General features: G+C 70.0%; 46 protein-coding genes and 3 pseudogenes (1 of these 49 cut by a window edge). 18 read left to right on the top strand and 31 right to left on the bottom strand.

What is annotated here, in order from left to right; all coding sequences use genetic code 11:
- Nucleotides 1-541, bottom strand: partial view of a cryptochrome/photolyase family protein gene (locus ACIDOCELLA78_RS000000105435; RefSeq protein ID WP_201728722.1) — the start only. The gene continues 1001 nt to the left of window position 1, outside the view; only the first 541 of its 1542 coding nucleotides appear in the window; it begins with the start codon at nucleotides 539-541; its stop codon lies off the left edge, out of view.
- Nucleotides 541-1188 carry a DUF6134 family protein gene (locus ACIDOCELLA78_RS000000105430; RefSeq protein WP_201728721.1) on the bottom strand — a complete coding sequence of 216 codons (648 nt, stop codon included), beginning with the start codon at nucleotides 1186-1188 and terminating at the stop codon, nucleotides 541-543. The genes ACIDOCELLA78_RS000000105435 and ACIDOCELLA78_RS000000105430 overlap by 1 nt, the downstream gene beginning before the upstream one ends.
- A gap of 179 nt (nucleotides 1189-1367) precedes the next feature.
- On the opposite strand from ACIDOCELLA78_RS000000105430, the gene ACIDOCELLA78_RS000000105425 reads away from it, so the two are divergent.
- The 5 genes from ACIDOCELLA78_RS000000105425 (at nucleotide 1368) to ACIDOCELLA78_RS000000105405 (ending at nucleotide 5692) form a co-directional block, all read left to right on the top strand.
- Nucleotides 1368-1871 carry a histidine phosphatase family protein gene (locus tag ACIDOCELLA78_RS000000105425; RefSeq protein ID WP_249675834.1) on the top strand — a complete coding sequence of 168 codons (504 nt, stop codon included), beginning with the start codon at nucleotides 1368-1370 and terminating at the stop codon, nucleotides 1869-1871.
- A gap of 137 nt (nucleotides 1872-2008) precedes the next feature.
- Nucleotides 2009-3337, top strand: coding sequence for a citrate synthase (gltA, locus tag ACIDOCELLA78_RS000000105420; RefSeq protein ID WP_201728719.1), 1329 nt, complete (start codon nucleotides 2009-2011; stop codon nucleotides 3335-3337).
- A 104-nt stretch (nucleotides 3338-3441) separates the two neighbouring features.
- Complete coding sequence (locus ACIDOCELLA78_RS000000105415; protein WP_201728718.1) at nucleotides 3442-3789, top strand: helix-turn-helix transcriptional regulator; 348 nt, start codon at nucleotides 3442-3444, stop codon at nucleotides 3787-3789.
- Between the two features lie 30 nt (nucleotides 3790-3819).
- Nucleotides 3820-4887, top strand: a complete 1068-nt coding sequence (locus ACIDOCELLA78_RS000000105410; RefSeq protein ID WP_201728717.1) for an alkene reductase — start codon at nucleotides 3820-3822, stop codon at nucleotides 4885-4887.
- A gap of 61 nt (nucleotides 4888-4948) precedes the next feature.
- The gene (locus ACIDOCELLA78_RS000000105405; protein WP_201728716.1) at nucleotides 4949-5692 is read left to right on the top strand and encodes an SDR family NAD(P)-dependent oxidoreductase; all 744 of its coding nucleotides are present in this window, start codon (nucleotides 4949-4951) and stop codon (nucleotides 5690-5692) included.
- 21 nt (nucleotides 5693-5713) lie between these two features.
- Here ACIDOCELLA78_RS000000105405 and ACIDOCELLA78_RS000000105400 read toward each other — a convergent pair whose 3' ends face one another.
- From ACIDOCELLA78_RS000000105400 to ACIDOCELLA78_RS000000105320, 17 genes are all read right to left on the bottom strand, one after another.
- Nucleotides 5714-9673 (bottom strand): translocation/assembly module TamB domain-containing protein, encoded by a 3960-nt coding sequence (locus tag ACIDOCELLA78_RS000000105400; protein WP_201728715.1) that lies wholly within the window; start codon nucleotides 9671-9673, stop codon nucleotides 5714-5716.
- The gene (locus tag ACIDOCELLA78_RS000000105395; RefSeq protein WP_249675831.1) at nucleotides 9673-11610 is read right to left on the bottom strand and encodes an autotransporter assembly complex family protein; all 1938 of its coding nucleotides are present in this window, start codon (nucleotides 11608-11610) and stop codon (nucleotides 9673-9675) included. The genes ACIDOCELLA78_RS000000105400 and ACIDOCELLA78_RS000000105395 overlap by 1 nt, the downstream gene beginning before the upstream one ends.
- Nucleotides 11611-11672: 62 nt before the next feature.
- Nucleotides 11673-12647: an RluA family pseudouridine synthase gene (locus tag ACIDOCELLA78_RS000000105390; protein ID WP_201728713.1), complete on the bottom strand. Its 975-nt coding sequence runs from the start codon at nucleotides 12645-12647 to the stop codon at nucleotides 11673-11675.
- A complete protein-coding gene (locus ACIDOCELLA78_RS000000105385; protein WP_201728712.1) occupies nucleotides 12644-13978 on the bottom strand; it encodes a replication-associated recombination protein A in 1335 nt (444 codons plus the stop codon). Before ACIDOCELLA78_RS000000105385 ends, ACIDOCELLA78_RS000000105390 begins: the two co-directional genes overlap by 4 nt.
- Nucleotides 13979-13992: 14 nt before the next feature.
- Complete coding sequence (locus ACIDOCELLA78_RS000000105380) at nucleotides 13993-14817, bottom strand: DUF2272 domain-containing protein (RefSeq protein ID WP_201728711.1); 825 nt, start codon at nucleotides 14815-14817, stop codon at nucleotides 13993-13995.
- A complete protein-coding gene (gene mtnA / locus ACIDOCELLA78_RS000000105375) occupies nucleotides 14814-15917 on the bottom strand; it encodes an S-methyl-5-thioribose-1-phosphate isomerase (protein ID WP_201728710.1) in 1104 nt (367 codons plus the stop codon). The genes ACIDOCELLA78_RS000000105380 and mtnA overlap by 4 nt, the downstream gene beginning before the upstream one ends.
- 218 nt (nucleotides 15918-16135) lie before the next feature.
- Nucleotides 16136-16624: a UPF0262 family protein gene (locus tag ACIDOCELLA78_RS000000105370; protein ID WP_201728709.1), complete on the bottom strand. Its 489-nt coding sequence runs from the start codon at nucleotides 16622-16624 to the stop codon at nucleotides 16136-16138.
- Complete coding sequence (locus tag ACIDOCELLA78_RS000000105365) at nucleotides 16617-17060, bottom strand: DUF983 domain-containing protein (RefSeq protein ID WP_201728708.1); 444 nt, start codon at nucleotides 17058-17060, stop codon at nucleotides 16617-16619. The genes ACIDOCELLA78_RS000000105370 and ACIDOCELLA78_RS000000105365 overlap by 8 nt, the downstream gene beginning before the upstream one ends.
- A 475-nt stretch (nucleotides 17061-17535) precedes the next feature.
- Nucleotides 17536-18474 (bottom strand): hypothetical protein, encoded by a 939-nt coding sequence (locus ACIDOCELLA78_RS000000105360; RefSeq protein ID WP_201728707.1) that lies wholly within the window; start codon nucleotides 18472-18474, stop codon nucleotides 17536-17538.
- A gap of 232 nt (nucleotides 18475-18706) precedes the next feature.
- Entirely contained in the window at nucleotides 18707-19534 is an 828-nt protein-coding gene (locus ACIDOCELLA78_RS000000105355) for a cell envelope integrity EipB family protein (protein ID WP_201728706.1), read from the bottom strand.
- Nucleotides 19531-21714: an excinuclease ABC subunit UvrB gene (gene uvrB, locus ACIDOCELLA78_RS000000105350; RefSeq protein WP_283770835.1), complete on the bottom strand. Its 2184-nt coding sequence runs from the start codon at nucleotides 21712-21714 to the stop codon at nucleotides 19531-19533. Before uvrB ends, ACIDOCELLA78_RS000000105355 begins: the two co-directional genes overlap by 4 nt.
- 31 nt (nucleotides 21715-21745) lie before the next feature.
- A complete protein-coding gene (locus ACIDOCELLA78_RS000000105345) occupies nucleotides 21746-22216 on the bottom strand; it encodes a phasin family protein (RefSeq protein WP_201728705.1) in 471 nt (156 codons plus the stop codon).
- A gap of 93 nt (nucleotides 22217-22309) precedes the next feature.
- The gene (locus tag ACIDOCELLA78_RS000000105340) at nucleotides 22310-22957 is read right to left on the bottom strand and encodes a TetR family transcriptional regulator (protein WP_201728704.1); all 648 of its coding nucleotides are present in this window, start codon (nucleotides 22955-22957) and stop codon (nucleotides 22310-22312) included.
- A 70-nt stretch (nucleotides 22958-23027) separates the two neighbouring features.
- The gene (locus ACIDOCELLA78_RS000000105335) at nucleotides 23028-23576 is read right to left on the bottom strand and encodes a demethoxyubiquinone hydroxylase family protein (RefSeq protein ID WP_201728703.1); all 549 of its coding nucleotides are present in this window, start codon (nucleotides 23574-23576) and stop codon (nucleotides 23028-23030) included.
- Nucleotides 23573-24049, bottom strand: a complete 477-nt coding sequence (locus ACIDOCELLA78_RS000000105330; RefSeq protein WP_201728702.1) for a disulfide bond formation protein B — start codon at nucleotides 24047-24049, stop codon at nucleotides 23573-23575. The genes ACIDOCELLA78_RS000000105335 and ACIDOCELLA78_RS000000105330 overlap by 4 nt, the downstream gene beginning before the upstream one ends.
- 94 nt (nucleotides 24050-24143) lie before the next feature.
- On the bottom strand, nucleotides 24144-24617 hold the full coding sequence (gene bcp / locus ACIDOCELLA78_RS000000105325; protein WP_201728701.1) for a thioredoxin-dependent thiol peroxidase: 474 nt from the start codon (nucleotides 24615-24617) through the stop codon (nucleotides 24144-24146).
- Nucleotides 24614-27523: a bifunctional [glutamine synthetase] adenylyltransferase/[glutamine synthetase]-adenylyl-L-tyrosine phosphorylase gene (locus ACIDOCELLA78_RS000000105320; protein WP_201728700.1), complete on the bottom strand. Its 2910-nt coding sequence runs from the start codon at nucleotides 27521-27523 to the stop codon at nucleotides 24614-24616. The genes bcp and ACIDOCELLA78_RS000000105320 overlap by 4 nt, the downstream gene beginning before the upstream one ends.
- Nucleotides 27524-27540: 17 nt before the next feature.
- Here ACIDOCELLA78_RS000000105320 and ACIDOCELLA78_RS000000105315 point away from each other — a divergent pair, with 17 nt between their 5' ends.
- The 4 genes from ACIDOCELLA78_RS000000105315 (at nucleotide 27541) to ACIDOCELLA78_RS000000105300 (ending at nucleotide 33515) form a co-directional block, all read left to right on the top strand.
- On the top strand, nucleotides 27541-30639 hold the full coding sequence (locus ACIDOCELLA78_RS000000105315; RefSeq protein WP_201728699.1) for a DUF3971 domain-containing protein: 3099 nt from the start codon (nucleotides 27541-27543) through the stop codon (nucleotides 30637-30639).
- A gap of 104 nt (nucleotides 30640-30743) precedes the next feature.
- Nucleotides 30744-31493 carry an electron transfer flavoprotein subunit beta/FixA family protein gene (locus tag ACIDOCELLA78_RS000000105310; protein ID WP_201728698.1) on the top strand — a complete coding sequence of 250 codons (750 nt, stop codon included), beginning with the start codon at nucleotides 30744-30746 and terminating at the stop codon, nucleotides 31491-31493.
- A gap of 2 nt (nucleotides 31494-31495) precedes the next feature.
- A complete protein-coding gene (locus ACIDOCELLA78_RS000000105305) occupies nucleotides 31496-32431 on the top strand; it encodes an FAD-binding protein (RefSeq protein WP_201728697.1) in 936 nt (311 codons plus the stop codon).
- Between the two features lie 208 nt (nucleotides 32432-32639).
- Nucleotides 32640-33515 (top strand): 3-hydroxybutyryl-CoA dehydrogenase, encoded by an 876-nt coding sequence (locus ACIDOCELLA78_RS000000105300; RefSeq protein ID WP_201728696.1) that lies wholly within the window; start codon nucleotides 32640-32642, stop codon nucleotides 33513-33515.
- A gap of 66 nt (nucleotides 33516-33581) precedes the next feature.
- On the opposite strand, the gene ACIDOCELLA78_RS000000105295 is transcribed toward ACIDOCELLA78_RS000000105300, so the two are convergent.
- From ACIDOCELLA78_RS000000105295 to ACIDOCELLA78_RS000000105245, 11 genes and pseudogenes are all read right to left on the bottom strand, one after another.
- On the bottom strand, nucleotides 33582-33941 hold the full coding sequence (locus ACIDOCELLA78_RS000000105295) for an EamA family transporter (protein WP_249675829.1): 360 nt from the start codon (nucleotides 33939-33941) through the stop codon (nucleotides 33582-33584).
- Nucleotides 33935-34471 carry a DMT family transporter gene (locus ACIDOCELLA78_RS000000105290; protein ID WP_249675827.1) on the bottom strand — a complete coding sequence of 179 codons (537 nt, stop codon included), beginning with the start codon at nucleotides 34469-34471 and terminating at the stop codon, nucleotides 33935-33937. Before ACIDOCELLA78_RS000000105290 ends, ACIDOCELLA78_RS000000105295 begins: the two co-directional genes overlap by 7 nt.
- 46 nt (nucleotides 34472-34517) lie before the next feature.
- Entirely contained in the window at nucleotides 34518-35102 is a 585-nt protein-coding gene (locus ACIDOCELLA78_RS000000105285; protein ID WP_249675844.1) for a GNAT family N-acetyltransferase, read from the bottom strand.
- Between the two features lie 33 nt (nucleotides 35103-35135).
- A pseudogene (locus tag ACIDOCELLA78_RS000000105280) lies at nucleotides 35136-35489 on the bottom strand (acetate--CoA ligase family protein); the annotation flags it as partial.
- Nucleotides 35489-37075 carry an acetate--CoA ligase family protein gene (locus tag ACIDOCELLA78_RS000000105275; RefSeq protein ID WP_283770834.1) on the bottom strand — a complete coding sequence of 529 codons (1587 nt, stop codon included), beginning with the start codon at nucleotides 37073-37075 and terminating at the stop codon, nucleotides 35489-35491. The pseudogene ACIDOCELLA78_RS000000105280 and the gene ACIDOCELLA78_RS000000105275, both read right to left, overlap by 1 nt.
- Nucleotides 37076-37243: 168 nt before the next feature.
- Entirely contained in the window at nucleotides 37244-37588 is a 345-nt protein-coding gene (locus tag ACIDOCELLA78_RS000000105270; RefSeq protein ID WP_201728695.1) for a hypothetical protein, read from the bottom strand.
- Nucleotides 37570-38067 carry a hypothetical protein gene (locus tag ACIDOCELLA78_RS000000105265; protein WP_201728694.1) on the bottom strand — a complete coding sequence of 166 codons (498 nt, stop codon included), beginning with the start codon at nucleotides 38065-38067 and terminating at the stop codon, nucleotides 37570-37572. The genes ACIDOCELLA78_RS000000105270 and ACIDOCELLA78_RS000000105265 overlap by 19 nt, the downstream gene beginning before the upstream one ends.
- 5 nt (nucleotides 38068-38072) lie before the next feature.
- Nucleotides 38073-39965: a potassium transporter Kup gene (locus ACIDOCELLA78_RS000000105260; protein WP_201728693.1), complete on the bottom strand. Its 1893-nt coding sequence runs from the start codon at nucleotides 39963-39965 to the stop codon at nucleotides 38073-38075.
- Nucleotides 39962-40753 (bottom strand): (Fe-S)-binding protein, encoded by a 792-nt coding sequence (locus ACIDOCELLA78_RS000000105255; protein WP_201728692.1) that lies wholly within the window; start codon nucleotides 40751-40753, stop codon nucleotides 39962-39964. The genes ACIDOCELLA78_RS000000105260 and ACIDOCELLA78_RS000000105255 overlap by 4 nt, the downstream gene beginning before the upstream one ends.
- Entirely contained in the window at nucleotides 40750-41937 is a 1188-nt protein-coding gene (locus ACIDOCELLA78_RS000000105250; protein WP_249675824.1) for a murein transglycosylase A, read from the bottom strand. The genes ACIDOCELLA78_RS000000105255 and ACIDOCELLA78_RS000000105250 overlap by 4 nt, the downstream gene beginning before the upstream one ends.
- Before the next feature lie 15 nt (nucleotides 41938-41952).
- A complete protein-coding gene (locus ACIDOCELLA78_RS000000105245; RefSeq protein ID WP_201728690.1) occupies nucleotides 41953-42618 on the bottom strand; it encodes a Tim44/TimA family putative adaptor protein in 666 nt (221 codons plus the stop codon).
- A gap of 129 nt (nucleotides 42619-42747) precedes the next feature.
- Between ACIDOCELLA78_RS000000105245 and ACIDOCELLA78_RS000000105240 the strand changes: the two genes are divergently transcribed.
- From ACIDOCELLA78_RS000000105240 to ACIDOCELLA78_RS000000105220, 5 genes and pseudogenes are all read left to right on the top strand, one after another.
- On the top strand, nucleotides 42748-43302 hold the full coding sequence (locus ACIDOCELLA78_RS000000105240) for a histidine phosphatase family protein (protein WP_201728689.1): 555 nt from the start codon (nucleotides 42748-42750) through the stop codon (nucleotides 43300-43302).
- A gap of 131 nt (nucleotides 43303-43433) precedes the next feature.
- On the top strand, nucleotides 43434-44840 hold the full coding sequence (locus tag ACIDOCELLA78_RS000000105235; protein WP_201728688.1) for an efflux transporter outer membrane subunit: 1407 nt from the start codon (nucleotides 43434-43436) through the stop codon (nucleotides 44838-44840).
- Between the two features lie 2 nt (nucleotides 44841-44842).
- Nucleotides 44843-46003: an efflux RND transporter periplasmic adaptor subunit gene (locus ACIDOCELLA78_RS000000105230; protein WP_201728687.1), complete on the top strand. Its 1161-nt coding sequence runs from the start codon at nucleotides 44843-44845 to the stop codon at nucleotides 46001-46003.
- A pseudogene (locus ACIDOCELLA78_RS000000105225) lies at nucleotides 46000-49196 on the top strand (efflux RND transporter permease subunit). The gene ACIDOCELLA78_RS000000105230 and the pseudogene ACIDOCELLA78_RS000000105225 overlap by 4 nt, the downstream one beginning before the upstream one ends.
- Before the next feature lie 3 nt (nucleotides 49197-49199).
- Nucleotides 49200-52290 (top strand): annotated as a pseudogene (locus ACIDOCELLA78_RS000000105220) (efflux RND transporter permease subunit).
- Between the two features lie 7 nt (nucleotides 52291-52297).
- Here the strand turns inward: ACIDOCELLA78_RS000000105220 and tsaD are convergent.
- A complete protein-coding gene (tsaD, locus tag ACIDOCELLA78_RS000000105215) occupies nucleotides 52298-53389 on the bottom strand; it encodes a tRNA (adenosine(37)-N6)-threonylcarbamoyltransferase complex transferase subunit TsaD (RefSeq protein ID WP_201728686.1) in 1092 nt (363 codons plus the stop codon).
- Nucleotides 53390-53412: 23 nt separating this feature from the next.
- Here tsaD and hemC point away from each other — a divergent pair, with 23 nt between their 5' ends.
- From hemC to ACIDOCELLA78_RS000000105195, 4 genes are all read left to right on the top strand, one after another.
- Nucleotides 53413-54414: a hydroxymethylbilane synthase gene (gene hemC, locus ACIDOCELLA78_RS000000105210; RefSeq protein ID WP_201728685.1), complete on the top strand. Its 1002-nt coding sequence runs from the start codon at nucleotides 53413-53415 to the stop codon at nucleotides 54412-54414.
- Entirely contained in the window at nucleotides 54407-55120 is a 714-nt protein-coding gene (locus ACIDOCELLA78_RS000000105205) for a uroporphyrinogen-III synthase (RefSeq protein ID WP_201728684.1), read from the top strand. The genes hemC and ACIDOCELLA78_RS000000105205 overlap by 8 nt, the downstream gene beginning before the upstream one ends.
- Nucleotides 55117-56070, top strand: coding sequence for a hypothetical protein (locus tag ACIDOCELLA78_RS000000105200; protein WP_201728683.1), 954 nt, complete (start codon nucleotides 55117-55119; stop codon nucleotides 56068-56070). Before ACIDOCELLA78_RS000000105205 ends, ACIDOCELLA78_RS000000105200 begins: the two co-directional genes overlap by 4 nt.
- The coding region (locus tag ACIDOCELLA78_RS000000105195) for a heme biosynthesis HemY N-terminal domain-containing protein (protein WP_283770832.1) at nucleotides 56070-56614 on the top strand (545 nt) is incomplete at its 3' end. The genes ACIDOCELLA78_RS000000105200 and ACIDOCELLA78_RS000000105195, both read left to right, overlap by 1 nt.

The following is a 56614-nucleotide window of genomic DNA, read 5'->3' as shown; positions in this document are numbered from 1 at the left end:
GGTCGTAGTTCCATTTGCCGCCGACCGGGTCGTCGCCCTCCATCAGGATGCGGTGGCGGCGGCGCATCTCGCGGTAGAAGAACTCCATGCGGAGCTGCTTTTTCGCGCCGGCCCAGGCGGCGAAATCGGCGCGGGAGCAGAGGAAGCGGGTGTCGTCGCGGATCTCGCAGGGGATGCCGGTCTGCGCCGCCCAGCCGCGCATGGCCTCGAGCACGCGGTATTCGCCGGGTTCGGTGGCGATGATGGCATCGGGCTTCAGCGCGGCGCAGGCGCGGGCGAGTTCGCCAGCGAGCGTGCCGGTATTCGCCGGATCGTCGAGCGTGACGTAGCGGACGGCGACGCCGCGGGCGCGCAGGGCCCTGGCGAAATGGCGCATCGCCGCGAGGACGAGCGCGATCTTCTGCGGATGGTGCGGGACATAGGTGCATTCCCCCATCACCTCGGCCATCAGCACCGTGTCAGCGCCGGGGTCGAGGCCCGCGAGGGAGGCGATGGCGGGCGAGAGCTGGTCGCCCAGGATGACGCGGAGCTGGCCGGGCATCAGCCGAGGATCGGGCGGTAGGTGATGTGGCCGCGATGATGGAAATCGAGGCCGGACCAGGTGTTGGCCTGGTTGTAGAAGACCGCGAGGCGGATCGGGCCGGAGAGCTGGTAGCGCGAGGCGGTGACGCTGCCGGAGGGCATGGCGGGCAGGCGGAACCAGCCCTCGCGGGTGACGGTCGGCCGGTCGGCATGGCCGGTCTGCATGTTGATCATCGGGCCGTTCAGCATCGCCTTGTTCCAGTAGGTGAGCGGCAGGGCGTCGGGCGGGGCGGTATGCCGGGCGATGCGGTTGCCGGAGATGACGACGCCGGCATCGGTGCGCTCGACATCGAGACGGATGCGGGTGCCGTTGTTGTCGATCGCGCTGGTGGCGGACTGGAAGGCGCCGCGCTGCCAGTGTTCGACGATATGGGCGCGGTAGGTGAAGAGCGGGATGCCGATGAGGCCGACCTTGAGATCGACGTGGTTGTCGACCGTCAGGCGCGTGCCATCGACGAGGAAGCGCAGATGCTGGACGCCGACATGGCTGCCGTTGCGATAGACGTCGAACGCGAGGCTGCGGTGCCGCGGCAGCCTTGGCGGCTTCAGAATGACGCCGGCGGCCGCCGCGAGAACGCCGCGCCGGGCGATGGGGATGTCGGTCATCGGTCCTCCTTCACGGTGTTGCGGTTACGGGCGCGGGCGGCGAACGGATGCCGATCCACCGCAAGCGCAATGCTCCGTTGTGATAAATAGGGCCGCCGCTCTGGATCGCGAGGGCGGAGCCGCGCATAAACGGGCGCCCAACCCTGCCGCGAAAGAAAAACATGCACCAGCTCATCCTCATGCGCCATGCCAAAGCCGAGCCGGCCCGGGGCGACCAGGCCGATCACGACCGCGCGCTGAGCCCGGCGGGGCGGGCGGCGGCGCAGCGCATGCGCGCCCGGCTGCGGGAGCTGGCGATCGAGCCGGACGTGGTGCTGGTATCCTCGGCGCGGCGCACGCGCGAGACGCTGGACGGCGTTGCGTTCTGGGATGGGCAGCCGATCATCGACGTGGTCGACGGGCTCTACATGGCGCCGGCGGCGCGGATGCTGGAGATGCTGCGCGAGCTGCGCGAGACGATGCTGAGCGTGCTGGTGGTTGGCCATAATCCGGGGCTGCACGAGCTGGCGCTGATGCTGGCCGCCGGCGCGCAGGAGCGCGGCGCGGCGCATGCCCAGCTGGAGGAGGGATTTCCGACGATGCGGGCCGCCGAATTCCTGGTGCTGACCCCCTGGCGCGAGCTGAAGCCGAAAACGACGCGGTTGCAGCGGGTGATCGACCCGCCTCCCGCGAGTGCTGCATGAGTGTCATGTTGCAGGCGCGAAGGTTGCGCGATCACGCCCGAAGGATTTACAAAACAGTCACCCAGATCGATTAGTCTCGGCACCCGACCGGGAAGCGGATCAGGACGGTTCGACCGGACAGCAGAGGAATCTTGACCATGAGCAGCACGACCGAAGGCGCGCACGCGACGCACGCGACGCACGCGACGCTTACGATACCCGGAAGCGACAAGACGGCCGAACTCCCGCTCCTGACCGGCACGCTCGGCCCGCAGGTGGCCGATATCCGCAAGCTCCAGGCGCAGACCGGCATCTTCACCTTCGATCCCGGCTATGGCGAGACCGCCTCGTGCGAGAGCAAGATCACCTATATCGACGGCGATGAGGGGGTGCTGCTGTATCGCGGCTATCCGATCGATCAGCTCGCCGAGAAATCGACCTTTCTCGAGGTCGCGCATCTGCTGATGTTCGGCGAGCTGCCGACGGAAGCGGAGTTCGAGGCGTTCAACCGCGGCGTGACCATGCACACGATGCTGCACGAGCAGGTGCGCCGCTTCTTCGACGGGTTCCGGCGCGACGCGCACCCGATGGCGGTGCTGTGCGGCGTGGTCGGCGCGCTCTCGGCCTTCTATCCGGAGAGCGTGAACGTGAACGATCCGCGGGAGCGCGAGATCAGCGCGTTCCGGCTGATCGCCAAGATCCCGACGATCACCGCCTGGGCCTACAAGTATTCGACCGGCCAGCCCTTCATGTATCCGCGCAACGATCTCTCCTATGCGGAGAACTTCCTCTACATGATGAACGCGGTGCCGCCGGAGCCGTATCGGAAGAACCCGATTCTCGAACGGGCGATGGACCGCATCCTGATCCTGCACGCCGACCACGAGCAGAACGCCTCGACCTCGACCGTGCGGCTCGCCGGCTCGACCGGGGCCAACCCCTTCGCCTGCATCGCCGCCGGCATCGCCGCCCTCTGGGGCCCGGCGCATGGCGGCGCCAACGAGGCGGTGCTGAAGATGCTCGGCGAGATCGGCCACAAGGACAACATCCCGGCTTTCATCGCCGAGGTGAAGGACAAGAACAGCCATACCAAGCTGATGGGCTTCGGCCACCGGGTTTACAAGAACTTCGACCCGCGCGCGAAGATCATGCAGCAGACCTGCCACGAGGTGCTGGGCGAACTCGGGATCAAGCACGAGCCGTTGCTGGAACTGGCGATGGAGCTGGAAAAGATCGCGCTGGACGACGATTACTTCGTTTCGCGCAAGCTCTATCCGAACGTCGATTTCTATTCGGGCATCATCCTCAAGGCGATGGGATTCCCGACCACGATGTTCACCCCGCTCTTCGCCCTGGCGCGCACCACCGGCTGGATCAGCCAGTGGATGGAAATGATCGCCGACCCCTCGCAGCGGATCGGCCGGCCGCGCCAGCTCTATACCGGCGCAGCAAAGCGCGACTACGTCTCGATCGACCAGCGGGGCTGAGATGATGCGGGATGCGCGCCGGACGGGCGGCGCGCATCCCTGCCCTGCGTAAATTCACCGAACCCGATCTTCATATCGGATAAATCCGATCCATCTATCGTCGCATGACGATCGATGCCGATCATGAGCGCGCGCCGGAGCTGGACGAGGGGCTGAAAGCCCTGGTGCATCCGGTGCGGCGCGCCATTCTCGCCAAGCTCGCCGATCCCGAACGGCATTTCGCCGGGCAGGAGCATCCGCTCGCGCTCGGCGTCTGCGCGGGGGCGATCGAGCGGAGCTGTCCGCTGTCGCAATCGAGCATTTCGGCTCATCTCGCCGCGCTTCACGCGGCCGGCCTGGTCGAGACGCGGCGGGTCGGAACCTTCGTGTTCTACCGGCGCAATGACGGCGCGATCGCAGCGCTGATCGGGGGACTCGCGAAATCCCTTGGTCTGCTGGACCCCACTCCCTGAACTCGCAGCATCAACCTGAAAGGCTGATCAATGTCGAAACTGTTCGAACCCCTGCAGGCAGGCGCCTTCACCCTGCGCAACCGCATCGTCATGGCGCCGCTGACCCGCGCGCGCGCCGGCGAGGCGCGCCTGCCCAACGCGCTGATGGGGCAGTATTACGCGCAGCGCGCCGAGGCCGGGATGATTCTCTCCGAGGCGACCTCGGTGACGCCGATGGGCGTCGGCTATGCCGCCACACCGGGCCTGTGGTCCGACGAGCAGGTGGCGGGCTGGCGCATCGTCACCGAGGCGGTGCATCGCGAGGGCGGCATCATCCTGGCGCAGCTCTGGCATGTCGGGCGGATTTCCGACCCGATCTTCCTGAACGGCGAGCTGCCGGTGGCGCCGAGCCCGATCGCAGCCGCAGGGCATGTGAGCCTGGTGCGGCCGGAGCGCCCCTTCACCACGCCGCGCGCGCTGGAGACCGACGAGATTCCGGGCGTGATCGAAGCCTACCGGGTGGCGGCGCGGAACGCCAAAGCGGCCGGGTTCGACGGCGTGGAGGTGCATGGCGCGAACGGCTACCTGCTCGACCAGTTCCTGCAGGATTCGACCAACAAGCGCACCGACCGCTATGGCGGCTCGATCGAGAACCGCGCGCGGCTGCTGCTGGAGGTGACGGACGCGGTGATCGGCGTCTGGGGTGCGGACCGGGTGGGCGTGCATCTGGCACCGCGCGGCGACGCGCATTCGATGGGCGATTCCGACCGGCTGGCGCTGTTCACCCATGTCGCCACCGAGCTTGGCAAGCGCAAGATCGCCTTCATCGCGGCGCGCGAGCACAAGGCGGCGGACTGGATCGGGCCGCAGCTTAAGGCGGCGTTCGGCGGCGTGTATATCGCCAACGAGAAGTTCACCCGCGAGACCGCCGAGGCGGCGATCGAGGCGGGCGAGGTGGACGCGGTGGCGTTCGGCCAGCTCTATATCGCGAACCCGGACCTGGTGGCGCGCTTCCGCGACGGGCTGGCGCTGAACCCGCCCGATACCTCGACCTTCTACCAGGGCGGCGCCGAGGGCTATACCGACTACCCGACGGCCGCGAAGCAGAAGGCGGCCTGAACCGGCGGGCCGGGGCGGTTTCGCTCCGGCCCTCCCACAACATGAAGGCGAGGAGCGGGCGATGCGGTTTGCGGGCAGGAAAGTGGTGGTGATGGGCGGCAGCCGGGGAATCGGCCTCGCCATCGCGATGGGATTTGCCGCCGAGGGGGCCGCGGTCGCGATCTGCGCGCGCGGCGCCGAGGCGCTGGAGGTGGCGCGGCGGGAGATCGCCGGGCATGGCGGGGTGGTGTTCGCCGCCCCCTGCGATCTGGCCGATGCGGAACAGATCGCCCGCTTCGTGCCGGACGCCGCTGCCGCGATGGGTGGCATCGACATCCTCGTGAACAACGCCTCCGGCTTCGGGATGACCGATGACGAGGCGGGCTGGGCCGCCGCGATCGGGGTGGATGTGATGGCGGTGGTGCGGGCGAGCCATGCCGCCCTGCCCTTCCTCGAGGCCGCCGAGGGGGCCGCGATCGTCAATCTCGCCTCGATTTCCGGCCTGCGCGCCTCGACCCGCAGCCAGCCTTATGCGGCGGTGAAGGCGGCGGTGATCAACTACACGATGTCGCAGGCGGCGACGCTGGCGCCAAAGCGGATCCGGGTGAACGCGATCTCGCCCGGCTCGATCGCGTTTCCGGGCGGGCTGTGGGAGCAGCGCAAGACGACCAACCCGAAACTCTACGAGGCGACCCTCGCCTCGATCCCGTTCGGGCGGTTCGGCACGGCGGAGGAAATCGCCGAGGTGGCGATGTTCCTGGCCTCGCCGGCGGCGCGCTGGGTGACGGGGCAGAACATCGTCGTCGATGGCGGGCAGATGCTCTGACCAGCAATATCGTGTTCTGGCTCAGTAATCGAACTGGTAGGTCAGGCCGACCGACTCGCCGGGGCCGGAACTGCCGCCGCTGCCGCTGTTGGACTGCACCTCGGTTTTCAGCTTCAGGCCCTTGTAGAGATTGATCTCGACCTTGGCGCCGGTGCCACCGCCGGTGGCGGATTGCTGGGCGCCGACATAGACGCCGGGGGCGACGTAGCGGCCGGCATTGATCGTCGGCGCGCTGGTGCCGCCGCCGATCGAGAGCTGGTCGAGCCCGAGCGCCTTGCGCAGCCCGCCGACCATATCCGGCCCGCCGCCGCCGATTCCGGCGAGATCGGCCAGCGAGGCGGCGAGCGAGGCGGCCTGCAGCGCCGAGAGATTCTGCGAGCTGGTGCCATAGAGCAGATGCGCCAGCACCTCGTCCGACGGCAAGGACGGGAGGCTGGAGAGCGAAATCTTCGGCGCGCTCGCCGGGCCGGTGAGGGCCAGGGTTGAAACCGTGCCGTCAGAGGCGGTGCCGCTCACTTCAAGGTCGATCACCGGCATCATGCCGTTGCCGTTGAAGCGGACGGTGCCGCGGCTGAGATCGAGCGTCTTGCCGCCAAGATTGAAATAGCCGCGGATCAGGTGGAAGCCGCCGGCAGGCTGCGGCGCGGCGAGCGTGCCGCCGACATGCAGCCTGCCGCCGAGATTGGCGAACAGCCCCTTGCCGCGCACGAACACCTCGTTGCGGGCATCGACCGTGAGATCGAGCGCCACGGGCGGCGCGGGGGCGGCGGGCGGCGGCGGACGGGCGCCCTTGCGCCGGATGTCGAGCCTGACCACCGAGGGCGGCAGGCCCTGCGGGATCTGGATGTTCGCCGTCTCGATCGCGACGGTGCCGGCGAGCCTGGTGCCGGTGTCGATATCGCCGGTGAGGCTGAGCGCGCCGCCGAGGCGCTCGGTCAGGATGTCGCTCGCGATCGGGCTCGCGTGGTGGAAGGCGATCCGCAGATCGACCGGCATTGGCTTGGCGAGGCCGAAACTGCCGGAACCGTCGATCGTGCCGGCGCCGGCCTTGGCCGAGAGACGGTCGAGACGGAGGGTGCGGCCGGCGGCGGTGATCGTGGCGTCGATCGTCGAAAGGTCGAGCCCGCTGGCGATGTTCTGCACCCGGCCGCCGGCCAGGGTGAGCGTGCCCGCGGCGCGGGGCGCGGCCAGCGTGCCGGTGACGCGGAGATCGGGCGTCACCGTGCCGCCGACCGCGGTGCCGCCCGCGGCCGTGAGCGGGTCGAGAAGGTGGAGATTGGCGGTTCCGGTCAGGGCGAGGTCGATGGCTCCCGCGGCCGAGAGCGGCGCGGTGCCGGCGAGTGTGAGATCCGCCCGGTTGCCGAGGGAAAGGCGCGCGGTGCCGCGGGCGCTGCGGCCGAGCAGGGTTTCATGCGCGGTGAGATCGGCCGGCGGCAGCGAGGCGGCGGGGCCGGTGAGCAGGCGCATGGATGTCGCCGCGAGATCGACCGTGCCGCGCGGCGCGCGCGGTGTGCCGGTCAGCCGGGCGCGGGCGGTGACCATGCCGGAGGCGGCGAGGCGCGGGTCGGCGGCGCGAAGCAGGGAGGCCGAGAGATTGTCGAGCCGGAACGACAGGTCCATCGGGCCGGTGAGCGCGAGCGGGGCGGTGCCGTCGAGGCTGAGACGGGCGGAGCCCAGCGTTGCGGCGATGCTGCCGCGCAGGGCATGGCCGCGCAGGGTCTCGCGGGCGGCGAGAGTCGCGCGCGGGAGCTTCGCGCCGGGGCCGGACGCAAGGCCAAGCCCCCTGCCCCGCAGCGTGACCGTGCCGGCGGGGGCTGCGAGCGTGCCGGTGAGATGGGCGGTGGCGTCGAGCAGGCCGGTGACGGCGAGGCGCGGATCCGCGGCGCGGGCGATGCCGGCGGGGAGATTGGTAAGGTTCGCGGCGAGATCGAGCGACGGGCGGATGCCGCCATCGGCGGTAAGTCGCGCCGCACCGCCGAGCCCGCCCAGGGCGATTGCGAGATGACGGATCGAGCTGGTCGGGCCGGCGCTGATGATGGCGGGGCCGAGCAGGCGGGCGGTGACGCCGCGGGCGGCGGCGTCGAGTTTCGCGAGGCGAATGGTGCGGGTCTTGCCATCGAGTGTCGCGGCGAGATCGAGCCGCGCCGGCTTGCCGGCGAGGCGGGCGAAGCGTCCCGCGGCGGTGACGGCGAGAGCGGTCTCGCTGCCCTTTGCAGTGAGGGTGAGGTTGCCCGATGCCGCCTTGCTCGTGACACCGGTGAGGGTCGCGGTGGCGGCGATCGCGGGTGTTTGCGCGAGATGGTCGATCGTCGCGTCGATCCGCGCGGCGCGGAGGGTGGCGATGTCGCCATAGGCGAGATGGCTGGCGGTGAGCGCGATGGCGGCGGGCGCGCCGGAGCGATGGGTGAAATCGGCGGTGAGCGCGCCGGCGAGCTTCAGGTGCAGCAGCGGGGCGAGATCGGCGAGGCGCGTCATGGCGAGGTGCAGCGCGCCGTCCGGCAGCAGGGCACCCGGCGCGCGGGTGATGCGGCCCTGCCCGCGCAGCGATTTCCAGGACAGGGTTTTCAGGTCGAGATCGAGAGCGCCGGCGGGGCTGCGGGCGAAGGTCGCGCCGAGCGAGAGCGGGGAGTCATAAAGCGCGCCGGCTCCCGTCAGTTTTCCTGTCGGCGCGTTGGGGAGATGGGTGGCGTCGATGGTGATGCGGAACGGGCCGGAGGGAACGCCCTTCGCGGTTACGAGACCGTCGATCGTGCCGCGCAGGGCGAGATCGTCCGGCGGGCCGGCGAGATCGATCGCCTCGGTGATCTGGCCGGCGAGAAGCGGATCGGCGAGGCCGAGGTCGGGCTGGGTGAACGTGCCCTTGAGGGCGACATGCGCGCGGGTGACGGTGCCGGCGAGATGCGCCTTCAGGGCGGCCATGTCGAGCGTCAGGCTGTGGATGGTGGCGGTGCGGTGCGCGAGGGTGAAATCGCCCGCGATTGTGGCGCGCTTGCCGACGAGGATGGGGACGGGTTTCGCCGCCTTCGTGATTTCCACCGTGTCGTCGACGTGAAGGTTGGTGACGCCGCCGCGATGCTTCACGACGACGCGCAGGACGGAGCGGCCGCCGAGCGTCTGCCTGCCGAGAGCGGCATAGGGCGCGAGTTCGGGAATGGTGATGGTGAGATTGGCGCCGGGGGCGGTTGGCGAAAGGTCGACCGTGCCGGTGCCGCGCGCCTTGAGATCGCCGAGGGCGCTGGCGAAGTGGAGGGCGGCATGGTCGCGCGGGCCGGCGATGCTCAGCGAGAGATCGACCTTCTGCTTCGCGAGATCGGGCTGGCTGGCGATGCCGGCGAAGGCGGCGATGGGGCCGCCGGGCGGTTCGTGGACGGTGAGATGCGCGCCGACCTTGCTCGCATCGAGGCGCGCGGCGAGGCGGTAGGTGCCGGCGCCGTCGAGCGAGGTGGCGTCGAGCGTGGCGGCGATGTCGTCGGGCGATTTCGCCCGGGCCTGGCCGGTGATGTTGAGCGCGAGCTTGTGGCCGAGCACGGGTTTCGCGAGCGCGAGGCGGCCGATGCCGAGATGGCGCAGGACCAGCGCGATTTTCGGGATGCCGCGCGCGGCGGATTGTTGCGGTTTCGGCTTCGCGGCGGCGGGGAGCGGCTGGCGCAGGATGTCGATGCGCTTCGCGGTGAGGTCGGTGATGTCGATGCTGCGGTGCAGGAGCGAAAATGGCGACCAGCGGAGCACGGCATCGTCGATGGTGAGCCACGCGCCCTTGCGGTCGGCGATCGCGATGCGCCTTGCGGCGATGTATGTCGGGAAATGCCCGGCTAGGCGGGTGATTTTGACCGTGCCGCCGGAGAGCGCGTCGATCTCGTGGGCGGCGAGGGTGCGGCCGGCGCCGGTGTTCAGCGCGATGCCAAGCGCGAGGCCAGCGAGGACCGGCAGGGCGACCAGGATACCGGCGATCCAGAGGATGGGCTTGACGATCCGGCGCATCAGAAGGCCTGCCCGAGCCCGATATAGACCGCGACGGAGGCGCTGCCGGGCGCGCGGTTGAGCGGGACGCCGACATCGACGCGCAACGGGCCGATGCCGGTGTAGTAGAGCAGGCCGAGACCGGCGCCGATGCGCAGCGTGCCGGTGAAGGGCGTGCCGTTGGCCGAGACCTGGCCGGCATCGATGAAGGGGGCGAGGCCGAAATGCTTGCCGATGCGCTGGCGGAACTCGGTCTCCAGCGCGTCGATCGCGGTGCCGCCCTCGGGAATGCCATCGGGGAAGAGTGGCCCGACCGTCTGGTAGGTGAAGCCGCGCACGGTGCCGGTGCCGCCGGCGTAGAAGCGCTGGTCGGGCGGGATGCCGAATTGCGAGCCGCCGAAGATGCGGCCGAGCACGCCGTGCAGCGCCAGCACGCCGCGGCCGGGGGCTTCCAGATTGATGTAGGTGCTGCCGGTGAGTTTGGCGATGACGAAAGGCTGCGTGGCGGCGCCGAGCGACAGGCTTGGGGTGAGGCGAAGGGTGAGCTTCACGCCGCGCGTGGGATCGAGGAGCGAATTCGCGGTGTCGTAGGACAGGGTGACGGGAAGCTGAAGCAGGCGGTAGGTGCGGCTTTCGCCCTCCTGGTTCACCTTCTCGAAGATGAAGCCGGCGCCGTAATCGAGCGTCAGATGCGGGCCGAGCGGGCGGGCGACGATGGCGCGACCGAGAAAGGCGGTGCGGCTATAGGCCGGCAGGTATTGCTTGAGCGCCTCGATCGTCGCGGCGATGGACTGGCCGGGACGGATGAAATCGGGCACGCGATAGGTCGCTTTCGCATCGTAGCCGGGAGCGACGATATAGGTGTGCTTGCCGAAGGTCGCGGTCTGGCTGCGGCCGCTGCCGGCGATGCCGGTGGCGCCGAGCGACAGGGTGAGGTTCTGCGCCGCGCCGAACAGGTCGCGGTCGGTCCAGGAGACATTGGCGTCGATGCCGAGATCGGAGGAGTAGGACGCGCCGAGGGCGACGGTGTGGCGCTTGCGCTCGCGCACCGCGAAGGTGACGGGCACCTGGCCGGCGGGGTGCGGCGCGGCGGCCGTATGGGCGGTGACGGAGGAGAACACGCCGAGGCCGAGAAGCTGGTCGCGCGCCGCGTCGAGCGCCGTCTGGCTGTAGCGCTGGCCGGGCCTGAGCGCGATGTGCCGGGCCATGAAGCGGCGGCGCATCCGCCGCATGCCGGTGAAGGTGATGGCGCCGACATCGACGCGCGGACCCATCGTGACCGGATAGGTGACGGCGAGCGTGTGCGTCGCGTCATCGGCTTCGGCGATGGGCGGGGCGACCTTCGCGAAGGCATAGCCGAGATTGCGCAGCCGCGCCTCCAGCCGGGATGCCGCGCCGACGAGGGGGGACGCGGCGGCCGGATCGCCCGGATGCACGCCGAGCGCCGCGATCGCGGCGGGGTCGGTGAGGCCGGGCGTGCTGATGGCGCCGACATGGTAGAGCGGGCCCTGCGCGATCGCCACGCGCACGCGGGCGGGCGGGTTTGCCGGCGCCTGTCGCAGCAGGTCCGGCAGAGCGGGGTCGGACAGGGCATGACCGTCGATGGTGATGGTGATCGTGCCGGAATCGTAGCCCTCGCTTTCCAGCACGGTGCGGAACGTGTCGAGATCGGCGCGGGCGCGGGCGATCAGCGCGAAGGGGCCGACCGCGAGCTTGCGGCGGAGGGTTTCAAGGCTCGAACTCTGGCGGATCAGCGTGTCGAGCGGAGCGTTGCCGGTGGCGACGAAGGCGACGTCATAAGGTTGCGGCTCGGCGGCAAGGGCGGATGGCGCGGGAAGCAGCGCGCCGGCGGCGAGAGCGAGCCCGACGACAGGCGCAAAACCGGGCAGGATGCGTGACAGCTCACGCGTCGCGCTACGAAATTTCCGCTCCTCCATCATCGGATGAGATAGGGGCATCCGCACGGATGCGCCATGCCGCCAAACGAATAGCCGGCCTCACGATCTCGTGATTGCGACCATCAACCGCGCCGGGCCGGGGCGGCATGCGGGGCGGTGAAGCCGAGTGTCGCGAACGTGGCTTTCATGTGCGCCGGCAGCTCTGCTTCCACGCTGAGCCGGCCGCCGCGCGGATGCGGCAGAACCAGGCGGCGGGCATGCAGGTGAAGCTGGCGGGGAAACCCCTCGGCGAAGGCGAGGTGCTCGCCATAGGGAGCATCGCCCAGGATCGGCGTGCCGATCGCCGCGCAATGGGCACGCAGCTGGTGGGTGCGGCCGGTGAGCGGATGCAGTTCGAGCCAGGAGAATTTCCGCCCGGCATTGTCGAGGGTGCGGTAATCGGTGATCGCCTTCGCGGCGTCCTCGTCATCACGGTCGGCGGGGCGGGTGCGCGCGCCCTGCGCGCCGCCGATGCGGGCGAGCGGCAGGTCGATCTGGCCTTCCATCGGGATCGGCAGGCCAACGACGATGGCCCAGTAGGTCTTTTCCATGTCGCGGCCGCGGAAGGCGGCGGCGAGGCGGTTGGCGGCGAAGGCGTTGCGGGCGAGGACGAGCACGCCGGACGTGTCGCGATCGAGCCGGTGGACCAGGCGGGGGCGGTCGGCGGCGTCGAAACGGAGCGCGTCGAGCATGCCGTCGAGATGCCTGGCGATGCCCTGGCCGCCCTGCGTGGCGAGGCCGGCGGGCTTGTCGATCACCAGCACATCGGCGTCGCGGTGCAGGATGCGGGCGTTCAGCTCCTTGATGTCCCATTCATTGGCCGCGACCGTCTGGCGCGGCTTCGGCGCCGGGGTTTCGGGCACCGGCGGAATCCGCACGACTTGGCCGGCGCCGAGATGGGTCGATGCCTCGGCGCGCTTGCCGTCCACCCTCACCTGCCCGGTGCGGCAGAATTTCTGGATCGCCCCCTGGGTGAGGCCGGGATGCAGGCTGCGGAGAAAGCGGTCGAGCCGCATGTCGGCCTGGTCGGGCTCGACGGTGACGATGCGGACGCTCATGCGCGGTCCTCCCTGAGTTTGGCCCAGTGCAGCAGGCGGCGCTTGATCTCCTGTTCGGCGCCGCGGCCGGCGGGGCGGTAGAAGGTTTCGCGGTTCATGCCGTCGGGGAAATAGGTCTGGCCGGAAAAGGCCTCTTCGCTGTCGTGATCGTATTCGTAGCCGGCGCCATAGCCGAGGTTTTTCATGAGTTTCGTGGGGGCGTTGAGGATATGGGCGGGCGGCGTCAGGCTGCCGGTGGCCTGGGCGGCGCGACGGGCGGCGCCGAAGGCGCGGTAGGCGGCGTTCGATTTCGGCGCCGTCGCGAGGTAGAGCACGAGCTGGGCGATGGCAAGATCGCCCTCCGGGCTGCCGAGCCGCTCATAGGCCTCCCACGCGGCGATGGCCTGGGTGAGCGCGGCCGGATCGGCGAGGCCGATATCCTCGACGGCGAAGCGGGTCAGGCGGCGGGCGATGTAGCGCGGGTCCTCGCCGCCGGCGAGCATGCGGGCGTACCAGTAGAGCGCGGCGTCGGGGTCGGAGCCGCGCATCGATTTGTGCAGGGCGGAGATGAGGTTGTAGTGCTCCTCGCGATCGCGATCGTAGAGGGCGGCGCGGCGGGCGATGAGGGTGGCGAGCGCCGCTTCGTCGAGCGGTGCTGGCGGGTTCGCGGCGAAGAGCTGCTCGGCCATGTTGAGGATCGCGCGGCCATCGCCATCCGCCATCGCGCGGAGGGCGGCGCGGGCGGCGTCGGTAAGGGCCAGGTCGCGCGCCATCTCCGCTTCGGCGCGGCGGAGCAAGAGTTCCAGCGCGTCGTCGTCGAGGCGGCGGAGGACGAGCACCTGACAGCGGGAGAGCAGCGCGCCGTTGAGCTCGAAGGACGGGTTTTCGGTGGTCGCACCGACGAGGGTGATGGTTCCCTCCTCGACCACGGGCAGGAACCCGTCCTGCTGGGCGCGGTTGAAGCGGTGGATTTCATCGACGAAGAGCAGCGTGCGCGCGCCGGTGCGGCGGCGGCGGGCCGCTTCCTCGAAGACGCGCTTGAGATCGGCGACACCGGAGAACACGGCGGAGATCTGCACGAAGACGAGGCCGGCGCGGTCGGCGAGCAGGCGGGCGATGGTCGTCTTGCCGACGCCGGGCGGGCCCCAGAGGATGAGCGAGGCGAGGCTGCCGCGTTCGAGCATGCGGGTCAGCGTGCCGTCCGGCCCGACGAGATGCGGCTGACCGATCACCTCGGCGAGTGCGCGCGGGCGCAAGCGCTCGGCCAGCGGCACGGCGCCGCGCGGGGCGGCGGCAGGCGCGGGCGCGGCATCGCCGAAAAGATCGCCGTCGGGAGATGGGGTGCGGGCCATCCGGCCTCTATAGTTCAATCGCGCCGATAGAGCACGCGCAGCACGACGAACCAGTCATACCGCGGGTCGACGATCGTGCCGTCGCGGTGCAGGAGGGTGCCGCGCGCGGTGAGCGGGACATGGGTGAGTGCCACCGTGTCATCGACATTGCCGCCGATGATGGAAAGCTCGGTCGGCGTCGCGACGACGACGATGGCGCAGTGCGCGGGGAAATATGCCCGGCGCGGCAGATCGGCATAGGTGATGTGGGCGGCGCTGGCGCGGCCGGCGCAGATGAGATCGCCGGGCGCGGGGGCGTGGGTCGCGGGATTTTCGGCGCGGAGTTCGGGCGGTTTCGCGCCGTGAGCGGTGGCGTCATGGGCGGCGCGCCAGGCGGCGTCGATATACTGCGCATGGTCGGGCGCGTAGGGGAAATCCGGGCCGGCGCCGGCCATCCGCATGACATAGGAAATGAAGGCGGCGGACCAGGCGTAGCGACCGTTCACCGCGCGCGGGAAGACGCGGCCCGCCGCATCGTGCTTGCCGGTCCAGCGGTCTTCGGGACGGCCGGCGTTCATGCCGATCCACCAGTAGAGCCCGACTTCCTGCCAGCCGGCATTGTCGCGCTCCTGCAACGCGGGGGGTGGCAATGCGGGGTCGTCATCGGCGGGGCCGTCGATGACGGGGCTGCCCCAGTAGCGCCACTCGCCCTCGGCAACGCCGATGGCGGCGCTGCGCGAGAACGCGGCATAGGGCTTGTTGGCGAAGGGCGGCGCGTGCGCGTCCGGCCGCATCGCGCAACCCGCAAGTGCTGCGAGCAGTGCAACAAGGCCGAGGGCGCGGCGCGCCGCCGTGTTCACGCCGCCGTCTGCAACGCCTGGTCGGGGAACATCGCGGCCAGCGCCGGCGCGCTCGCCGCACAGATGCCGCGCTCGGTGATCAGGCCGGAGACGAGGCGCGCGGGGGTGACATCGAAAGCCGGGTTGGCGGCCGGGCTGTCCTTCGGGACGATGCGGACGGTCATCATCGCGCCATCGAGCGCGCGGCCGGTGATGGTGGTGACCTCGGCCGGCGCGCGTTCCTCGATCGGGATCGAGCCGAGCCCGTCGGTAATCGTCCAGTCGATCGTCGAGGAGGGCAGCGCCACGTAGAAGGGCACGCCGTTGTCGCGCGCGGCGAGCGCCTTGAGATAGGTGCCGATCTTGTTGGCGACATCGCCGGCGCGGGTGACGCGGTCGGTGCCGACAATGACCATGTCGACCGCGCCGCGCTGCATGAAATGACCGCCGGCATTGTCGACGATCACGGTGTGCGGCACGCCGTGCTTGCCGAGTTCCCAGGCGGTGAGCGAGAAACCCTGGTTGCGCGGGCGGGTTTCATCGACGAGGACATGAACGTCGATGCCGGCATCGTGCGCCATGTAGATCGGCGCGAGCGCGGTGCCCCAGTCGACCGTCGCGATCCAGCCGGCATTGCAATGGGTGAGGATGTTGACCCGGTGGCCGGCCTGCGCGCGGGCGCGGATGAGGGCAAGGCCGTGCTCGCCGATGGCGCGGTTGGTCGCCACATCCTCGTCGCAGATCGCGGCGGCCTCGGCATAGGCGGCATCGGCGCGCTCGGCGGGGGGATGCGCGGCGAGGGTGCGCTGCATGCGCAGGAGCGCCCAGCGCAGATTGATCGCGGTCGGGCGCGTTGCGGCGAGCATGGGAATGACCGTCGCCAGCGCCTCGTCCGACGGGTCGGCGCGCATGGCGAGGGCGACGCCATAGGCGGCGGTGGCGCCGATCAGCGGGGCGCCGCGCACGAGCATCGCGCTGATCGCGTGGGCGACCTGCTCCGGCGTGGTCAGCCGCGGGATTTCGATGGCCCAGGGCAGCCTGGTCTGGTCGATGATGCGAACCGACCAGCGGTCGGATTCATCGATCCAGATCGAACGATAGGGTGTGCCGTCGATTTTCATCTCTCACCTCGAAACTGCGTCCGCCGATCTGGCGCGAGGCGGGCCGCCGCGTCAATCGCCGCGCGCGCATGGCGTGGTTCCGGGCGATGATTCCGCGCTTACGCGTTGGATGAGTGGCGCGCTTACGCGTTGGATGAGTGGCGCGCTTACGCGTTGGATGAGTGGCGCGCTTACGCGTTGGATGAGTGGCGCGCTTACGCGTTGGATGAGTGGCGCGCTTACGCGCGACGATGCAGCGCGCAGATGAGGGTGAAGAGGCGACGTGCGGTGTCGAAATCGAGCAGCACCTTGCCATCGAGCCGGGCCATGACGAGTTCGGCGCCCTCGTTGTGCAGGCCGCGGCGGCCCATGTCGATCGCCTGGATCCGCGCTTCGCGGCCTTCGGCGACGGCGGCGGCGTAGCTGTCGAGCAGCATCTGGTAATCGCGGATCATCGAGCGGAACGGGCCCGGAGCGAGGACGAGGGTTTGCAGCGTTTCGTCGGACTCGTCGCGAATGTCGAAGACGAGCCGGCCATCCTGCACCGAGAGATGCAGGATGGTCGCGGCGTCGGGATGCGTGGCGAGGGCGAAACGGTTGTCGGCCGCGAGATCGGCGATGGCCTGGTTGCGGTCGGCCTCCTGCATCGGCGAGAGCACGCCGCCGAACTCCTCGTCGAGCACGACACGGCGCAGACGGCCGCGGATGGCGGACGCGCCGTCAGCCATTGCCGGACGGCACCACCCTCGGCGCCGGGCGCAGCAGGTTGACCTTGAGCATGATCGCGAGCGTGGCACCCTTGATCGGCCGCATCATCAGCAGGATCAGCGCCAGGGTCAGCGGCACGAAGATCAACAGCGAGGCGACCCAGCTCATGCCGCCGTCATAGTCGGTGAAGACCATGAGCAGGATGACGATATGCAGCGCGATGACGAGGGTGAGATAGATCGGCGCGTCGTCGCACGGTACGCGGCCGAGCGGGGCGGCGCAGGACGCACATTCGCGCCGCACCTTGAGATAGCCCTCGAAGGCCGAGGCCTCGCCGCACGCCGGGCAGCGCATCGACAGACCGCGGCCAAGAGCGACGCCCCAGCCCGGCATGGCGACTTCGTGCTTCGTCCGCCCGCGCGGTGCAACCCAGGTGATATCGGTGTCGTCGGCCACGCTCGGATTTCCCCTGGCAATGTCCGGAACAATCTCCAGACCTTGACATGATCGACCCGAAGCGACGCGGACGCAAGCCTTTCAGCGCCTCGGCAGAGTGGGAATGCGTGGAGCGCAGGACGGAACTCGCATGACGCTCGACAGTCAAGACGATGCGAAACCGCATCGCGTCATGGAAAAAACGCAAAAAATGGGCACAAGACAAGGAATTGCCGACGCTTTTTGTTGACATCGCATATTCATACGGCCGATAGCGGAAATTGCGTGCGCCGCGCGATTCGCGTCGCAGAACTGTCGAGAGCCGATCGGTCAAATCGAGTAACGCACGCGAAAGGGAAGGATGGACACTGGCCGCAATGCCGCGAAGCCAGGCCTCGAAACGACGGGAAGACTGCCTGCACGACGATGACAACCGCGATGGCGTCACCTCAACTAACCGGACATCAACGGACCCGCGCCGCAAAATCCAGCGAGGTTAGAGCAGCAGAGGCAACGCGGCCCCGCACAGGGCGATTGCGGCCTCCATCATTGTCAAGGGCATGGCTGACCGCGTTACCCGCAACCCCGAGCGAAGGAACAACCTCGTGACCAAGCAAACCGAACCGCGCGCCAAGGCCCTCGCCGTACGCGCCAGCACCAAGACAGCCACCGCGAAAACCGCCGCGAAAGCCAGGACCGCAACCGCCAAGGGCGCGGCCGCGAAACCGGCGACGAAGGCAAAGCCGAAGTCGATTCCTGCAAAGATCGCAACTCCGAAGGCGGTTGCGAAAAAATCCGCGGCAGCGCCGAAGACAGTGAAAAGCGCCGCCGCCAAGACGGCGCCAAAAGCGGCTTCCGCCGCGAAGGCGACCGCCGCCAAGGCTTCTGCCACGAAAGGGGCGGCGGTGAAGACCGCCAGCGCCAGGGCAGCCACCGCAAAGGCGGCTGCGGGGAAGACCACTGCGAAGGCGACCGCTACGAAGGCGGCATCGACGAAAACGGCTGCGACGAAGACGGCCGCGGCGAAGACAAAGACCAAGACGGCAGCGGGCAAGGCCACGACCGCGAAAGCGGCGCCGAAGACGGCCGCCGCCAGTGCCAGGACGGCGGCGAAAAAATCCGCCCCCGCCAAGACCGCGACGAAGCCCGCCGCCGTGGCGAAAGCCGGAGCGAAGACAGGGGCGGAGACAGGGGCGAAGACAGGGGCGAAATCTGCCGCAAAAACCGCCGCCGGCAAGCCGGGCAGCGCGAAAGTCGCTGCGGCGAAGAGCGTGGTTGTGAAGGCGACGGCGGCGAAGCCGGCGCCGAAATCGGCCGCGAAGCCCGCGACGAAGACAGGCGGCAAGGCCGCCGCGCCAGCCAAGACGGTGAGCCGCACCGCGGCGACGACCCGGAAGACCGCGAATGGCAAACCGACCAGCGCCGCCCGCGCCATGCCGGACCGGCGCGCCGCGAAGCCGGTTGTCGCACGGCCGTCTGCAGGACGCACCCGCAAGACCGAGCCCGCGACGCCGGCCGCCCCCCCGGCGCCGGACGTCACCCCGGACGGCGAGGATAGCGGGACCTGATAATTGTTGTTATCGATTGATGATAAATAAATATCGATAAATCACCGTATTCCGACCGGGTGAAATCATCCGGTCGGAATACGCGGTCGGCTTGCGGAATCAGCCTTTCGCGGCTATGCCGGCGCGTGACCGGTGGGAGGATGGGCAGGCGTCCTTCAGGATGGTGAGCGAGGTCAGCTTGCCGGTCATCACGAAATTGCCGAAATCGAGCCGCACATCACGCGAGACGCCGTTGGCGAAATAGCGCATTTGCGTGCGGAAATCCGGCTCGTCGTCCTTTTGGGTGCGAGGCCAGAAGCCGATATCCACCAAGGTCGAGGGCAGTTTCGAGAGTCCGGCGAAGCGGTCGCGCCGGGGCTGCCGGTGATCGAGAATGGCGACAAATGTGTGCTCGGCCCCGTGGCTCGACGTGCCATCGAACAATGGCGGGTCGATGCCCTGCTTGCCGGCCTCGGCGGCCTGCAGAATGGTGCGGGTGTGCGCCATTGGGAACAATGTTCCGGGCGGCAGTTTTTCGGTGCGCCCCTGCGGAACGAGATAGGTCACCTCGCCGCCCTTCGGGCCCATCACGGCGGTGCCCTGATCCTGCACCTTCATCGAGGTGCCGTTGCCCTGGCGGAGCAGGAAGGTGAAGCGCCGACCATTCTTCGCCTCCCAGGTATCGTAGTCGCTGACAGTGCGGCTCAGCGTGCCGTCCTGGTTGCGGATCAGCAAGGTCATTTTCTGGCTGACCGTGTAGGCGCCGCAGGTGTTGCGGACGTCGAACACAAGGCGGCCGGTGGCGCCGGTGACGGAATGGCCGCGGACCTTGGAAAGCGTCAGCGTGTAGCTGGCATTCTGCCCGACCAGATGGATGGGCGCGCCGGCTGAGGCAACGGCGGGAAGGGCAAGTGCGGCGAGCAGGGCCGCAACGGGCAGAGTTTTCATGGGCCGCGCCTCCGGCGGCCGCCGCGCCGCTTGTCGGGGTCGTAGCCGCCGCCGCCGGGGCCGAGCGGCTCGGGCGTGCGGTTGCGTGGCCGGCGCTGCGTTGCACTCGGCGCGGGCGGCGGCGTCAGCCCGAGATCGAGCGCCTCAAGCCGCTTGATCTCGTCGCGCAGGCGCGCCGCTTCCTCGAATTCCAGATCGGCCGCGGCGTTGCGCATCCGTTTCTCCAGTTCAGCGATGGTCGATTTCAGATCCTTGCCGACGAATTCGGTAGCACCGCTGTCGCGGATCGGTGCCACGGTAACGTAGTCCTGTTCATACACCGAATGCATGATCTCGCCGATCTGCTTTTTCACGCTTTGCGGCGTGATGCCGTGCGCCGTGTTCCAGGCGGTCTGCTTGGCGCGGCGGCGCTCGGTCTCGTCGATCGCGTATTTGAGGCTGCGGGTCATCGTGTCGGCATACAGGATGACGCGGCCCTCGACATTGCGGGCGGCGCGGCCGATCGTCTGCACCAGCGATGTGGCGGAGCGGAGGAAGCCTTCCTTGTCGGCATCGAGAATGGCGACGAGCATGCATTCGGGAATGTCGAGCCCCTCGCGCAGCAGGTTGATGCCGACCAGAACGTCGTAGGCGCCGAGCCGAAGATCGCGGATGATCTCGATGCGTTCGAGCGTGTCGACATCCGAATGCAGGTAGCGCACGCGGACACCGTTTTCGGTGAGGTATTCGGTCAGGTCCTCGGCCATGCGTTTGGTCAGCGTGGTGACCAGCACGCGGCCGCCGGCCTGCGAGGTGGCGCGGCATTCGGCGAGCAGATCGTCCACCTGATGCTCGACCGGGCGGACATCGATGACGGGATCGACCAGGCCGGTCGGGCGGATGACCTGCTCGGCGAAGACGCCGCCGGTGCGCTCCATCTCCCACGGGCCGGGGGTTGCGGAGACGAAGACGGTCTGCGGCCGAAAACTCTCCCACTCCTCGAATTTCAGCGGCCGGTTGTCGATGCAGGAGGGCAGGCGGAAGCCGAATTCCGAGAGGATCGACTTGCGCGCGAAGTCGCCCTTGAACATGCCGCCGATCTGCGGAACGGTGACATGGCTTTCATCGACGATGAGCAGCGCGTTATCCGGCAGGTATTCGAACAGGGTGGGCGGCGGATCGCCGGGATTGCGGCCGGAGAGGTAGCGCGAGTAGTTCTCGATTCCCTTGCAGGAACCAGTGGTTTCCATCATCTCGATGTCGAAGGTGGTGCGCTGCTGCAATCGCTCGGCTTCGAGCAGCTTGCCGGTTTCGGTGAAGTCGTGCAGCCGCTGCTGGAGTTCCACCTTGATCTTGCCGATCGCCTGGGTGAGCGTCGGGCGCGGGGTGACGTAGTGGCTGTTGGCGTAGATCGCGATCGCGGGCAGGTCAGCCACTTTTTCGCCGGTCAGCGGGTCGAATTCGGCGATGCTCTCGATCTCGTCGCCGAACAGGGTCACGCGCCAGGCGCGGTCTTCGTACTGGCTCGGGAAAATATCGACCGTTTCGCCGCGCAGGCGGAAGGTGCCGCGCTGGAAGGCGGCATCGTTGCGGCGGTATTGCAGTTCGACCAGCGCCTTGGCGAGGCGGTCGCGGTCGATCGAGCCGCCGACTTCGAGGCGGACGACCATCTGGCTGTAGGTCTCGACCGAGCCGATGCCGTAGATGCAGGAGACGGAGGCGACGATGATGACATCGCCGCGCTCGAGCAGCGCCTGGGTGGCGGCGTGGCGCATGCGGTCGATCGCCTCGTTGATCTGGGCGTCTTTTTCTATGTAGGTGTCGGTGCGGGGAACGTAGGCTTCGGGCTGATAGTAGTCGTAGTAGGAGACGAAGTATTCCACCGCGTTTTCCGGGAAGAACGACTTCATCTCGGCATAGAGCTGGGCGGCGAGGGTCTTGTTGGGCGCGAGGATGAGCGCCGGGCGCTGCACCTGCTCGATCACCTTCGCCATCGTGAAGGTCTTGCCGGAGCCGGTCACGCCAAGCAGGACCTGGTCGCGCTCGCCGTCCCGCACGCCGCGGACGAGATCGGCGATGGCGCCCGGCTGGTCGCCGGCGGGCGCGTAGTCGGAGACGACGCGCAGCGGCTTGTGCATCGGCCGCGCCCCCTGACGCTCGGGAATGAACGGCAGGCGGGGCGCGGCGATGGCGGTGGACATGCGGATGCGGTCCGGGTTCAGCCGTGCGGGGTCAGGACTTCTTCGACTCGACGAGATGCTTCATCTCGTCCATCGCCTCGGAGAAGCGCTTGTTCAGCGTCTCCACCGCATCGTGGCTGGAGCGCTGGATGAGATCGCCGAGATCGCGCATGTTGGCGACGGCGCTTTCATAGGCGTTCTTGAGCAGCTCGGCCTGTTTCGCCGCGCGATCCTGCGAGCCGGTCACGGAGGCGAGGCCGCGCAGCTCCTCGGAGAGTTCGGTCATGGTTTTCTGCATGATCTCCATGTGCCGGCGGGCGACCGCCTGGGCCCCCTCAAGGGCGACGCGATTGGCTTCCGACAGCGCCTCGAGATTGCGGCGATAGGCGGCGAGCACGACCTCGACATCCGCCATGGCGGGAAGCTTCATCGCGCTGAACGCCTTGGTGAAGTCGAAATCCGGCAGGAAGGATGGCATCGCGCCATGTTCGGCGCCGTGCTTGGATTTGGGGGATTCGGCCATGGAACGACTCCTCTCCTTGAGATGGGGCATCGATGAGCGGCAGATCGCGCTGCCGCCATAACTCTAGACCCGGCGCCACGGAATCGCGAGGGCTTATATGCCCTCCGCCGGGTCAGCCGAAAGGTCAGGCTCAGGGGTGAAGCTGGCATCGTCACCGGGGTCGGCGGCGAGCGGGCGGGTGCCGTTGAGCTGGAGGGCGGCCTGCTCGGCGCGGGTCAGGGCGGTGTCGAGGGCGGCCATCGTCGCCGAGAGATCCTCGCTGTCGTCACGCAGCCAGGCTCGCACGGTCCAGGCCCAGACGGCGAGCAGCCCGCGCTTGCGCAGGGCGCCGCGCAGCCCGGCGGCGGAGACGCCGGCACCTTCCAGCATCCAGCCCATCGAGGCGAGATTGGCGCGGGCGAGCCAACAGGCGAGCAGCGGGTCGGTCGGGACATGGCGCAGCAGGGCGATGACGCCGGCGCGATGCTGCTGGAGGAAATCGATGCGGCGCATGACGATGTCGAACAGCCGGTCGCGCACCGCGCCATCCGATGCCGCACCGTGCAGGGCGTGCATGTCGGCAAGCCGGCCGAAACGGGCGAGGATCATCCCGGTGCAGGCGAAACTGCGGCGGGCGCGATCGAGATCGAGCCCGCCATGCCGGGCGGCGGCGGCGGCGGTGACCCGGCGCCACCCCTGGCTGGCGCCGAGATCGAAGGCGGCGGCGACCAGATCCTGTTCGAAACGTTCCGTGCTGCTCATGGGTGCAGATTTAGGATGGCGGGGCCGTGCTGCCAACCGCCCTGCCCCGCCGGCAATGCCACGCTGCGGATCAGACCCGTTCGCTGATCGCGATCGCGGCGCGGCAGCCGGCGCGGATCGCCCCCGAGAGCAGGCGATAGAACGGCGCCTGCTCCGCCTCGTTGGCGAGGCCGATGTCGCGGTGTTCCAGCTCTTCCTGGCGGAAGGTCTCGATCGTCGCGGAAAGTTCGGGCTCGGCATCGCCCAGGCGGTCGCGCTGGGCGGCGTAATGCGCGTCGATGGTTTCCTCGACGGCGACGGTGCAGGCCATCGCGGCGCGCGGGCCCATCGCCGCGGTGGCGGCGCCGAGGGCGAAGCCGGCGATGCGCCAGAGCGGCAGCAGCGCGGTCGGGCGCACCCGGCGCTCGCCGACCAGGCGGGAGAACGTGTCGAGATGGACCTGCTCCTGCGCCTTCATGTGGCGCAGCGTGTCGCCATGGCGGCCGCGGCCGAGCACGGCGAGCTGGCCGGCATAGATCTGCTTGGCGCCGAACTCGCCGGCATGGTCGACCCGGATCATGCGGGCGATTTCCGCGCGCGGCGGACGATCGCCGGGGAGATAGTCGATGTCTGTGCTCATGCGTTGCTCCGTTTCTCACGGAAGATATGCGCGCTTGCCGCCAGCGCCACCACCAGCGACCAGATCAGGTCCATCGTCGCGAAGGACACCGGCAGGAAGGGGATGAGAAACACCGGCGCGTCGCACGAGGCGGAGGGGCGGAGCGGCAGGTTGGCGCCGAAGGACGGCGGCGGCGCGTTGCATTCCGGCAGCGGGCTCTTCCACCAGTGCTGCTCGGCGCCGACATGGACGAAGGCGATCGCCACGTTGACGAAGAGCGCGAGGGCGGCGAGGCCGATCAGCACCCGGGCCGGCAGGCGCGGCAGGATCGCCGCGAGGATCCCGAGGGCGGCGGCGATGCGCCAGGGCCAGCGCTCGATATAGCAGAGCGGGCACGGGATCATCCGCAGCACGTCCTGGGCGAAATAGGCGGTGCCGAGGGCGGCGAAGGCGGCAAGGGCGAGAAACAGGCCATAACGCCGGTGCGATGTCATGCTGCGGATATGCCGGAGGGGCTGGCGGCGCGCAATCCGGCGGGGCGCAGGCCGGGCATCACGATCAGTGGCGCCGGTGCCCCCGCCGGGCGGTTCATGCCTTTGGCAGGGCGGCGGCGGCCTCCATCACCGCCTTCGCATGACCGGGCACTTTCACGCCGCGCCAGGCCTTCGCGATGCGGCCATCGGCGCCGACCAGGAAGGTCGAGCGGTCGATGCCCATGTATTTGCGGCCATACATCGACTTCTCGACCCAGGCGCCGAAGGCCTCGACCACGGCGCCGGCTTCGTCGGAGGCCAGCGGGAAGGCGAGATCGTATTTGGCGGCGAATTTCTCCAGCGCCGGCATCTTGTCCTTGGAGACGCCGATCACGTCGATGCCGATGCCGCCGAGTGCCGGCAGCGCCTCCTGGAAGGCGCAGGCTTCCTTGGTGCAGCCGGGCGTGTCGGCCTTCGGGTAGAAATAGAGAATGAAGGGCCGGCCCTTGTAGCCGGCCAGCGAAACGGTGCGCCCGCCGGTCGCGGGCAGGGTGAAATCCGGCGCGTGGTCGCCTTCGGCAACGCTCATGCTGTGTCTCCTCGTGGATTGGTGATGCCGCGCGGATCGCCGAGATGGCGCACGAAGGACGTGCGGACGACGGCGGCCTGCGCCTCCATCGTGGCGATGATCCCGTCGAAATCAAGCGCGCCGGCGGCGGCGAGAATGGGGGCCAGGGCTGATTTCGGAGATTCGGAGCGGGGATCGGCGAGGCCGGTGATGCGGCGCATGGCCTGCACGGCGCGATACCAGCGATCGGCCGCGGCGAGCGCGCCGGCCTCGTCGGGGGCGAGCGCGCCGCAGGCTTCGAGGGCCGCGAGCGCCTCGGCGGTGCGCTGGCGGAACCGCGCGGGCTGGCCGCGGAAATGGACGAGTTGCAGCGCCTCGGCGATGAAGCCGAGCTCCATCATGCCGCCGGCGCGGTGCTTGAGGTCGAACGAGCCGGCGGGCGGGGCGTCGCGCGCGAGGCGGGCGCGCATCGCCACCGTATCCGCGCGGGTGGTCGCGGGCGGGACATCGCGCGCGAGGGCGGCGCGGATTTCGGCATCGACCACCGGCGCGAAACCGCGGGTGGCGGCGAGCACACGCGCGCGGGTCAGCGCCAGGCGTTCCCAGGTCCAGGCTTCCTCGGCGTGGTAGCGGCGGAAGGCGGCGCGCGAGACGGCGACCGGCCCCTTGTTGCCGGACGGGCGGAGCCGCATGTCGACCGCGTAGATCGCCCCCTCGGCGCCGGGAGCGGTGATGGCGGCGACCAGCGCGTGCGCGAGGCGCGAGAAATACTGGCTCGGCGGCAGGCGGGCGGCGGCGGCTTCGGGCGGGTGGTCGTAGATCAGCATCAGGTCGAGATCGGAGCCGGGCTGCATCTCGCGCGCGCCGACCCGCCCGAGCGCGACGATGGCGAAGCGCCCGCCCCGCACCCGGCCGTGGCGGGCGGCGAAATCGGCCATCACCCGGGGCAGCAGGGCGGCGAGCGCGGCATCGGCGAGATCGGTCCGCCAGGTCGAGGCCTGATCGGCGTCGATCCGGCGTTCCAGTGTCGCGACCGCGAGGTGGAATTCCTCGCGCCGGACGAAGCGGCGCAGCGTGTCGAGCGCGGTTTCGAGATCGGCGGCGTCGCGCAGCAGGCGGCGCAGCGCGGGGCCGGGACGGGTGAAGCGGGCGACCGGGGCGAGCAGCGCATCGAGCGCGCCGGGATGGGTGGCGAGATGATCGGCGAGCGGCGGCGCGGCGCCGAGAACGGTCGCCAGCCGGTCGAGCAGCGCGGGGTTGTGCTGGAACAGCGAGAGCAGGCTGACGCCGGCGCTCTGGCGTTCCAGCATCCGGTCGAACCGGCGGAAGGCGAGATCGGGATCGGGCTGGCCGCCGAGGGCGCGCAGCAGCGCCGGCAGGATGGAATCGAGCAGTTCGCGGGCGCGCGCGGTGCGCAGCGCCGGCAGCGTGCCGTTGCGCCAGAGCCGGAGCCTGACCGCGAGATGTTGCGGATCGGCGAAGCCGAGCGTCCGCGCCTGCGCGGCGAAGGCGGCGGGGGCGGCGCCGGACTCGCCGGGATCGGGCGCGCCATCCTCGTCGCGGCCCGGATCGGCGTCGAAGAAATCGGCGAAGAGGGCGTTCACCGTCTCGCAGAGCGCATCGAGCCAAGCTGCGAAGCGCGCGGCGTCCGGCATGTTCATGAAGGTGGCGAAGCGGGCGAGGCCGGCCTCGGTCTCGGGCAGGGTGTGGGTCTGGCGATCCTCGACCATTTGCAGCCGGTGCTCGATCTGGCGGAGCGCGCGATAGGCGGCGGCGAGGTCGCGCGCGGCGGCGCGCGGCAGGTGGCCAGCGGCGGCGAGCGCGCGCAGGGCCGGCAGCGTGGCCGGGATGCGCAGCGCCGGCTCGTGCCCGCCCCAGACCAGTTCCAGCGTCTGCACGATGAACTCGATTTCGCGAATGCCGCCGCGGCCGAGCTTGACGTCGCGCCCGGCGATGCGGCCCGGGGCGTCGCGGCGGCGCTGGTCGATCCGCCGCTTCATCTCATGGATTTCGGCGACCGCGGCGAAATCGAGATTGCGGCGCCAGATGAAGGGGCGGATCTGCTCGAGGAAGGACGCGCCGAACGCGCGGTCGCCGGCGACCGGCCGGGCCTTGGAAAACGCGGCGCGCTCCCACGTGCGGCCCTGGCTTTCATAGTAGCTGAGGGCGGCGGCGAGGCTTATGACCGGCGGGGTGGCGGCGGGATCGGGGCGCAGGCGCAGATCGACGCGGAAGACCATGCCATCCGCATCGCGCTCGGTGAGCAGCGGGACGAGATCGCGCGCGAGACGCGCCATGGCGGATTGCGAATCGTCCCGGTAAACGGAAGATGAAGGATCGAACAGCAGCACGAGGTCGATATCGCTCGAATAGTTCAACTCGCGCGCGCCGAGCTTGCCCATGCCGAGCACGGCGAAGCGGCTCGCCCGTTCGGGATCGGCCGGATCGGGCAGGCTGATGGTGCCGCGCGCGTGCAGGTGGCGCAGCAGATGGCGCAGCGCGAGGCCGATACTGGCATCGGCAAGGTCGGACAGCGCGGCGGTCACCTGCTCGACGCTCCAGGCGCCGGAGAGATCGGCCAGCGCGATGGCCAGCGCGGCACGCCGCTTGGCCTCGCGCAGGGCACGGCCGATCGCGGCGCGGGTGGCGAGCGGGTCGGCATCGCGCAGCAGGGCCAGCGCCTCGGCCATCACGGCGCCGGCGCCCTCGGCGAGCACGCGCGGCGGGATGTCGGGTTCGCGCAGGGCGAGATGGGCGAGATGCGGGGCGTTGCCGCCGAGACAGTCGAGCAGGGCGCGGCCGGGTGCCGCATCGGCGAAATGTCGCGCGGCGGGGCCGATCGCGGCGAAGTCCGCCGCGAACGACGCGGCGGCGCGCGTATCGGCGGGCGGCGGAAATCCGGGGGCCGGCGGCAGGAACTCGTTCATGCGGCCGGGAGTGTTCGATGAGGCGGCGGCTGCGTCAAGCCGGGCGGGTCGCCGGGCATGTCGGCCATCACGGCGCGCGGCTGGCGGGCACGCTGGTGCTGGTTGTGCTGTTGCTGCTGGGGGTCGCGGCCTGGCGGCTCGGCCAGGGGCCGGTGGACCTGCCGCCGCTCGCCGCCCGGATCGGGGCGGCGGTGAGCGCCGCCGAGCCGGGACTGACCGTCACGGTGGGGCGCGCCGGGCTGGCCTGGGAAGGGTTCCGGCGCGGCGGCGCGCCGATCGACCTGCGCCTGGCCGACATTGTCATCCGCAACCGCTCGGGGGCGGTGACGGCGCGAATCTCGACGCTGCGGGTGCGGCTCGGCCTGGCCGCGCTCATTCGCGGCGCGATCGCGCCGGTCAGCATCGTCGCCCATCAACCCGCCATCGTGTTCCGCCCCGCCTTGCAGCCGGCGAGCGGGCTGGCGACGCCGCCGGTCGCGATCGGGGCGCTGCTGACCCTCATTTCGCAATCGCCGCGGACCGGCCGGCTCGATCTCGCCGATCTGCGGCGCATCCGCATCACCGGCGCGCATGTCGCCATCGAGGCGGCGGGCGCGTTGCCCGGGCTTGCGGCGAACGATGGCGCGCTGGTCTTCACCCGCCGAAAGGACGGGCGGATGAGCGGCACCGCGCGCGCCGATTTCCGCCATGGCGGCGAGACGATCCCGCTGGTTCTCACGATCGTCGGCGAGGCCGGCGCGGGGCGGGTGACGGCGCTGCTCGGGCCGTTCGATCCGGCGCGGCTGATCCTGCCCGGCAGCCCGTTCGCGGCGGTCGATCTGCCGGTGATGGTCGCGGCCTCGTGGCCGGTGGGGCGGTTCGGCACGCCGGAACTCGATCTCGGCGTGAGCGCTGGCGGCGGGAGCATCGCCGCGGGAACCGGGCAGGTGCCGCTCACCGGCCTGCAGGCCCACGCGGTAGCGACGCGGGACGAGGTGAATCTGCGCGGCGCGCGGATCGGTCTTGCCGGGGCGGGCGGCGCGGCGGGGCCGGTGGTGCGGCTGCACGGCCGCATCGCGCTGCGCGGCGCCCTGCCCGCCACGCTCGACGCGGCGATCGACCGCCTCGATGCCACCGACCTGCCGCGCGACTGGCCGCAGGGCGTGCTGGCGGATGCGCGGCGCTACGTCACCCGGCACATCACCGCCGGGGTGGCGCGGGATGGGCGGTTCCACGCCATGTTCGATCTCGCGACCGGCGCGCTCGCACCGGGGGCGGCAACCGGCAGCTTCGCCGCGCGCAATGTGCGGCTCGACTGGTTCCCCGGCGCGCCGCCGATGACGGGGCTGGCCGGAACGCTGCACTTCACCGCGGATGACGCGCTCGACATCGACGCGACGGCGGGCCGGCTCGGCGATCTCGCGCTGCGCGGGCACATGCGGATCACCACGCTCAGCCGGCACGACCAGACGGCGATCATCGACGCCCGTGCGGCCGGCGGGCTCGCCGATGCGCTGGCGCTGCTGCGCGCCCCGCCGCTCAGGCTGGCGGCGGGCAGGTTGCGGCTGGACAAGGCGAGCGGGCGGGTGTCGGCGCGGATCGAGGCGAAGGTGCCGCTGATCCGCCGGCTGGCCCTGGCCGATATCACGATCAGGGCAACGGCGGGGCTGGCGGCGCTGCATCTGCCGCTGCCCTTCGCCGGGCTCGCGCTCGAGGACGGCAGCGCGGCGCTGGAGGTCGATCCGCACCATCTGGCGCTGCATGGCAGCGGAAGCGTCGCGGCGACCGCGACGCGCTTCACCGCTTCCATGGCGCTGCCGGGCGGGCCGCTCACGCTGGTCGCGCAGGCGGACCCGACGCGGAAGGCGCTGGCGCGGCTCGGCATGCCGGTTGCGGCGTGGCGGGCGGGGGCGGCACCGCTCACCGTGACCTATCGCGACCGGGCGGGCGGCGGCGAGCTGGATATCGGCGCCGACCTGACCGGCACGACGCTCGCCGCGCCGGTCTTTGGCTGGCGCAAGGCGGCAGGGCAGCCCGGCCGGGCAACGCTGCGGATCGGGCTTGGCGGCGGCGCGTTCGGCGGGCTGGAATCGGCGCATCTGGAGGCGCCGGGCCTGCTGTTCGACGGGGTGCGGCAGGCCGGTGATCTGAGCATCGAGGCGGCGCGGCTCGGCGCGTTGCGGGGCAGCGGCACGCTGACGCCGCCGGCAGCGCCGGGCCGCCCGTGGCGGGTTTCGCTGGCCGGCGGAACGCTCGATCTCGCCGGGCTGGTCGCCCGCGCCCGCGCGCAGGCGGGCACCAGCGCAGCACCCACCAACCCCGCGCCGCGCCCCGCACCGCGCCCCGCATCGCCCGGCCCGGCCTGGCAGCTGCGCGCGCGGTTCGCCCATCTGCGCCTGCATGCCGCACCGGCGCCGCTGGCGGGGGCGATGGAGATCACCGCGACGGGAGCCGGCGCCCGCCTCGCCGGGTTGGAGGCGACACTGGCGCAGGCGCCGCGCAAGTCCGCGCGGCTGAATTACCGCAGCACCGGCGGGATGACGCGAATCCGCCTCGACGCGCCGGATGCCGGCGCGCTGCTCGCGGCGGCGGGCGTGACCGGCGGGGTGAGACGCGGCACGCTGACGCTGGACGCGACGCGGCAAAACGGGCTGACGAAAGGGCGCCTCGGCATTGGCGATTTCCGGCTGACCGAGGCGCCGGTGATCGCGAAGGTGCTGCAGGCGCTGACCATTTACGGCATGCCGGCGGCGACGTCCGGCCCCGGCCTTGCGTTCACGAGGCTGGTCGCGCCGTTCACGATGAAAGGCCAGGTGGTGTCGCTCGGCGGGGCGCGGGCATGGTCGCCCTCGCTCGGGTTCACCGCCACGGGCCGGATCGATCTCGGGCAGAAGCGCTACGACCTCTCAGGCACGATCGTGCCCGCCTATGCGCTGAACACCCTGCCCGGCCGGATTCCGCTGATCGGCCGGCTGTTCAGCCCGGAGAAGGGTGGCGGGCTGTTCGCCGCGCGCTACACCGTGGACGGGCCGTTCGGATCGCCACGGGTGATGGTCAACCCGGTCTCGGCGCTGGCGCCGGGATTCATTCGCGACCTGTTCGGCATCGGGCCGCCCGAGCCGAAATCAAAGCCTTGACGCAAACGGCAGGAAGCATCCGCAAAGATTGACTTGCCGAACGGCGCCCCATAGATCATCCAACAGAGGACAGCGACGCGAAACGCCAAACCTGTGGAGTGACCATGAAGCTGCTGGTGCCTGTGAAGCGTGTGGTTGATTACAATGTGAAGGTCCGGGTGAAATCGGATGGCAGCGGGGTCGAACTCGCGGGCGTGAAGATGTCGATGAACCCGTTCGACGAGATCGCGGTCGAGGAAGCGGTGCGGCTCAAGGAAAAGGGCATCGCCAGCGAAATTGTCGCGGTGTCGATGGGCGTGACGGCCTGCCAGGAGACGATCCGCACGGCGCTGGCGATGGGAGCCGACCGCGGCATCCTGGTCGAGACCGACGCCGAGTTGCAGCCGCTCGCGGTGGCGAAGATGCTCAAGGCGCTGGCCGCGCGCGAACAGACTGATCTCGTGATCATGGGCAAGCAGGCGATTGATGACGACATGAACGCCACCGGGCAGATGCTCGCCGCCCTGCTCGGCTGGCCGCAGGGCACCTTCGCGAGCAAGGTGGCGATCGCCGATGGCACGGTGACGGTGACGCGCGAGGTGGATGGCGGGCTGGAGACGGTCGCGCTCAAGCTGCCGGCGGTGGTCACGGCGGATCTGCGGCTCAACGAGCCGCGCTACGCCTCGCTGCCGAACATCATGAAGGCGCGCAAGAAGCCGATCGAGACGGTGAAGCCGGAGGATCTCGGCGTCGACCCGGCACCGCGGCTGACCACGCTGAACGTGGCCGAGCCGCCGCAGCGCAAGGCCGGGGTGAAGGTCGGCTCGGTGGCCGAACTCGTCGAGAAACTGCGCAACGAAGCGAAGGTGATCTGATCATGGCTGAGGTTCTGGTTCTCATCGAGCACGATGGCGCGCATGTGAAGCAGCCGGCGCGCAGCGCGGTTGCGGCGGCGGCGAAGCTCGGCACGGTGCATGCGCTGGTCGCCGGCGACGGCGTGGGTGGCGCGGCTGCGGAAGCGGCGGCGATCGCCGGGGTGGACAAGGTGCTTGTCGCCGACAGCCCGGCGCTGGCGCACGCGCTGGCCGAGCCGCTGGCCGAGCTGATCGTCAAGCTTGCCGGCAATTACACGCATGTTCTCGCCGCCTCGACCGCGACCGGCAAGAACGTGATGCCGCGCGCCGCCGCCCTGCTCGACGTGCAGCCGATCAGCGACATCGCCGGTGTGGTGGATGCCGATACTTTCGTCCGCCCGATCTATGCCGGCAACGCGATGGCGACGGTGAAATCCGCCGACGCCAGGAAGCTGATCACCGTGCGGGCGGCGAGTTTCGATCCGGCCCCGGCCGAAGGCGGGACGGCGGCGATCGAGACGATCGAGGCCGGGGTGGATGCCGGCGGTTCGAGCTTCGTCGGCGCCGAGCTTTCCAAGAGCGAGCGGCCGGAGCTGACGGCGGCGCGGATCGTGATTTCCGGCGGGCGCGGCATGCAGAACGGCGAGAATTTCGGCAAGCTGCTCGATCCGGTCGCCGACCGGCTGGGTGCTGCGGTCGGCGCCTCGCGCGCGGCGGTCGATGCCGGGTTCGTGCCGAACGATTACCAGGTGGGGCAGACCGGCAAGATCGTCGCGCCGGATCTCTATATGGCGGTCGGCATTTCCGGCGCGATCCAGCATCTCGCGGGGATGAAGGATTCCAAGGTGATCGTCGCGATCAACAAGGACGAGGACGCGCCGATCTTCCAGGTCGCCGATTACGGCCTGGTGGGCGACCTGTTCACCGTGCTGCCGGAGTTGCAGAAGGAACTCGGCTGAACGCGCGGGTTTGAACGACATCAAGGCGCCGGGCGGCCATGGAGCATCATCCGATCAGATGGAGTCATCTGATCGGATAAAGAGGCTTTATTTATCAACATCATGATTGATTTTCCTAGTGTCCACTTTCAATCTGAAATCCATCGGATTTCAGATTCAGGACACTAGCGGCTAGCCCGGCCTCTATTTCGATCGGAAGGAAATGCAGATGGAGATCAAGACACTCGGCGTGCTCGGCGCGGGCGCGATGGGCAACGGCATCGCGCATGTCGCCGCCCTTTCCGGGCTCGATGTCGTGCTCGTCGACACCGCGCAGGCGGTTCTGGACAAGAGCATGGCGACCATGCGCAAGAACCTGGAACGCCAGGTGCAGAAGGGCACGATCGATGCCGCCGCGGAGGCCGCCGCGCTCGCCCGCGTCTCGCCCATGACCACGCATGACGCCTTTGCCAAATGCGACATGGTGATCGAGGCGGTGCCGGAGCGCGAGGAGATCAAGCGCGCGGTCTATGCGCAGGTGATCCCGCATCTCGCGCCGCACGCGATCCTCGCCTCGAACACCTCGTCGATCTCGATCACCAGGCTCGGGCGCGCCTCGGGAATCGCGGAGCGGTTCGTCGGCATGCATTTCTTCAACCCGGTGCCGATGATGAAGCTCGTCGAGGTGATACGCGGGCTGGAGACGGCGGATGCGACGGTTGCCGCCGTCGAGGATCTGGCGAAGCGGATGGGCAAGATCACCATCGGCGCACAGGACATGCCGGGCTTCATCGTCAACCGCATCCTGGTGCCGATGCTCAACGAGGCCGTGTTCGCGCTGCATGAGGGGATCGGCGACGTGGTGTCGATCGACAACGGCATGAAGCTCGGCGCCGGGCACCCGATGGGGCCGCTGACGCTGTGCGACCTGGTCGGGCTCGATGTCGCGCTGGAGGTGATGCGCGTGCTGCATGCCGGGCTCGGCGAGGACAAGTATCGCCCCTGCCCGCTCTTGGTGAACTATGTCGAGGCCGGCTGGCTCGGCCGCAAGACCGGGCGCGGCTTCTACGATTATTCGACCAACCCGCCGACGCCGACGCGCTGAAGCGGAATCGTCACGGAAAACCCGGCGCCGCGCGGCGCCGGGTTTTTGCGCTTCAGAGGCGCTGCTTCAGGATTTCCACTGGCTGAGCACGACGCTGGCGATGATCAGCGCGCCGCCGAGCACCTGGGCCGGGGCGAAGATCTCGCCGAAGGCGGCGCCGACGAGCCCAGCCCAGACCGGCTCCAGCGTGTAGATCAGCGTGGCCCGGTTGGCCGGAATGCTGCGCTGCGCCCAGTTCTGCGCGACCAGGACGAAGGCGGTGGCGAGGCCCATGCCGGTCATCGCCGCGAAGGGAAAGGCGTGGGTGGTGAGCATGATGCCGCCGCGCACCGCCTCGACGGCGAGGGAGATCACGCTGACGGTGACAAGCTGGACGATGGCGATGCGGCGCGGATCGGCGGTGAGCGCGCTGTGGCCGATCAGCACGATTTCGAAGGCCGCCCCCAGCGCGCCGGCGAGGGTGAGCCACTGGCCGCGGTCGAAGGCGAGCGAGAGCCCCGTGACGCCGGAGACGAGGACGAGGCCGGCGAAGGCGAGCGCGAGGCCGGCAATCGCGAACAGGCCGGGCGGCGGCGGAAGATCAGGAATTCGAGCAGCGGGACCATCGGCACGTAGAGCGCGGTGAGAAACGCGGACTCGCCGCTCGCCACGGTGCGCAGCCCGTCCGCCTGCAGGCCATAGCCCAGGAACAGGACGAGACCGATGGTGACGCCGCCGGTGATCTCCCGCCGGGTGAAGCTCGCCGGATGCGGGCGGGTGACCAGCACGACGGCGAGCGCCGCGACGCCGAAGCGCCAGCCGACAAAGGCGTAAGGCCCGATATAGGGCAGCGACAGGCGGGTGAGCAGGAACGTCCAACCCCAGATGACGGTCACCGACAGCAGGACCAGGACCGGGGCGTTCGGACGCGACAGGAAGCCGGAAACCGGCGATGAGGGGCGGGCGATATCGCTCATGCGCCATCATCAACGCGATCGGCGCGCGCGCGGCAAGCCCGCCCGGTCAGACGAGGCGCAGCCTGGCTTCAACGACATCCTCCTCGCCCTGGATATGGGCGATCGAGAAGCCGAGATGGCGGATGAAGGCGAGCATCGGGTGGTTGTCGGCCAGGACCTGGCCGACGAAGTCGACCACGCCCTCGTCGCGCGCCCAGTCGATCAGGTCGCCCATCAGGACCGAGCCGAGGCCAACGCCCTTCGCGCCGCTCTCGACGAGGATGGCGAACTCGCCCTCGGTGCCGTCGGTATCGGAGCGGACCAGGCGGGCGACGCCGACCGTCTCGCCGGTCGAGGATTCGACCGCGATCAGGGCGAGTTCACGGCCGTAGTCGACCTCGGTGAGGCGGACCACCTGCTCGGGGGTGAGCTGGCGGACGGCGGAGAAGAAGCGGAAGCGGACATCCTCGGGCGTGAGGCGGGAGAACAGGCGCTGATGGGCGGCGGCGTCTTCCGGGCGGATCGGGCGGATCTGGAATCCCCTCCCCTTCAGCGTCAGCGCGTGGGCGAGATGGGCAGGATAGGGGGTGATCGGCAGTTTCGCGCGGCGTTCGCCGGGCGCGTGCAGGGTGATCCGCACATTGGCCGCCACCACCCCCGCGCCGGTGGCGAAAAGCGGATCGACCTCCAGGCGCTCGATTTCCGGCCAGTCGACCACGAGCTGGCTGATGCGGACCAGCGCGCCGGCGACGGCGGCGCGATCCGCCTCGTCGATGCCGCGGGCGGGGCGGAGCAGCGCGTTGCCGCCGGCGCGGCGGATCAGCCCCTCGGCGAGCTTCAGGTTGAGCGGCGGCAGATCGAAGGCGAGGCGCGAGGCGTCCGCCGCATCGCCGCCGCCGGGGCCGAAGCCGATGGTGGGACCGACGAAGGGCTGCTCGCCGACCAGGATGCGCAGTTCGCGCGCGCGGGGGAGCTGGCGCTGGACGAGGAAGCGCGCGCCCTCGGGGAAATCACCCCGGCGGCGCAGGCGGGCGGTGATCAGGGCGGCGGCGGCGCTGGCGGAGGCGGCATCCGGCAGGTCGAGCGAGACGCTGCCCTCGGGCGGCGCTGCGCGAGATCGGGGTGGGACACCTTCACCACCACCGGAAAGCCGATCGACGAGGCCGCCGCCGCCACATCCTCCGCCGCATCGACGATGCGGGTTTCGGCGGTCTCGATGCCGTAGGCACGCAGGATGGCGAAGCCGGCATCCTGCGGCAGGGCGATGCGGCCGCCATTGCGGGCGAGAGACAGGGCGGCGTGGACGGCGGCGCGGTCGGGGGCGACATCGAGCACGGCGGAGGGCGGCAGTTCGCGGGCGGCGGCGCGGATGGCGGCGTAACGGAGGAGGTCGCCAAACCCCTCTACCGCGCGTTCCGGCGTGGCGAAGGCGGCGACCCCGGCTTCGGCCAGGCGGCGGCGCTGCGGGGCGGCGGTGGTCTCGCCGAGCACGGCGGCCAGCAGCGGCGCCCTGATGCTGCCCGAACAGGCGATCAGCCCGGCGATCGCGGCATCGTCCGCCGGGCCGGACGGGGCGTGAATGACCAGCACGCCGCCCACCTCGGGGGAGGCGGCGAGCATGGCGGCGACATCGGCAAGGCGGGTGCCGGGCGCGTCCGGCAGGGCGATCGGGCCGGAGGCAGGCGGCATGTCGCCGAGCAGCAGGCCGAGAACCCGCCGGGTTTCGTCCGACAGCACGGCAAGCCCGATCCCGGCGGCGAGCGCCGTATCGGCGGCAAGGCGGCACGCGCCCTCGCTGTTGCCGAGAATGGCGAGGCGCTCGCCCTGGGCGGGGCGGGCGCGGGTAAGGGTTTCGGCGGCGGCGAGAAATTCGCCGAGGCTGGTGGTGAGCAGGACGCCGGCGCGGCGCAGCGCGGCCTCGAACCCGGCGAGCGCGATGCCGCTGGGATCGCCCAGCCGCGCGCCGGGGACGATGGCGACGATCGGGCGCAGGCGCGCCGCCGCGCGGGCGGCCGAGAGGAACAGCCGCGGATCGCGCAGCCCGGCGATTTCCATCAGGATCGGGCCGGTTCCAGGGTCGCGCGAGAGATGATCCAGCACCCGGCCGAAGCCGATATCCGCATTGCCGCCGATGCCGACGACATGGGAGAAGCCGATGCCGTTGGGCGCCGCCCAGTCGATCACCGCGCGGGCGAGCGCCGGAGACTGGCCGAGCAGCGCAACGCGGCCGGGCGGCGGCGGCATGTGGCTGCGCAGCGCGTTGAGCCGCGCGGCGGGTGCCGCGATGCCGAAGGAGCGCGGGCCGATGACCCGCACGCGGGCGGCGAGCGCCATCTCGCGCAGCCCTTCGACCGCGGCATAGACCACCGCCGCGCCGCGGACGCGGCCGGCGAGGCCGGCGATGACACCGGGAACCGCCTCCGGCGGATCGGCGACCAGGGCGAGATCGACACCCGCCTCATCCTCGCCGGGCCGGACGATGCGGCCGGGGAAGCCGCCCGCCACGAGCGAGTCGCCGAGGGCCTGGCCGACCGCTGTCTCCGCGCCCGAAAGCAGCACGGATTTCGGCGTGAACAGGGCTTCGGGATCGAAGCGGTTGACGATGGAATAGCCCAGCGGCTTCATCGCGTCTCCTTCGGCACGGGGGCCGGAAACAGGGCTGGCGCGCGCAAGGCACCCCGCGCGGCGCCGGCGCGACGTTCGGGATCGGCCGGGAGACTAGACCGATCCGCCGCCCGATGAAACCGCCCCTGCGGGCAGCGCCGGATCAGCCGATCGGATGGCGCGAGGCGCTCAGCTCGACGGGCCGATGATTTTCGGCGCCGGCAGGGCGGCGCCGCTGCCGACATAGGCCGGGTTGGCGTTGCGCACGCAGCTTGCGATCATGTCGCGGCGGGCGTGGATGCGGGCCAGGCGATCATAGGGCGCCGCGGCATCGGGCGTGCCCTGGAACGGGGTGGCGAACTGGTCGGTGCGGGAGAGATAGGCGTAGTCGTGCATCCGGTCATAGGCGTTCGCCTGCCGCGTGCAGGCGGCGATATCGGCCCGCTCGGCCGGCGAGGCGGGCGGCGGCGCGCCGAAGGTGCAGGCGGCGAGTGGCAGGCTCAACAAGGCCAGGGTCAGGATCGGGCGCGGCATGGCGATTGTTCCTCGGAGTGGCACGGCAGCAGTTGCGCGCGCAGGGCGTTCTCGTCGAGAGCGCCCGTGTCGGTCAAGCCGGTGCGGGCGGCCGCGCCGAGCAGCGCGCCGTCGAGCTCGGCGGCGCCGCGGTCGAGCCGTACGAAACGCGCCGCCCACCCTCCCTGCGCGAGCAGGGCGACGAGGCCGAGCAGCCGCAGGCAGACGGAGACGCCATGCGCCGTCGAGAGATCGGCAATGCGGTCGACCGAGGAGGCCCAGACCCTGGCGTCGCGATCGCGCAGCACGACATCGGGGCCGCCGGCGAAGCGGAAGCCGCGGCGCGGCCCCTCGGCGCCGGCGCGGGCGGCGCGGTGCGCCGCTTCCCAGGCCTGTTCGAGATCGCGCTTCTGCACGCGCGGCAGCCGTGTCGGCGGCAGCGGCACGAGATGCAGCTCGGTGCCGTCGGCGGCGACGGCGCGGGGAATGGCGGGGGCCATGTCCCTCAGATGGCGATCCGCACGCCGAGTTCCACGACGCGGTCGGACGGGATCTTGAAGAATTCGGTGGCCGAGATCGCGTTGCGCAGCATGAACAGGAAGATCGCGCGGCGGATGAAGCCGAGCTTGGGGACGGTGGCGGCGACGATGGTTTCGCGGCCGAGGAAATAGCTGATCTGCATCGGGCTGAAGGGCAGGCCCCGCTCGCGCAGCAGGTCGAGCGCGCGGGGGATGTTGGGGCTTTCCATGAACCCGAAGGAGAGCAGCACGCGATAGACCCCCTCGGAGAGTTCCTCGATCTTGGCGCGCCGCGCATCGCCCACGAAGGGAACGCCGGGATTGCGCACGGTCACGAACACCACGGTTTCGTGCAGCACCTTGTTATGCTTGAGGTTATGCAGCAGCGACGACGGCGTGTATTCGGGATTGCCGGTCAGGAAGACCGCGACGCCGGGAACCCGGACGATGCGCGATTGCGGCAGCCGGCCGAGAAAGGAGGCGAGCGGCAGGCTGTCCTGCTGCCAGCGCTGGTGCAGCAGGGCGCGGCCGCGGCGCCAGGTGGTCATGATGGTGATGAGGCTGAAGCCGATGGCCAGCGGCACCCAGCCGCCCTCGAACACTTTCAGCACGTTGGAGCTGAAGAAGGCGAAATCGACCAGCCCGATCGCGCCGAAGACCAGCACGGTGCGGCGGAGCGGCCAGTTGAAGTGGCGGAAATAAACGAAGGCGGCCAGCGCGTTCGTCGACAGGAAGGTGCCGGTGACGGCGATGCCGTAGGCCGAGGCCAGCGCGGCGGAGGAGCGGAAGCCGAGCACCAGCAGCACGACGATGACGAGCAGGAAGCTGTTGACCGGCGGGACATAGATCTGCCCCTGCTCGGTCTCGTTGGTGTAGCGGATCGGCATGCGCGGGAGCAGGCCGAGCTGGGTGCTCTGCCGGGCAACCGAATAGGCGCCGGAGATCACGGCTTGACTGGCGATCACTGTCGCGACGGTCGCCAATATGACCATCGGCACCACCAGAGCATGCGGCAGCAGAAAGAAGAACGGGTTGCTCGCGGCGTGCGGTTCGCGGATGACGAGCGCTCCCTGGCCGAAATAGTTGAGCAGAAGGCAGGGCAGGACGAAGAACAGCCAGGACACGCGGATCGGCTTCGCGCCGAAATGCCCCATGTCGGCGTAGAGGGCTTCCGCGCCCGTCACCGCAAGGACGACCGAGCCGAGCGCAACGAAGGCGAGAAGATCGTGCCGCATGATGAACGCGGCGCCGTAGACAGGAACCAGCGCGCGCAAAACATTCGGGTGAATGAAGATCTGGTGAAGACCAAGCGCGCCGATCACCACGAACCAGATCACCATGATCGGGCCGAACGCTCCGCCCACCCGCGCCGTGCCGAACCGCTGGACGAAAAACAGCACAAGAATGACCGCGATGGCGATCGGAAGCACGAATTCCTTGAGCCCCGGGGAAACCACCTCCATGCCCTCGACGGCGGAAAGCACCGAGATGGCCGGGGTGATTGTCGCATCGCCGAAGAACAGGCCGGCACCGCAGATGCCGATGATGCCGATGATCCATTTCGTCCGGCCGGATTGGGTGACGCGCTGGGCGAGCGCCATCAGCGAGAGCGTGCCGCCCTCACCCTCGTTGTCGGCGCGCATGATCAGCAGGACATATTTGATGGTGACGGTTATGACCAACGCCCAGAAGATGAGCGAGAGCAGACCGAGGACGTCGGATTCCTGAAGTTTGTTGCCCGGGAAATATGATAGCGAGGCCTGCACCGCGTAGAGCGGCGAGGTGCCGATATCGCCATAGACGACACCGAGCACGCCGATCAGGCCGGCGAGACGGAGCTTCTCGCCGGGAGAGCCGTGCGGCGCGGCGGTTTCGCTCAAGCGGCGCTCCCGTCCCGGCCGCGACCGATCGGCGGCACCTCGCCGGTCATGCCGGCGAGCACCTCGGCGACATGGCGCACGGCGACGGGCTTGCCCTCGCGGGTCAGCCGGCCGGCCATGTTCAGCAGGCAGCCGAGATCGCCGGCGAGCAGCAGGTCCGCACCGGTGGAGGCGATATCGGCCGTCTTGTCGGAGACCATGCGGGCCGAGATGTCGGGGTGCTTGACGCAGAACGTGCCGCCGAAGCCGCAGCAGACCTCGGGCGTGTCCATCTCGACGAGTTCAAGTCCCTCGACGCGGGAGAGCAGCGCGCGCGGCTGCTCCTTGACGCCGAGTTCGCGCAGACCGGCGCAGGAATCGTGATAGGTGGCGCGCTGGGGAAGGGCGACATCGAGGCCGGAGAAGCCCATCACGTCGACCAGGAAGCTGGTGAGTTCGAAGGTTTTCGCCGCGATGGCGTCGGCCCTGAAGCGCAGGTCGGGGTCAGCCTCGAACAGGCCGGGCATGTGCTTGCGAAGCATGCCGGCGCAGGAGCCGGAGGGGGCGACGACATAGTCGTAGCCGGCGAGCGCGGTGAGCAGGCCCTCGGCCAGGGCGCGGGCGGTTTCATGATCGCCCGAATTGTAGGCGGGCTGGCCGCAGCAGGTCTGCGCCCGTGGCACCTCGACCGTGCAGCCGGCCGCCTCGAGCAGGCGGATGGCGGCGAAGCCGACGCTCGGCCGGTAGAGATCGGCGAGGCAGGTGACGAACAGGGCGACGCGCGGGCGCGCCGCGGCGGCTTCACTCATGAGGACGCTCCCTTGGCGGATGACGATGTGGCGGCCTGCCGGGGCAGGAAGACGAAGATGCGGCCGGTTTCGGCCTCGGCGCTCGCCCGCGCCGCGGCCTCGCTGCCGAGACCGAAGAAGACTTGCAGCGCCGAGGTGCCGTGGGCGCCGACATCGACATCCTGCGCCGTGGTCAGGCGCGCGAGGGTCTTGGTGGCGATAAAGACGGGCGCGCCGAGCGGGATCGTCTTCGCGTCGACCGCGGCCGAGCCTTGCGGTGCCAGCGGCACGCCCAGCGCGCCCGGCGTGCCGAGACCATCCGGCACGCCGCTTATGCGCTTGAAGAACACGTAGTTCTTGTTGGCGTCCATCAATCCGCGCGCGGCGGTGGGATGGGCGAGCAGCCAGGCGCGGATCGAGGCGATCGAGACCTGGTCCGGCTTGAGATATCCCTTCTCGACCATCAGCTTGCCGATCGGCGTGTAGACGCGGCCATTGGTGCCGTCGAACCCGAGATCGATCAGCGTGCCATCGGGCAGGCGCAGCCGGGCCGCGCCCTGGAGCTGGATCATGTAGGCATCCACCGGATTCTTCACCCAGGCCACGACCTTGGCAAGGCGGCGAATCGCGCCGCCCTCGATCTCGGCGCGGCTGTAATAGGGAACCATGGTGCCGTAACGCAGCCGGCCGACGATGCGCCGCTTGCCCGTCGTGTCGCGGAAGGCGGCGAGATTGGCGTCGACCAGGTCGCGCGGGCGGGCATAGATCGGCACGACATAGCCGCGTTCGCGGATTTCCGAACCGGGATAGACCGGCTCGTAATAGCCGGTGACGCGGGTGGCGCCTGTGGCGGCATAGGGCACGAGCCAGGTCTGGAAGAAGCTCTGCGCCGCCGCCGCGTCATCCGGCGGCACCGACTTGGCGGCGGCGCAGGCGTCGCGCCAGTCACCGGCCTTGCCGCCGAGCGTGTCGGCGAGGCCGGCGCCGCCCAGCGCCTGGTCGACCGGCATGACCGAGATCACCTTGCAGGAACGCTGGAACGCCGGCAGGCCGGCGACAGCTTCATCCACGTTCCAGCCCGGCAGCGCGCTGTAGGCGACACGGGACAGGCCCCCGGCGGCGGTATCGGGTCCGCCGGGGCGCGGCAGGGCGCAACCGGCGAGCAGGAGGAGGGCGGCGAGGCACGCCGGGGCATGACGCGACATGATGGCGCGCATGGCTCAGCCGCTACGCGCCGCGGCGAGCCGCCATGTCGGGTCGGCGGCGCCGAGCTGCTTCTCGAAGGTCCAGAGATCCACGATCTCGGTCATCGACTCGGTGCCGGCGATCACCTGGCCCTGGCCGTCACGCGTGTAGTTCTGCTGGTCGGAGACGAAGCGAACGACGATGACCGCCTCGCCGCCGATGGTGTCGGCCTCGTCGATCGTGGTCTCGACGAGGCGGAGAATTTCGGTGTGCTGGGTTTCGCCGGCCGCGTTGCGCGCGTCGATCGCCTGCTCGAACGTGGCCAGCACGGACGGCGTCAGCAGCGATCGCAGCACGGCGACATTGCCGGCGGCGAAGGCGAGCACGATGCGGCGGAAACTGGCCTCGGCCATTTCGAGAAAGCGAGGCGGATCGAAACCCCGCTCCGCCTCGGCGATGCGGGCGAGAGCCTGGCCGACGACCGTATGCGGCGCTGGCAGCGGACGCGCGGGGCGGGGCGGCTCGGCGACGCCGTCGATGACCGGCGGCCCGGACTGACGCGCCGCGCCGCCGGCGGGGGGCTCGGCCATCGGCGGCCGCTCGAAGCCGGTGCGGCGGCCCAGCACGCTGCGCAGGCGCAGCGCGAGGAAGCCCGCGACCAGCGCGAGAAGAACGATATCAACGGGAAATCCGGTATGCATGACGACAACGACACCTGTTTATGCGGGCGGGCCCCTCCCCTCGTGATAGGCCGAGCGCGCCGCGCCCGCAACCGCGAGGCAGAGCGCGGCGGTTTGCCGAAGCCGCCGGCTCGGGCTATCGACAGCACCATGATTCTGCTTCGTCACGGCCAGAGCGAGTTCAACCTCCACTTCACGGCAACGCGGCAGGACCCGGGAATCGAGGATCCCGGCCTGACGGAGCAGGGGCACGCGCAGGCCGCCGCCGCCGCCGCGGAGCTGGCGGCACGCCCACTGCGGCGGCTCATCGTCTCGCCTTACACGCGCGCCTTGCAGACGGCGGCGCCGATGCTCGCGCAACGCCGCCTCGATGTGGTGATCTCGCCGGATATCCGCGAGCGGTTCCACTTCACCTGCGATGTGGGCAGCCCGCCGGATCGCCTCGCCGCGCGGTTTCCGGATCACGACTTCACCCATCTGCCGCCGCGCTGGTGGCCGGAGCGGACGGAATCCGAAGCCGCCGTGATCGAACGCGCCAACCGCTTCCGCGCGGCGATGGCGGCGCGGCCGGACTGGCGGCAGACCATCGTGGTCAGCCATTGGGCCTTCATCCTCGCACTGACCGGACAGTCACTGACCAATGGAACGTGGATCGAGTATGATCCCGCCTCGCCGCCGCCGTCGTCGCTGACCTGGCGCCCCTGACCGCGGACCGGCGCCGGAGATCTTGAAACGTGCGCTGGACATCCAGATTTCTGCCGTCGAACAAACATTCATGCGCCAAGGCGGGCGCGGAAAGGCGGCGGGCGCGTGACGGGACGATCGGAGGCTGCCGCATGAGGCTGTTTCGCCTCGCCTCAGCCGCCCTGCTGCCGCTGGGTCTTGCCGGGTGCGCCGTCGGCCCGGCGTTTCACCCGCCGAAAACCCCGGTTCCGGCCCGGTTCGCCGCGGCGGCGGAGGCCAAACCGGCCTGGCCGAAACCGGGATGGTGGCGCCAGTTCGGTTCCCCGGAACTCGACCGGCTGGTGGCGGCGGCGAAGGCGCATAACTTCACCGTAATCGAGGCGATCGACCAGCTCGAGGCTGCCAACGCGCAGGCGCAGATCGCCGGCGCGCCGCTGCTGCCGGCGATCACGGCCAGCGGCAACGGATCGTTTCAGCAGGCGCAGACGAGCACCCAGGCCGGGCTGCGGACGGTGGATACGCGCAGCTTCACCGCGACCTTCCAGGCCTCCTACCAGCTCGATTTCTGGGGCAGGAACGATGACGCGCTGCGCGCGGCGCAGGCGAACGCGGCGGCGGCGGCATTCAACGCGGCGACGGTGGCGCTGACCGCCGAGGCGTCGGTCGCCACCGTCTATTTCCAGGTGCTGGCGTATGAGGACCAGCTTGGCATCGCCCAGCGCAACCTCAAGGCCGCCGAGGGGCTGCTGGCGCAGCTACGGGCGGAATTGAAGGCCGGCATCGTCGATGCGCCGAGCGTGGCGCAGCAGGCCGCGCTGGTCGCATCCGAGCGGGCGAACATTCCCAACCTCGTCTCGCAGCTGCGCCAGGAAGCGATCGGCCTTGGGATTCTCACCGGGCAGGCGCCAGAATTCCTCCGCGTCCATGGCGGCTCGCTCGGCGCGCTGCGCGTCCCGGCACTGGCGCCGGGGCTGCCGGCGGGCCTGCTGACGCGGCGGCCTGACATCGCGGCGGCGGAGGCCACGCTGATCGCCGCCAATGCCAATGTCCGCGGCGCGATCGCCGCGTTCTTTCCGTCGATCACGCTGACCGGCTCGGGCGGCTGGCAGAGCAAGGCGCTGAACCTGCTTTTCGCCCCCGGCTCGACGCTGATTTCGGCGGCCACCTCGATCGCCCAGCCGATTTTCGAGGGCGGCGCGCTGAGCGGACAGTTGCGGGTGAGCCGGGCGACCTATCGGGAAGATGTCGCGAAATACGAGCAGGCGGTGGTGCAGGCGTTCACCGATGTCGAGACCGCGATGACGGCGCTGCGCTACGCGACCGCGCAGGAAGCGTTGCAGCTTGTCGCCGTCGCCCGCGCCCGCGCGGCGCTGGACGGCGCTCAGGCGCAGCTCAGGGCCGGCGTGGTCGATATCGGGACGGTGCTGAACGCCGAGCAGACCCTGCTGTCGGACGAGACGACGCTGGTGACGGCGCGGCTGACCCGGCTCGATGCCGCGGTCAATCTTTACAAGGCGATGGGCGGCGGCTGGACGGCCGGTGCCGGCAAGGATCACTGACGATGGCGAAACGGCGCGGACGGATCATTTTCGGACTGGTGGCGCTCGCCCTGGCCGGCGCGGTGGCGTATCGGCTCGCGCACCGGGCGAAACCTCAGCGCCGCTTTGCCGCGACCGCGATCCCGGTGAAGGTGGCCAAGGCGACACGGCAGAACGTGCCGGTATATCTCGACGCGCTCGGCACCGTCGTCGCCTATCACACGGTGACGGTGCAGCCGATGATCACCGGCCCGCTCACCCGCATCCTGTTCACCCCGGGCCAGTTCGTGAAGACAGGTGACGTGCTGGCGGAGATCGACCCCGCACCCTATCGCGCGTCCCTCGACCAGGCGGAGGCGAAGCTCGCGCAGGACAAGGCGAGCCTGGCCAACGCGGAACAGCAGGCGCGGCAATACGCTTCGCTGGTCAGACAGAACTACACCTCGAAACTGCAGGCGGCGACGGCGCTTGCCACCGCCGCCGAGGACCGCGCGCTGGTCAAGCAGGACGAGGCCAGCATCGAGACCGACCGGATCAATCTCGGCTACACGCGGATCACCGCGCCGATTTCCGGGCGCACCGGAATCCTCCAGGTGAATGCCGGCAACATCGTCGGCCCCAACACGACCGGCGGCATCGTGGTGATCAACACGCTGCAGCCGATCTCGGTGCAGTTCAGCCTGCCGCAGCAGGACCTGCCGCAGATCGTCGGCGCGATGAAGCGCGGCAAGGTCGACCTGCTCGCGACCGAGGAAGGCGACCCGCAGACCGCGAAGGTGCTCGACCGCGGCACCCTCGCCGTGCTCGACAACACGGTGAACGCCAGCACCGGCACGCTGACGCTCAAGGGCACGTTCGCCAATCCCGATCTCACGCTCTGGCCGGGCGCTTATGTGAATGTCCGCACGCTGGTGCGGACGATCGGCGATGCGGTGACGGTGCCGCCGGTCGCGGTGCAGCAGGGGCCCGGGGGCAGCTTCGTGTTTCTCGTGAAACATCCGGCCAAACCCGGCGGCGCCTTCACCGTGGTGGACCGGACGGTGACGCTGGGCGTGCAGACGGCGAGCGATGTCGTCATCACCAGCGGACTGGCCCCCGGTGACGAGGTGGTGACCGAGGGCAATTCGCGCCTCAAGGGCGGATCGGCGATCAAGATCGTCACGGATACCGCCGGCAAGCCGTGAACATTTCCGCCCCGTTCATCGCCCGGCCGGTCGCGACGTCGCTGCTCGCGATCGCGTTGTTGCTGATCGGCGCGCTGGGGTATCGGGCGCTGCCGGTCTCCTCGCTGCCGCAGGTGGATTTTCCGACCATCCAGGTGGTCACGAAACTTCCCGGCGCCTCGCCGGACACCGCGTCGAAACTGCTGACCGCACCGCTGGAGCGGCAGTTCGGGCAGATCGCCGGGCTGGCGGCGATGAGCTCGATCTCGAGCCAGGGGACCAGCGCGATCACGCTGCGCTTCGACCTTTCGATGCCGATGACAACGGCGGCGCAGGACGTGCAGGCCGCGATCAACGCCGCCTCGGGCACACTGCCGCCGAACCTGCAATATCCGCCGACCTATTCCGAGGTGAACCCGGCGGACGCGCCGATCCTGACGCTGGCGCTGACCTCGCGCACGCTGCCGCTCGATGCGATTGCCGATGCGGCGCAGACCCGCCTGGTGCCCAAGCTCTCGCAGGTGAAGGGCGTGGGCAAGGTGACGGTCGAGGGCGGGCTGACCAGGGCGATCCGCATCGACGTGAACCCCGCCCGGCTCGCCGCCTATGGCGTGTCGCTCGAGGATGTGCGCAACGCCATCGCCAATGCCAACCAGTCCGGCGCCAAGGGCGCGCTGGATGGGCACAATCAGGCCTACACGATCGGCGCCAACGACCAGATCACGGTGCCGGCGCAGTATCGCGGCCTGATCATCGCCTATCGCAAGGGCGCGCCGGTGCGGCTTGCGGCGGTGGGGACGGTCGGCTCGGGCCTCGAGAACGACCTGCAAAGCGCCAGCTATGACGGCACGCCGGCGGTGGTGATCGACATCCAGCGTCAGCCGGGGCGAACATCGTCAGCACGGTGGCGGATGTGCGGGCGGCGCTGGCGGGGCTGCGCGCGGCGATGCCGCCGGGGATCGATGTGAAGATCGCCGCCGACCGGACGGGGACGATCCGCGCCTCGGTGCGCGATGTGCAGATCACGCTGATCACCGCAGCGCTGCTCGTGGTGCTGGTGATCTTCCTGTTCCTGCCCAATCCGCGCGCGGTGCTGGTGCCGGCGGTGGCGCTGCCGCTCTCGATCATCGCGACCTTCGCGGTGATGAACGAGCTTGGCTTCCAGCTCGACAATCTTTCGCTGATGGCGCTCACCGTGGCCTCGGGCTTCGTGGTCGACGACGCGATCGTGATGATCGAGAACATCGTCCGCTTCATCGAGCAGGGGGAATCGCCGCTGCGGGCCGCCTATCTCGGCAGCGCGCAGATCGGCTTCACCATCGTCTCGCTCACCGTGTCGCTGGTTGCCGTGTTCATTCCGCTGCTGTTCATGCCCGGGGTGATCGGCCGGCTGTTCTCGGAATTCGCGGTGACGCTGTCGATCGCGGTGGTGATTTCGGCGGTGGTGTCACTCACGCTGACGCCGATGATGAGCGCGCGGCTGCTGCGCGGCGCCGAGGCCTCGCAGCCGGGGCGGATCGCGCGCGCGGCGGAGGCGGCGCTGGCGGGGCTGCGGGAGCGCTACCGCGCCGGCCTCGCGTGGAGCCTGCGTCACCAGCGGCTGATGCTCGCGACGTTCGGGGTGACGGTGGTGGCGACCGGCATCCTGTTCGCGATCATTCCCAAGGCCTTGCTGCCGCAGGAGGATACCGGCGCGATCGTCGCCGTGACCGAGGGGGCGCAGAGCATTTCGCTCGCCGCGATGACCCGGCTGCAGGACCGCGCGATCCGCGCGATCCGCGCCGATCCGGCGGTCTCCGGCGTCACCTCGCTGCTCGGCTCCGGCCTGGCCAATCCGACGCCGAATACCGGCCGGCTCGGCATCACGCTCAAGCCGATCGGCCAGCGCGCCGCGATCGGCGCGGTGATGGCACGCTTGCAGGCGCGGCTTGCCGGGATTGCGGGGCTGCACGCCTACATGCAGCCGGTGCAGGACATCACGCTCACCTCGCGGGTCTCGCCCACGCAATATCAATACACGCTCACCGATGCCGACCAGGCGGAGCTTGACGCCTGGGCGCCGAAGATCCGCGCCGCCCTCGCCGCGCTGCCGCAGCTCACCGATCTTGCGAGCAACCAGCAGAACGAGGGGCTGGAGACCTATATCGACGTCAACCGGACCGCGGCGGCGCGGCTCGGCATTTCGATGGCGACGATCGAGGCGACGCTCTACGACGCGTACGGCCAGCGACAGGTCAGCACGATCTATGAGCAGAACGCGCAATATCGCGTCGTGCTCGGGGTCGATCCCGCCTATGCGCGCTCGCCGCAGGCGCTGGCCAGCCTTTACGTGCCGACCGGCAGCCTTTCGACCAGCACATCGACCGCGTCGCTCGGCCCCGGCGGGTCGGTGAGCGGAACCGGCACCACGACCACGGGGGCTGCCGGCAGCGCCGGCACGAGCGTTGCCGGCGAGGTGCCGCTGCTGGAGGTGGCGAAGATCGACCAGCGCTACGGCCCGCTCGCGATCACAAGGGAAGACCAGTTCCCCTCGGTCACGCTCAGCTTCAACCTCGCGAAGGGCGCGTCGCTCGGCACGGCCGAGGCGGCGATCGGCCGGGCGGAGCGGAACCTCGGCGTGCCGGATACGGTGAGCGGCCAGTTTTCGGGGGCGGCGGCCGCGTTCGAGACCTCGCTCGCGCAGGAGCCGTGGCTGATTTTCGCGGCGCTGCTCGTCATCTACATCGTGCTCGGCGTGCTTTATGAAAGCACGATCCATCCGGTGACGATCCTGTCCACCCTGCCCTCGGCCGGGATCGGCGCGCTGCTCGCGCTGATGCTGTTCGGCGCCGATTTCACCCTGGTGGCGCTGGTCGGCATCGTGCTGCTGATGGGCATCGTGAAGAAGAACGGCATCATCATGGTCGATTTCGCGATCGAGGCCGAGCGCACGCGGGGGGTGAGCCCGGAGGCGGCGATCACCGAGGCGGCGATCCTGCGGTTCCGCCCGATCATGATGACGACGATGGCGGCCCTGCTCGGCGCGGTGCCGCTGGTGCTGGAGGGCGGCGCAGGGGCGGAGCTGCGCGCGCCGCTCGGCATCACCATCATCGGCGGGTTGCTGGTCAGCCAGTTGCTCACACTGTTCACCACCCCGGTGATCTATCTCGCGATGGACCGGCTGCGGCCGGCGCGGCGGGAAGCGCCAGCGGCGCAACCCGGCCCGGCGGACTAGGCGGTGAACGTCTCCTCGGTCTTCATCCGGCGGCCGATCGGCACGACGCTGCTCGCCCTCGGCATCCTGATCGCGGGTATCCTGTCCTATCTGAGGCTGCCGGTGGCACCGGTGCCGAGCATTCCGATTCCGGCCATCGTCGTTTTCGCCTCCGACCCGGGGGCCTCGCCGGCGGTGATGGCGAGCACCGTCGCGGCACCGCTGGAACACGCGCTCGGCACGATTCCGGGGCTGAACGACATCCGCTCGCAGAACTCGGTGGGGTCGACATCGGTGGTGGTGCTGTTCAATCCGGGACCGGATATCAGCGTCTATGCCCATGCGGTGCAGGCCGCGATCAACGCCGCCCTGCCCAACCTGCCCTCCTCGATGCCGCGGCGGCCCTATTACAAGGAATTCAACCCGGCCTCGCGCCCGGTGATGACGCTCGCGCTCACCTCGGAGACGATGAGCCTCGGGCAGATCTACAACGTTGCCGACACGGTGCTGGACCAGCGGCTGGCGCAGGTGCCGGGGTGGCGCAGGTCGGCATTTATGGCGGCGGGTCGCCGGCGGTGCGGATCCGGCTGCATCCGCAGGCGCTCGCCGCCGCCGGGCTGACCGGCGCCGATGTCTACAACGCGGTGCGCAGCGCCAATGCCACGCAACCGCTCGGCGTCATCGAGGGGCCGCACCGGGCCTGGACGCTGGTGGCCAACGGCCAGATCTCGGCCGCCGCGCAATATCGCGACATCGTGCTGAAATCGGCATCCGGCGCGCTGCTGCGCCTGTCAGATGTCGCCTCGGTCATCGATGGGGTCGCCAATACCCAGCTTTCCGCAACGGCGAATGGCAGGCCGGCGATCACCATCGAGATCACCAAGACCGCCGATGCGAATATCATCCGCACGGTGGAGGGGATCCGGAAACTGCTGCCGGACATCCGCACCTGGCTGCCGCCCTCGGTGAAGCTCTCGATCCTGAACGACCGCACGACGACGATCCGCGCCAGTGTCGCCGACATCCAGATCACGCTGCTCATCACCATTCTGCTGGTGCTGGTGGTGGTGACGCTGTTCATGCGCCGGCTGACCCCGACGATCGCCGCCGGCATCACCGTGCCGCTCTCGCTGGCCGGAACCGTGGCGGCGATGTGGGCGCTCGGCTTCACGCTCGACAATTTCTCGCTGCTCGCGCTGACCGTCTGCGTCGGCTTCGTGGTCGACGATGCGATCGTGATGATCGAGAACATCGTCACCCAGCACGAGCGGGGGCTGAGCGGCATCGAGGCCGCGCTGGTGGGGGCGCGGCAGATCGGCTTCACCGTCGTCTCGATCACCGCATCGCTCGTGGTCGTGTTCCTGCCGCTGACGCTGATGGGCGGCATCATCGGCGACCTGTTCTACGAATTCGCGATAACGCTTTCGATCGCGATCCTGATTTCGGGCGCGATCTCGCTGACGGTGACGCCGATGATCTGCGGGCGGTTCATGGGGCGGACGCCGAAAGCGGGGCGGGATTCGCGGCCGGCCCGCGCGATCGACCGGCTCTATCGCCGCAGCCTCGATGCCTATGCAAGCAGCCTCGACTGGGCGCTCGCGCATCGCTGGCTGATGCTGGCGAGCTTCGCGCTCACCGTGGCGCTCACCGTGTTTCTCTACATCAAGGTGCCCAAGGCGTTCATTCCCGAGCAGGATTCGGGGCTGATCATCGGCCATACGATCGCGCCGTCCGACGTGTCGTTCTCGCGGATGAAGCGGCTGGAGGGGCGCGTGGTCGCGACCATTCTCGCCAATCCGGCGGTCGAGGCGGTCAGCTCGCGGATCGGCGTGGCCAACGGATTTTCCACCGCCAACCGGGGCCACATGTTCATCCAGCTCAAGCCGCTGTCGCAGCGCAGCGCCTCGGCGCAGCAGGTAATGACGCAGCTGCAGGCGCGGCTGTCGCAAATTCCCGGCATCTCGACGACCATGTTCGTGGGGCAGGACCTGTTTTTCGGCGGCCAGTCGAATGGCGGGGAATACAGTTTCTCGATCGTCGATCCCTCGCTCGCGGGGCTGGCCGATGTCACCGCCGAGATCGAGCGCAAGCTGCGCACGCTGAAGCAGATCGGCAATGTCTCGACCGACCAGGACAAGGCGCAGACGCAGATCACCGTCGAGATCGACCGCAAGGCGGCGGCGCGGCTCGGCGTCTCGATCGCGGCGATCGACGACGCCTTGCAGAACGCCTTCGCGCAACGGCAGATTTCACGGATCTACGAGGCGCAGAACCAGTATTCCGTGGTCCTGAAAGTGCCGGAGGGGCTCGATCGCTCACCCTTGGATCTGCAGCACGTCTATGTTGCCGGCACCGGCGGGCCGGTGCCGATCGCCGCCGTCGCGCGTCTGGTGCGGGCGACGGCACCGCTCTCCGTCACCCATCTCGACGGGCTGCCCGCAGGGACGATCAGCTTCAACGTCGCCAAGGGGCCGCGCTCGGCCAGGCGATCGCGGCGGTGAAACAGGCGATCGCGGAGCTGCCGCTGCCGGCCGCGGTGAAGATCAGCTTCGGCGGCAATGCGCGCTATTTCCTGCAATCGCTGAGCGCCGAGCCGCTGCTCATTCTCGCCGCGCTGGTGGCGATCTATATCGTGCTCGGCGTGCTCTATGAGAGCCTGGTGCAGCCGCTGACGATCCTCTCGACGCTGCCCTCCGCCGGCGTCGGCGCGCTGCTGGCGCTGCTGCTCACCGGCACGCCGCTCTCGGTCATCGGCATCATCGGTATTTTCCTGCTGATGGGGATCGTCAAGAAGAACGGCATCCTGCTGGTGGATTTCGCGCTGAACGCCGAGCGCGCGCACGGCATGACGCCGGCCGAGGCGATCCGCGCCGCCTGCCTCGAACGCTTCCGGCCGATCATGATGACAACGCTGGCCGCCGCCCTCGGCGCCCTGCCGCTGGCCTTCGCGGTCGGCACCGGCGAGCAGTTGCGCCGGCCGCTGGGCATCGCGGTGATCGGCGGGCTGATCGTCTGCCAGGCGCTGACGCTCTACACCACGCCGGTGATCTATCTCGCGGTCACCGGGTTCGGCCGGCGCCGGGCGCGGCGGCTGGCGACCATGCCGGCGGAATGAGGCATGATCAGCCGGCGATCTGCATCTCCCGCGCCTGTTCGAGCGGCCAGCGCGGCCGGCAGCGCACGGCGAGCGGGTCGGCCCCCTGCCCTGCGCGCAGGCGCTCGATCGCCGCCCAGGCGACCATGACCGCATTGTCGGTGCACAGGCGCAGCGGCGGCGCGGCGAGCGGCAGGCCGGCTTCGGCGGCGACGCTGGCCAGCGCGGCGCGCACCGCCTTGTTGGCGGCGACCCCGCCGGCGACGACGACCGCCGTCGCGCCCGGCAGCATGGCGAGGGCGTGGCGCAGCCGGTCGGCCAGGGCGGCGACGACCGCATTCTGGAAGGCGCGGGCGAGATCGGCGGCGAAATCATGCGGCAATCCGCCGTCCGGCTGGCGGGCGACGAGCTGGGCTACGGCGGTCTTGAGGCCGGAGAAGGAAAAGTCGCAGCCCTGGCGGCCCAGCATGGGGCGCGGCAGGCTGAACTGCCCATCCCGCCCCTCGGCGGCGAGGCGCTCCAGCGCGGGGCCTCCGGGATAGGGCAGGCCGAGAAGTTTCGCCACCTTGTCGAACGCTTCGCCAGCGGCATCGTCAAGCGTGGTGCCGAGCCGGCGGTAGCGCCCCACCCCCTCGACCGCGATCAGCGCGGTGTGCCCGCCGGAGACGAGCAGCAGCAGATAGGGGAACTCCGGCGCGGCGGCGCCCGCATCCGGCAGGCGCGCGGTGAGCGCATGGGCTTCGAGATGATTGACCGCAAGAAAGGGCACGCCGGCGGCCAGCGCCATGCCGCGCGCGGTGTTGGCGCCGACGATGAGGCCGCCGATCAGGCCGGGCCCGGCGGTTGCAGCGATCGCGGCGAGGCCGGACGGCGCGGCGCCGGATGCGGCCAGCGCGCGACGGACCATGTCCGGCAAGAGGGCGAGGTGCGCGCGGGCGGCGATTTCCGGCACCACGCCGCCGAAGGGGGCATGATCGGCGATCTGGCTGGCGACGAATTCGGCGCGGATCCGCCCCGCGCCGTCGAGCACGGCGCAGGCAGTCTCGTCGCACGAGCTTTCGATCCCGAGAACCAGGGAGTCGGGGCCGAACCCCGCGAAACTTGCGGCTTTTCTTTCCATCCCGTTCCTTTTAAGCAGAGGAGATGCACCAGGAAAGCTCGTCGGGCGGCAAGGTCGCCCCCCATTCCGGCCGCCGGCTGCCCCTGCGGGTTGGCACGCGCGGATCGCCGCTCGCCGTCCGGCAGACGGACATGTTCCTCGCCGCGCTGCGCGAGATCTGCCCCGCGCTCGGATTCGCGCCGGACGCCTTCGCCCCCGAGATCATCAGCACGACGGGCGACCGGGTGACCGACCGCCCGCTCGCCGAGATCGGCGGCAAGGGGTTGTTCGCCAAGGAAATCCACGAGGCGCTGCTGGACGGACGAATCGATTTCGCTGTGCACAGCCTGAAGGATCTGGAAACCACCCTGCCCGATGGCATCATCCTCGCCTGCACGATGAAGCGCGAGGACGCGCGGGATGCGCTGATCCTCGCCGACGGGCTCGGCGCGGCGAACGCGGGCGACATCTGGGCGAGCCTGCCGAAGGGCGCGCGGGTCGGCACCTCGTCGGTGCGGCGGCAGGCGCAGCTGCTGCATGCCCGGCCCGACCTGCAGATCGGCCTGCTGCGCGGCAATGTCCGCACCCGGCTGGATGCGGCGCGCAACGGCACGTTCGATGCGACGCTTCTCGCCCTCGCCGGGCTGCGGCGTCTCGGCTTCGAGGAGGAAGTCAGTGCCGCGGTCGACCCGGACGCGATGGTGCCGGCCGCTTGCCAGGGAATCGTTGGCATCACCGTTCGCGCCGCGGATACGCGGCTCGCCGAGCTGCTCGCCGCGATCGAGAATCACGAGGCGAAGGCGGTTTCCAAGGCGGAGCGTGCGCTGCTCGCCGCGCTCGACGGCTCCTGCCGGACGCCGATCGGCGGATATGCGCGGCTGCTGCCGGATGGCAACCTGCATCTGACCGGACTCACGGCGCGGCCGGATGGCAGCTTCCTGCTCAAGCGCAGCGAGGTGGCGAACGCCGCCGACGCGGTGCGGCTGGGGGCGGAACTCGGCGCCTCGCTGCGGCGCGACAGCCCGGCCGACATCTTTCTTGACTGAAACGGGCGCAACCGATCCGCTCACCATATTGGTGACCCGCCCCGAACCGGGCGGCAGCGCCACCGCCGCCGCCCTGCGCGCGGCCGGGCATGTTCCGGTTCTCGCCCCCTGTCTCGAGATCGAGGCGCTGCCGGCAGCGCTGCCGGCGGTGATGGACGCCATCGTCGTTGCCAGCGCCCAGGCGCTGCCGGGATTGCCGCCAGCCCTGCGCGCCGTGAAGCTCTTCGCGGTAGGCGATGCCACCGCCGCGCGGGCGCGGGCCGCCGGGTTCATCTCGGTCGCCAGCGCCGCGGGAACGGCGCGGGATCTCGCGGCGCTGGTGGGCGCGCGGCTCGCGTCCGGCGCGCGGCTGCTGCTGGCCTGCGGCGCGGGGCACAGCACGGATCTCGCCGCCGACCTGCGCCGCCGCGGCTTCCGGGTGACGCGCCGCGTGGTCTATCGCTCGCGCCCGGCCCGGGAACTCGACGCGGCGGCGCGGGCGGCGCTGGAGGCCGGCGACGTCGACCGGGTGATGGTATTTTCGCCCGCGAGCGCGCGCAGTTTTGCAACCCTCGTCACCGCGGCCGGGCTCGACGGGGCGCTGGCCGGCGCGGTTGCCGTGGCGATCAGCCCGGCGGCGGCGGCCCCGCTCTCCCGCCTGCCGTTTCGCGAGATCCGCAGCGCGGTTTCGCCCGATCAGGATCACATGTTACCCTTGTTGCCATGAGCGAGCACGACCCGAATCACACCCCGCCCGAGTCCTCCGCCACCGCCGATCCGGCACCAGCCCCGGCGCCCGAGCCGCAGGCCGCCGAACCCGCTGCCACACCGGATGCGGCAGGCGCGTCCCGGCACCGGCGCAAGGCGATCGGCCTCGTGGCGGTCGCGATCCTGTTGCTTGCGGGCGGCGAGCTCTTCCTGTTCCGCGCCCAGCTCGGCGCGGCGGGACAATCGGCCCGGATCGACCAGCTCTCGACCCGGCTCGGCGCGCTGCGCGACCGCGTCGCGGCGCTGGAGCAGAAACTCGCCAGCGTTGCCACGGCGGCAGACAAGCCGGCGCCCGCCGCACCCGCCCCGGCCCTGCCCGCCGATCTCGCGGCACGGATCGGCAGGATCGAAACCAGCATCGCGGCGCTGTCGACCACCACCCTCGCCGATCATGCGGCGGTGACGCGGCTTCGCCAGCAGAGCGGCGACCTGCCGGCGCTGGTGACGAAGGCGAAAACCCTCGCCCTGATCGCGCAGGCCAGCCTGAACCTGCAGAACGGTCTGCCGCTTGGCGAGATTCCCGGCGCGCCGGCGGCCCTTGCGGTTTATGCCGCGGCGAAGCCGCCGACGCTTGCCGGGCTGAAGGCGAGCTTTGCGACCTATGCCGTGGCGGCGGCGCGCGAAGCGGGCGACGCGACGGCGCAGGGCGGCTTCTGGCAGCAGGCGACCGCGCGGGTGGAAAGCCTCGTGACCTTGCGGCATGGCGACAAGGTGCTGGTCGGCAGCCTGGCGGAGGGCATTCTCGGCAAGGCGCGCGCGGCGCTGGCGCGGGACGATCTCGGCGCCGCGGTGAACGACCTCGCGAAGCTGCCGCCCAAGGCCGCATCGGCCATGAAGCCCTGGACGAATGAGGCGACCGGGTTGATCGCGGCACGGGCGGCGCTGGCCGCGATGGCGGAGAAAGCCTGATGCTGCGCGCCTTCCGCTTCGGCCTTGTGGCGATCGTCCTGCTCGGCATCACCTGGTATCTCGCCAGCCTGCAGGGGCAGGTTACGGTGGAGATCGGCAGCTATGCCGCCAGCGCGTCGACGCCGGTGGCGATCCTGCTGCTGGCGCTTCTGGTCGCCGTGGCAATTCTGGCGCTGGGCCTGCTGCGCGGTGCGCTCGGCCTGCCCCGGCGCGTGGCGGCAAGACGCGGACGCGCGCGGCGTGATGCCGCCGACGCCGCCTCGCTGCGCGCACTCGCCGCGCTCGCCGCCGGCGATATCGGCGCGGCTTCTGGCCATGCGCGAACGGCGCGGCGCCACGCGCCCGATGCGCCATTGCCGCTTTACGTGAGCGCCGAAACGGCGCGGCAGAGCGGTGATGCGACGACGGCGGAGGCGCTCTTCGCTGACCTCGCCAAGCATGGCGACGCGGGGTTTCTCGGCTGGCGCGGCCTGCTGAGCGCGCGGCCGCTGCCGCAGGACGATCAGGATGGGCTCGCACTTGCCGCCGAGCGGGCGCGCAAGGC

The organism is Acidocella sp. C78 (genome assembly GCF_907164655.1).
This window is presented reverse-complemented; position numbering and strand designations above follow the sequence as displayed.

Bases quoted from the DNA above. Each gene is read 5' to 3' on its own strand.
- ACIDOCELLA78_RS000000105360 (WP_201728707.1), bottom strand. From the start codon at position 18,474: ATGGCGCGGGCGGCGCTGGTCGGTTTGCCATTCGCGGTCTTCCGGGTC.
- ACIDOCELLA78_RS000000105410 (WP_201728717.1), top strand. From the start codon at position 3,820: ATGTCGAAACTGTTCGAACCCCTGCAGGCAGGCGCCTTCACCCTGCGC.
- tsaD (WP_201728686.1), bottom strand. From the start codon at position 53,389: ATGGAAAGAAAAGCCGCAAGTTTCGCGGGGTTCGGCCCCGACTCCCTG.
- ACIDOCELLA78_RS000000105405 (WP_201728716.1), top strand. From the start codon at position 4,949: ATGCGGTTTGCGGGCAGGAAAGTGGTGGTGATGGGCGGCAGCCGGGGA.
- hemC (WP_201728685.1), top strand. From the start codon at position 53,413: ATGCACCAGGAAAGCTCGTCGGGCGGCAAGGTCGCCCCCCATTCCGGC.
- ACIDOCELLA78_RS000000105400 (WP_201728715.1), bottom strand. From the start codon at position 9,673: ATGCGCCGGATCGTCAAGCCCATCCTCTGGATCGCCGGTATCCTGGTC.
- mtnA (WP_201728710.1), bottom strand. From the start codon at position 15,917: ATGAAAATCGACGGCACACCCTATCGTTCGATCTGGATCGATGAATCC.
- ACIDOCELLA78_RS000000105265 (WP_201728694.1), bottom strand. From the start codon at position 38,067: ATGGCCCCCGCCATTCCCCGCGCCGTCGCCGCCGACGGCACCGAGCTG.
- ACIDOCELLA78_RS000000105230 (WP_201728687.1), top strand. From the start codon at position 44,843: ATGGCGAAACGGCGCGGACGGATCATTTTCGGACTGGTGGCGCTCGCC.
- ACIDOCELLA78_RS000000105390 (WP_201728713.1), bottom strand. From the start codon at position 12,647: ATGAGCGTCCGCATCGTCACCGTCGAGCCCGACCAGGCCGACATGCGG.
- ACIDOCELLA78_RS000000105305 (WP_201728697.1), top strand. From the start codon at position 31,496: ATGGCTGAGGTTCTGGTTCTCATCGAGCACGATGGCGCGCATGTGAAG.
- ACIDOCELLA78_RS000000105315 (WP_201728699.1), top strand. From the start codon at position 27,541: ATGAGGCGGCGGCTGCGTCAAGCCGGGCGGGTCGCCGGGCATGTCGGC.
- ACIDOCELLA78_RS000000105270 (WP_201728695.1), bottom strand. From the start codon at position 37,588: ATGCCGCGCCCGATCCTGACCCTGGCCTTGTTGAGCCTGCCACTCGCC.
- ACIDOCELLA78_RS000000105275 (WP_283770834.1), bottom strand. From the start codon at position 37,075: ATGAAGCCGCTGGGCTATTCCATCGTCAACCGCTTCGATCCCGAAGCC.
- ACIDOCELLA78_RS000000105355 (WP_201728706.1), bottom strand. From the start codon at position 19,534: ATGAAAACTCTGCCCGTTGCGGCCCTGCTCGCCGCACTTGCCCTTCCC.
- ACIDOCELLA78_RS000000105345 (WP_201728705.1), bottom strand. From the start codon at position 22,216: ATGGCCGAATCCCCCAAATCCAAGCACGGCGCCGAACATGGCGCGATG.
- ACIDOCELLA78_RS000000105200 (WP_201728683.1), top strand. From the start codon at position 55,117: ATGAGCGAGCACGACCCGAATCACACCCCGCCCGAGTCCTCCGCCACC.
- ACIDOCELLA78_RS000000105300 (WP_201728696.1), top strand. From the start codon at position 32,640: ATGGAGATCAAGACACTCGGCGTGCTCGGCGCGGGCGCGATGGGCAAC.
- ACIDOCELLA78_RS000000105320 (WP_201728700.1), bottom strand. From the start codon at position 27,523: ATGAACGAGTTCCTGCCGCCGGCCCCCGGATTTCCGCCGCCCGCCGAT.
- uvrB (WP_283770835.1), bottom strand. From the start codon at position 21,714: ATGTCCACCGCCATCGCCGCGCCCCGCCTGCCGTTCATTCCCGAGCGT.
- ACIDOCELLA78_RS000000105235 (WP_201728688.1), top strand. From the start codon at position 43,434: ATGAGGCTGTTTCGCCTCGCCTCAGCCGCCCTGCTGCCGCTGGGTCTT.
- ACIDOCELLA78_RS000000105240 (WP_201728689.1), top strand. From the start codon at position 42,748: ATGATTCTGCTTCGTCACGGCCAGAGCGAGTTCAACCTCCACTTCACG.
- ACIDOCELLA78_RS000000105415 (WP_201728718.1), top strand. From the start codon at position 3,442: ATGACGATCGATGCCGATCATGAGCGCGCGCCGGAGCTGGACGAGGGG.
- ACIDOCELLA78_RS000000105430 (WP_201728721.1), bottom strand. From the start codon at position 1,188: ATGACCGACATCCCCATCGCCCGGCGCGGCGTTCTCGCGGCGGCCGCC.
- ACIDOCELLA78_RS000000105425 (WP_249675834.1), top strand. From the start codon at position 1,368: ATGCGCCATGCCAAAGCCGAGCCGGCCCGGGGCGACCAGGCCGATCAC.
- ACIDOCELLA78_RS000000105255 (WP_201728692.1), bottom strand. From the start codon at position 40,753: ATGAGTGAAGCCGCCGCGGCGCGCCCGCGCGTCGCCCTGTTCGTCACC.
- ACIDOCELLA78_RS000000105330 (WP_201728702.1), bottom strand. From the start codon at position 24,049: ATGACATCGCACCGGCGTTATGGCCTGTTTCTCGCCCTTGCCGCCTTC.
- ACIDOCELLA78_RS000000105370 (WP_201728709.1), bottom strand. From the start codon at position 16,624: ATGGCTGACGGCGCGTCCGCCATCCGCGGCCGTCTGCGCCGTGTCGTG.
- ACIDOCELLA78_RS000000105245 (WP_201728690.1), bottom strand. From the start codon at position 42,618: ATGCATACCGGATTTCCCGTTGATATCGTTCTTCTCGCGCTGGTCGCG.
- ACIDOCELLA78_RS000000105335 (WP_201728703.1), bottom strand. From the start codon at position 23,576: ATGAGCACAGACATCGACTATCTCCCCGGCGATCGTCCGCCGCGCGCG.
- ACIDOCELLA78_RS000000105290 (WP_249675827.1), bottom strand. From the start codon at position 34,471: ATGAGCGATATCGCCCGCCCCTCATCGCCGGTTTCCGGCTTCCTGTCG.
- bcp (WP_201728701.1), bottom strand. From the start codon at position 24,617: ATGAGCGTTGCCGAAGGCGACCACGCGCCGGATTTCACCCTGCCCGCG.
- ACIDOCELLA78_RS000000105310 (WP_201728698.1), top strand. From the start codon at position 30,744: ATGAAGCTGCTGGTGCCTGTGAAGCGTGTGGTTGATTACAATGTGAAG.
- gltA (WP_201728719.1), top strand. From the start codon at position 2,009: ATGAGCAGCACGACCGAAGGCGCGCACGCGACGCACGCGACGCACGCG.
- ACIDOCELLA78_RS000000105340 (WP_201728704.1), bottom strand. From the start codon at position 22,957: ATGAGCAGCACGGAACGTTTCGAACAGGATCTGGTCGCCGCCGCCTTC.
- ACIDOCELLA78_RS000000105395 (WP_249675831.1), bottom strand. From the start codon at position 11,610: ATGCCCCTATCTCATCCGATGATGGAGGAGCGGAAATTTCGTAGCGCG.
- ACIDOCELLA78_RS000000105250 (WP_249675824.1), bottom strand. From the start codon at position 41,937: ATGTCGCGTCATGCCCCGGCGTGCCTCGCCGCCCTCCTCCTGCTCGCC.
- ACIDOCELLA78_RS000000105385 (WP_201728712.1), bottom strand. From the start codon at position 13,978: ATGGCCCGCACCCCATCTCCCGACGGCGATCTTTTCGGCGATGCCGCG.